Annotated in this window: 54 protein-coding genes and 1 tRNA gene (1 of these 55 running past the window's edge); 32 read left to right on the top strand and 23 right to left on the bottom strand. The window is 68.7% G+C overall.

The window, feature by feature from the left end:
- The 6 genes from rho to argS all read right to left on the bottom strand — a co-directional run.
- On the bottom strand, positions 1 to 1,139 hold the 5' portion of the coding sequence (gene rho / locus AC0685_RS36675) for a transcription termination factor Rho (RefSeq protein ID WP_478229671.1). Its footprint begins 871 nt before the window's first position; only the first 1,139 of its 2,010 coding nucleotides appear in the window; its start codon is at positions 1,137 to 1,139; the stop codon falls past the left edge of the window.
- A 419-nt stretch (positions 1,140 to 1,558) separates the two neighbouring features.
- Complete coding sequence (gene thrB / locus AC0685_RS36670) at positions 1,559 to 2,440, bottom strand: homoserine kinase (RefSeq protein ID WP_478229670.1); 882 nt, start codon at positions 2,438 to 2,440, stop codon at positions 1,559 to 1,561.
- Complete coding sequence (gene thrC, locus AC0685_RS36665) at positions 2,437 to 3,498, bottom strand: threonine synthase (protein WP_478229669.1); 1,062 nt, start codon at positions 3,496 to 3,498, stop codon at positions 2,437 to 2,439. Before thrC ends, thrB begins: the two co-directional genes overlap by 4 nt.
- A complete protein-coding gene (locus AC0685_RS36660; RefSeq protein WP_478229668.1) occupies positions 3,495 to 4,805 on the bottom strand; it encodes a homoserine dehydrogenase in 1,311 nt (436 codons plus the stop codon). Before AC0685_RS36660 ends, thrC begins: the two co-directional genes overlap by 4 nt.
- 3 nt (positions 4,806 to 4,808) lie before the next feature.
- Positions 4,809 to 6,242, bottom strand: coding sequence for a diaminopimelate decarboxylase (gene lysA / locus AC0685_RS36655; protein ID WP_478229667.1), 1,434 nt, complete (start codon positions 6,240 to 6,242; stop codon positions 4,809 to 4,811).
- Positions 6,243 to 6,248: 6 nt separating this feature from the next.
- Positions 6,249 to 7,904 (bottom strand): arginine--tRNA ligase, encoded by a 1,656-nt coding sequence (gene argS / locus AC0685_RS36650; RefSeq protein WP_478229666.1) that lies wholly within the window; start codon positions 7,902 to 7,904, stop codon positions 6,249 to 6,251.
- Between the two features lie 203 nt (positions 7,905 to 8,107).
- Between argS and AC0685_RS36645 the strand changes: the two genes are divergently transcribed.
- The gene (locus AC0685_RS36645) at positions 8,108 to 8,908 is read left to right on the top strand and encodes a DUF3105 domain-containing protein (protein WP_478229706.1); all 801 of its coding nucleotides are present in this window, start codon (positions 8,108 to 8,110) and stop codon (positions 8,906 to 8,908) included.
- Positions 8,909 to 8,916: 8 nt separating this feature from the next.
- The gene (locus AC0685_RS36640; protein WP_478229705.1) at positions 8,917 to 9,615 is read left to right on the top strand and encodes a DUF305 domain-containing protein; all 699 of its coding nucleotides are present in this window, start codon (positions 8,917 to 8,919) and stop codon (positions 9,613 to 9,615) included.
- A gap of 87 nt (positions 9,616 to 9,702) precedes the next feature.
- On the opposite strand, the gene AC0685_RS36635 is transcribed toward AC0685_RS36640, so the two are convergent.
- A complete protein-coding gene (locus AC0685_RS36635) occupies positions 9,703 to 10,620 on the bottom strand; it encodes a cation diffusion facilitator family transporter (RefSeq protein WP_340683776.1) in 918 nt (305 codons plus the stop codon).
- Between the two features lie 150 nt (positions 10,621 to 10,770).
- Positions 10,771 to 11,895 carry an epoxide hydrolase family protein gene (locus AC0685_RS36630; RefSeq protein ID WP_478229665.1) on the bottom strand — a complete coding sequence of 375 codons (1,125 nt, stop codon included), beginning with the start codon at positions 11,893 to 11,895 and terminating at the stop codon, positions 10,771 to 10,773.
- 43 nt (positions 11,896 to 11,938) lie between these two features.
- On the opposite strand from AC0685_RS36630, the gene AC0685_RS36625 reads away from it, so the two are divergent.
- Together AC0685_RS36625 and AC0685_RS36620 are read left to right on the top strand one after the other, a co-directional pair.
- On the top strand, positions 11,939 to 12,088 hold the full coding sequence (locus AC0685_RS36625; RefSeq protein WP_478229664.1) for a hypothetical protein: 150 nt from the start codon (positions 11,939 to 11,941) through the stop codon (positions 12,086 to 12,088).
- A gap of 65 nt (positions 12,089 to 12,153) precedes the next feature.
- Positions 12,154 to 12,226 (top strand) — tRNA-Arg (locus AC0685_RS36620).
- A gap of 59 nt (positions 12,227 to 12,285) precedes the next feature.
- On the opposite strand, the gene AC0685_RS36615 is transcribed toward AC0685_RS36620, so the two are convergent.
- The gene (locus AC0685_RS36615; RefSeq protein WP_478229663.1) at positions 12,286 to 12,624 is read right to left on the bottom strand and encodes an ankyrin repeat domain-containing protein; all 339 of its coding nucleotides are present in this window, start codon (positions 12,622 to 12,624) and stop codon (positions 12,286 to 12,288) included.
- A gap of 89 nt (positions 12,625 to 12,713) precedes the next feature.
- Positions 12,714 to 13,451, bottom strand: a complete 738-nt coding sequence (locus AC0685_RS36610; protein ID WP_478229662.1) for a phosphotransferase family protein — start codon at positions 13,449 to 13,451, stop codon at positions 12,714 to 12,716.
- Positions 13,452 to 13,810: 359 nt separating this feature from the next.
- Between AC0685_RS36610 and AC0685_RS36605 the strand changes: the two genes are divergently transcribed.
- From AC0685_RS36605 to AC0685_RS36555, 11 genes are all read left to right on the top strand, one after another.
- On the top strand, positions 13,811 to 14,815 hold the full coding sequence (locus AC0685_RS36605) for a ParB/RepB/Spo0J family partition protein (RefSeq protein WP_478229661.1): 1,005 nt from the start codon (positions 13,811 to 13,813) through the stop codon (positions 14,813 to 14,815).
- Positions 14,816 to 15,144: 329 nt separating this feature from the next.
- Positions 15,145 to 15,408 (top strand): acyl carrier protein, encoded by a 264-nt coding sequence (locus AC0685_RS36600; RefSeq protein WP_034309004.1) that lies wholly within the window; start codon positions 15,145 to 15,147, stop codon positions 15,406 to 15,408.
- 37 nt (positions 15,409 to 15,445) lie between these two features.
- Complete coding sequence (locus tag AC0685_RS36595) at positions 15,446 to 16,594, top strand: LLM class flavin-dependent oxidoreductase (protein WP_478229660.1); 1,149 nt, start codon at positions 15,446 to 15,448, stop codon at positions 16,592 to 16,594.
- Complete coding sequence (locus AC0685_RS36590) at positions 16,591 to 17,820, top strand: cytochrome P450 (RefSeq protein ID WP_478229659.1); 1,230 nt, start codon at positions 16,591 to 16,593, stop codon at positions 17,818 to 17,820. Before AC0685_RS36595 ends, AC0685_RS36590 begins: the two co-directional genes overlap by 4 nt.
- Entirely contained in the window at positions 17,813 to 19,759 is a 1,947-nt protein-coding gene (locus tag AC0685_RS36585; protein WP_478229658.1) for an amino acid adenylation domain-containing protein, read from the top strand. Before AC0685_RS36590 ends, AC0685_RS36585 begins: the two co-directional genes overlap by 8 nt.
- 11 nt (positions 19,760 to 19,770) lie before the next feature.
- Complete coding sequence (locus AC0685_RS36580; RefSeq protein ID WP_478229657.1) at positions 19,771 to 24,528, top strand: amino acid adenylation domain-containing protein; 4,758 nt, start codon at positions 19,771 to 19,773, stop codon at positions 24,526 to 24,528.
- Positions 24,525 to 25,499 (top strand): thiamine pyrophosphate-dependent dehydrogenase E1 component subunit alpha, encoded by a 975-nt coding sequence (locus tag AC0685_RS36575; RefSeq protein WP_478229656.1) that lies wholly within the window; start codon positions 24,525 to 24,527, stop codon positions 25,497 to 25,499. The genes AC0685_RS36580 and AC0685_RS36575 overlap by 4 nt, the downstream gene beginning before the upstream one ends.
- Positions 25,496 to 26,479 carry an alpha-ketoacid dehydrogenase subunit beta gene (locus AC0685_RS36570; RefSeq protein ID WP_478229655.1) on the top strand — a complete coding sequence of 328 codons (984 nt, stop codon included), beginning with the start codon at positions 25,496 to 25,498 and terminating at the stop codon, positions 26,477 to 26,479. Before AC0685_RS36575 ends, AC0685_RS36570 begins: the two co-directional genes overlap by 4 nt.
- Positions 26,480 to 26,488: 9 nt before the next feature.
- A complete protein-coding gene (locus AC0685_RS36565; RefSeq protein WP_478229654.1) occupies positions 26,489 to 27,067 on the top strand; it encodes a TIGR03086 family metal-binding protein in 579 nt (192 codons plus the stop codon).
- 173 nt (positions 27,068 to 27,240) lie between these two features.
- Complete coding sequence (locus tag AC0685_RS36560; protein WP_478229653.1) at positions 27,241 to 27,879, top strand: SRPBCC family protein; 639 nt, start codon at positions 27,241 to 27,243, stop codon at positions 27,877 to 27,879.
- A 64-nt stretch (positions 27,880 to 27,943) separates the two neighbouring features.
- Positions 27,944 to 28,525 (top strand): P-loop NTPase family protein, encoded by a 582-nt coding sequence (locus AC0685_RS36555; protein WP_478229652.1) that lies wholly within the window; start codon positions 27,944 to 27,946, stop codon positions 28,523 to 28,525.
- On the opposite strand, the gene AC0685_RS36550 is transcribed toward AC0685_RS36555, so the two are convergent.
- Positions 28,522 to 28,977, bottom strand: a complete 456-nt coding sequence (locus AC0685_RS36550; RefSeq protein WP_478229651.1) for an N-acetyltransferase family protein — start codon at positions 28,975 to 28,977, stop codon at positions 28,522 to 28,524. The two genes, AC0685_RS36555 and AC0685_RS36550, sit on opposite strands and share 4 nt — an antisense overlap.
- A gap of 228 nt (positions 28,978 to 29,205) precedes the next feature.
- Here AC0685_RS36550 and AC0685_RS36545 point away from each other — a divergent pair, with 228 nt between their 5' ends.
- The 4 genes from AC0685_RS36545 to AC0685_RS36530 are packed head-to-tail and all read left to right on the top strand — an operon-like array spanning position 29,206 to position 31,779.
- The gene (locus AC0685_RS36545) at positions 29,206 to 29,775 is read left to right on the top strand and encodes a YbaB/EbfC family nucleoid-associated protein (RefSeq protein ID WP_478229650.1); all 570 of its coding nucleotides are present in this window, start codon (positions 29,206 to 29,208) and stop codon (positions 29,773 to 29,775) included.
- On the top strand, positions 29,772 to 30,104 hold the full coding sequence (locus AC0685_RS36540) for a type VII secretion target (RefSeq protein ID WP_425341953.1): 333 nt from the start codon (positions 29,772 to 29,774) through the stop codon (positions 30,102 to 30,104). The genes AC0685_RS36545 and AC0685_RS36540 overlap by 4 nt, the downstream gene beginning before the upstream one ends.
- Positions 30,101 to 31,342: a hypothetical protein gene (locus tag AC0685_RS36535; protein WP_478229649.1), complete on the top strand. Its 1,242-nt coding sequence runs from the start codon at positions 30,101 to 30,103 to the stop codon at positions 31,340 to 31,342. The genes AC0685_RS36540 and AC0685_RS36535 overlap by 4 nt, the downstream gene beginning before the upstream one ends.
- A 59-nt stretch (positions 31,343 to 31,401) precedes the next feature.
- A complete protein-coding gene (locus AC0685_RS36530) occupies positions 31,402 to 31,779 on the top strand; it encodes a RidA family protein (RefSeq protein ID WP_478229648.1) in 378 nt (125 codons plus the stop codon).
- 1 nt (position 31,780) lies between these two features.
- Here AC0685_RS36530 and AC0685_RS36525 read toward each other — a convergent pair whose 3' ends face one another.
- Positions 31,781 to 32,485 (bottom strand): SDR family NAD(P)-dependent oxidoreductase, encoded by a 705-nt coding sequence (locus AC0685_RS36525; protein ID WP_478229647.1) that lies wholly within the window; start codon positions 32,483 to 32,485, stop codon positions 31,781 to 31,783.
- An 85-nt stretch (positions 32,486 to 32,570) separates the two neighbouring features.
- On the opposite strand from AC0685_RS36525, the gene AC0685_RS36520 reads away from it, so the two are divergent.
- On the top strand, positions 32,571 to 33,188 hold the full coding sequence (locus tag AC0685_RS36520; protein ID WP_478229646.1) for a TetR/AcrR family transcriptional regulator: 618 nt from the start codon (positions 32,571 to 32,573) through the stop codon (positions 33,186 to 33,188).
- A gap of 475 nt (positions 33,189 to 33,663) precedes the next feature.
- Here AC0685_RS36520 and AC0685_RS36515 read toward each other — a convergent pair whose 3' ends face one another.
- The 8 genes from AC0685_RS36515 to AC0685_RS36480 all read right to left on the bottom strand — a co-directional run bounded on the left by AC0685_RS36515 (position 33,664) and on the right by AC0685_RS36480 (position 42,017).
- Positions 33,664 to 34,569, bottom strand: a complete 906-nt coding sequence (locus AC0685_RS36515; RefSeq protein ID WP_478229645.1) for an SDR family NAD(P)-dependent oxidoreductase — start codon at positions 34,567 to 34,569, stop codon at positions 33,664 to 33,666.
- Positions 34,570 to 34,636: 67 nt separating this feature from the next.
- Positions 34,637 to 35,827: an ATP-grasp domain-containing protein gene (locus tag AC0685_RS36510; protein WP_478229644.1), complete on the bottom strand. Its 1,191-nt coding sequence runs from the start codon at positions 35,825 to 35,827 to the stop codon at positions 34,637 to 34,639.
- Positions 35,824 to 36,879, bottom strand: coding sequence for a cysteine synthase family protein (locus tag AC0685_RS36505; protein WP_478229643.1), 1,056 nt, complete (start codon positions 36,877 to 36,879; stop codon positions 35,824 to 35,826). Before AC0685_RS36505 ends, AC0685_RS36510 begins: the two co-directional genes overlap by 4 nt.
- Entirely contained in the window at positions 36,876 to 37,859 is a 984-nt protein-coding gene (locus AC0685_RS36500) for an ABC transporter substrate-binding protein (RefSeq protein ID WP_478229642.1), read from the bottom strand. The genes AC0685_RS36505 and AC0685_RS36500 overlap by 4 nt, the downstream gene beginning before the upstream one ends.
- Positions 37,856 to 38,644: an ABC transporter ATP-binding protein gene (locus AC0685_RS36495; protein WP_478229641.1), complete on the bottom strand. Its 789-nt coding sequence runs from the start codon at positions 38,642 to 38,644 to the stop codon at positions 37,856 to 37,858. Before AC0685_RS36495 ends, AC0685_RS36500 begins: the two co-directional genes overlap by 4 nt.
- Entirely contained in the window at positions 38,644 to 39,738 is a 1,095-nt protein-coding gene (locus AC0685_RS36490; RefSeq protein WP_478229640.1) for a FecCD family ABC transporter permease, read from the bottom strand. Before AC0685_RS36490 ends, AC0685_RS36495 begins: the two co-directional genes overlap by 1 nt.
- The gene (locus AC0685_RS36485) at positions 39,719 to 40,459 is read right to left on the bottom strand and encodes a class I SAM-dependent methyltransferase (protein ID WP_478229639.1); all 741 of its coding nucleotides are present in this window, start codon (positions 40,457 to 40,459) and stop codon (positions 39,719 to 39,721) included. Before AC0685_RS36485 ends, AC0685_RS36490 begins: the two co-directional genes overlap by 20 nt.
- Positions 40,460 to 41,006: 547 nt before the next feature.
- A complete protein-coding gene (locus tag AC0685_RS36480) occupies positions 41,007 to 42,017 on the bottom strand; it encodes a helix-turn-helix domain-containing protein (RefSeq protein WP_478229638.1) in 1,011 nt (336 codons plus the stop codon).
- Between the two features lie 555 nt (positions 42,018 to 42,572).
- Between AC0685_RS36480 and AC0685_RS36475 the strand changes: the two genes are divergently transcribed.
- The 9 genes from AC0685_RS36475 to AC0685_RS36435 all read left to right on the top strand — a co-directional run bounded on the left by AC0685_RS36475 (position 42,573) and on the right by AC0685_RS36435 (position 52,137).
- Positions 42,573 to 44,015 (top strand): FAD-dependent oxidoreductase, encoded by a 1,443-nt coding sequence (locus AC0685_RS36475; RefSeq protein ID WP_478229637.1) that lies wholly within the window; start codon positions 42,573 to 42,575, stop codon positions 44,013 to 44,015.
- Entirely contained in the window at positions 43,993 to 45,093 is a 1,101-nt protein-coding gene (locus AC0685_RS36470; RefSeq protein WP_478229636.1) for a Gfo/Idh/MocA family oxidoreductase, read from the top strand. The genes AC0685_RS36475 and AC0685_RS36470 overlap by 23 nt, the downstream gene beginning before the upstream one ends.
- The gene (locus AC0685_RS36465) at positions 45,090 to 46,280 is read left to right on the top strand and encodes a hypothetical protein (RefSeq protein ID WP_478229635.1); all 1,191 of its coding nucleotides are present in this window, start codon (positions 45,090 to 45,092) and stop codon (positions 46,278 to 46,280) included. Before AC0685_RS36470 ends, AC0685_RS36465 begins: the two co-directional genes overlap by 4 nt.
- A 109-nt stretch (positions 46,281 to 46,389) precedes the next feature.
- Positions 46,390 to 47,736, top strand: coding sequence for a UDP-glucose dehydrogenase family protein (locus tag AC0685_RS36460; RefSeq protein WP_478229634.1), 1,347 nt, complete (start codon positions 46,390 to 46,392; stop codon positions 47,734 to 47,736).
- Positions 47,737 to 47,802: 66 nt separating this feature from the next.
- On the top strand, positions 47,803 to 49,392 hold the full coding sequence (locus tag AC0685_RS36455; RefSeq protein ID WP_478229633.1) for a DHA2 family efflux MFS transporter permease subunit: 1,590 nt from the start codon (positions 47,803 to 47,805) through the stop codon (positions 49,390 to 49,392).
- 31 nt (positions 49,393 to 49,423) lie between these two features.
- Positions 49,424 to 49,951, top strand: coding sequence for a 2-oxoglutarate and iron-dependent oxygenase domain-containing protein (locus AC0685_RS36450; RefSeq protein WP_478229632.1), 528 nt, complete (start codon positions 49,424 to 49,426; stop codon positions 49,949 to 49,951).
- Positions 49,948 to 50,415, top strand: a complete 468-nt coding sequence (locus tag AC0685_RS36445) for a 2OG-Fe(II) oxygenase family protein (protein ID WP_478229631.1) — start codon at positions 49,948 to 49,950, stop codon at positions 50,413 to 50,415. Before AC0685_RS36450 ends, AC0685_RS36445 begins: the two co-directional genes overlap by 4 nt.
- 96 nt (positions 50,416 to 50,511) lie before the next feature.
- Entirely contained in the window at positions 50,512 to 50,916 is a 405-nt protein-coding gene (locus tag AC0685_RS36440) for a YciI family protein (RefSeq protein WP_478229630.1), read from the top strand.
- Positions 50,917 to 52,137 (top strand): RNA polymerase sigma factor, encoded by a 1,221-nt coding sequence (locus AC0685_RS36435; protein WP_478229629.1) that lies wholly within the window; start codon positions 50,917 to 50,919, stop codon positions 52,135 to 52,137.
- Between the two features lie 98 nt (positions 52,138 to 52,235).
- Here AC0685_RS36435 and AC0685_RS36430 read toward each other — a convergent pair whose 3' ends face one another.
- The gene (locus AC0685_RS36430) at positions 52,236 to 53,093 is read right to left on the bottom strand and encodes a hypothetical protein (protein ID WP_478229628.1); all 858 of its coding nucleotides are present in this window, start codon (positions 53,091 to 53,093) and stop codon (positions 52,236 to 52,238) included.
- A gap of 217 nt (positions 53,094 to 53,310) precedes the next feature.
- Entirely contained in the window at positions 53,311 to 53,979 is a 669-nt protein-coding gene (locus tag AC0685_RS36425) for a nitroreductase/quinone reductase family protein (RefSeq protein WP_478229704.1), read from the bottom strand.
- Positions 53,980 to 54,089: 110 nt separating this feature from the next.
- On the opposite strand from AC0685_RS36425, the gene AC0685_RS36420 reads away from it, so the two are divergent.
- Positions 54,090 to 54,524, top strand: a complete 435-nt coding sequence (locus AC0685_RS36420; RefSeq protein ID WP_340688756.1) for a MarR family transcriptional regulator — start codon at positions 54,090 to 54,092, stop codon at positions 54,522 to 54,524.
- Between the two features lie 8 nt (positions 54,525 to 54,532).
- Positions 54,533 to 54,859, top strand: a complete 327-nt coding sequence (locus AC0685_RS36415) for a YciI family protein (RefSeq protein WP_478229627.1) — start codon at positions 54,533 to 54,535, stop codon at positions 54,857 to 54,859.
- On the opposite strand, the gene AC0685_RS36410 is transcribed toward AC0685_RS36415, so the two are convergent.
- Entirely contained in the window at positions 54,856 to 55,680 is an 825-nt protein-coding gene (locus tag AC0685_RS36410) for a class I SAM-dependent methyltransferase (protein WP_478229626.1), read from the bottom strand. The genes AC0685_RS36415 and AC0685_RS36410 overlap by 4 nt on opposite strands.
- A 141-nt stretch (positions 55,681 to 55,821) precedes the next feature.
- On the opposite strand from AC0685_RS36410, the gene AC0685_RS36405 reads away from it, so the two are divergent.
- Positions 55,822 to 56,475 (top strand): NAD(P)-dependent oxidoreductase, encoded by a 654-nt coding sequence (locus AC0685_RS36405; RefSeq protein ID WP_478229625.1) that lies wholly within the window; start codon positions 55,822 to 55,824, stop codon positions 56,473 to 56,475.
- Positions 56,476 to 56,693: the final 218 nt, after the last annotated feature.

Genomic DNA, 56,693 nt, shown 5'->3' with positions numbered 1-56,693 from the left:
TTGGTGAACTCGGGACGACGCTTGGACTCGTCCGGCTCCAGGCCGTTGATTGAGTCGACACGCACCAGCGGGTTGAACTTCTGCCGCTGCTGCTCGCCGTCACGCGGCTGGCGCACGACACCGGTGATGGCGTCACCGCGGCGCAGGCCGTACTTGCGGACCAGCGAAAGCGAGACGTACACGTCGTTCGGCCCGGCGAGGTAGCCCGAGGTGCGCACGAACGCGTAGTTGTCGAGCACGTCCAGGATGCCCGCGACGGGCAACAGGACGTCGTCCTCGCGGATCTCGGTGTCGGGCGAACCGCCCTGTTCCCGGCCACCGCCGGAACCACGGCGGCGACGGTCGCGGAAGCGACGGCCGCGACGGCCGCCTTCCTCGTCGTCGTCGCCCTGCGGGCCCTGCTGGCCCTGGCGCTGGCTGTTGTCCTGGCCGCCGCCCTGCTGGTTGCGCTGGCGGTTGTCCTGGCCACGGCCGTCGCGGTTGCCCTGGCGGTTGCCGCCCTGCTCACCACGGTCACCGCGCTCGTTCCGGTCACCACGGTCACCACGGTCACCGCGTTCGCGCTGGTCACCGCGCTCGCCACGGTCACGCTGTTCACCGCGCTCACGCTGCTGACCGCCCTGCTCGGGCGAACCCGCGGCACGGTTGGAGCCGCGGCGACGACGGTTGCGGCCGCCCTCTTCCTGCTGCGGCTGGCCGTCCTGCTGGGAGTTCTCCTGCTGCGCGGGCCGCTCGGCGGCGGGCGCGGAGCCGTTCTCCGAGACCTTCTCGGTCTTCTCGGCGCGAGGAGCCTCGGCCGGAGCTGCTTCGGCCTTCGGGGCTTCCTGCTTCGGGGCCTCCGTCTTGGGCGCTTCGGCCTTGGGGGCCTTGCGCGGTGCATCGATCCCCTCGAGCGGAAGCGTTTCGCTCGCCGCGGCGGGGGTCTTGCGCTTGGTCTTGCCCTGGCGCTCGCGGATGGCCGCGATCAGATCGCCCTTGCGCATACCCGTGGTCTCGCCGATGCCAAGGTCCCCAGCGATCGAGCGCAGTTCGGCGACGGTCTTGCCGGTCAATCCGCCGACCGTGCGCTTGGGAGCGACGGCGCCGTTCGACTCGGCGGCGCCACCTTCGACGTCGCTCAAAAGATCGGTGTTGCTCACAAATGTCCTTCCTGACCGATCCACGCCTCCAGGTGGATCAGCGGACCGCCGCTCGCGTCCGATTGCGAAACGGCGTAATTGGCCCCCGATACGGGCGATCAGCTCCTCGGCCGTGTTGAACACAGCTAGAAGGCCTCCAGCACAGGGATTTGCGTCCTCCAAACGGAGGAAGCGGAATTCGGCACCGCCGGAACCGGGAACCCGCCTGCGTCCATCCGCTACTCCCCGCTTGCCAGGCGGTGTACGGAACTGGCGGATCAACGAAGGATGCGGGCCAAGGATGACACTGGTCACCTGGACCGGCACCGGGTGCGGAAACGCACGGTGATCGAACGCCCCCGAGGGTAGACCGCGCCACGGTCCGGTGCAACAACCACCCCCCGCGTGGCGGGATGGGGCTCCGGCCTGTGACCGAGGCTTTACTGAGCCGCAACCTGAACGCCGCCCGGATCGATCGGCAGCTCGGTGACGTCGAAAGACGTAACGTCGACGCCTGCCGGGAGTATTCCCCCGGTGGTCAGCGCGAGCACGGTCGGACCGGCTCCGGAGATGGCCGCGGCCACCCCTTCGGCCCTCAGCGCGCGCACCAGTTCACTGCTCGCCGGGTACGCGGGCGCCCGATAGTGCTGATGGAGCCGATCTTCGGTCGCGGAGAGCAACAGGTCCGGGCGCGAGGTGAGCGCGTGGACCGCGAGCGCCGCGCGGCCTGCTGTGAAGGCCGCGTCGGCGTGCGGGACCTGGGCGGGGAGGAGCCCGCGCGTGGCGTCGGTCGAGGACCGCAGCGCCGGGACGGCGACCACGGGCCGGATGTCGTGGTGCGGCTGGAGCCGTTCGGCGCGGAACCGCTCGCCCTCGGTCCAGGCCACCACGAAGCCGCCCAGCAGGCTCGCCGCGGCGTTGTCGGCGTGTCCCTCGAACCCGGCGGCCAGCTGCAGCGCGTCGTCGTCCAGGGCCTTCTCAGCCAGCGCGTACGCCGCCGCGACACCGGTCACGACGGCGGACGCGGACGACCCGAGGCCGCGGGCGTGCGGGATGGCGTTGAAGCAGCGCAGGTGCAGGCCCGGCGGGCGGAGGCCGAGGTGCTCGCAACCGCGCCGGAAAGCGCGGACGACCAGGTGCGACTCGTCGGTCGGGACGTCCTCCACCCCGCCCGCGCCGACGTCGATCACCTCGATCTTGAGCCCGGCGTCGGTGATCCGGAGTTCGACCCGGTCGTACAACGCCAGCGCGAGGCCGAGTGTGTCGAAGCCGGGGCCGAGGTTCGCCGACGACGCCGGGACCTTGACCTCGATCAGCGTCATCGCAGGTCCAGCGCGGCGGCGACGGCGGTCGGGTCGACGGCGAGCGGCTCGACCTCGACGTTGCCCTCCAGCGCCGTGGCCGGGTCCTTCAGGCCGTGTCCGGTGACGGTGCACACGACCGTCGAGCCCTTCGGCAGGCGCCCGTCGGCGGCCGTGGCGAGCAGACCCGCGACGCTGGTCGCCGAAGCGGGCTCGACGAACACGCCTTCCTTGCGGGCGAGCAGCCGGTACGCCTCGAGGATCTTCTCGTCGGTGATCGCTTCGAACAGGCCCGCGGACGCGTTCTTCGCCTTCATCGCGCCGTCCCAGGACGCGGGGCTGCCGATGCGGATCGCGGTCGCGATGGTGTCGGGATCGGCCACCGGCTCGCCGTGCACGAGAGGCGCGGCACCGGCCGCCTGGAACCCGAACATCCGCGGGGTGTTCTTCACCACACCGTCGCCCGCGTACTCGGAATACCCGGCCCAGTAGGCGGTGATGTTGCCCGCGTTGCCGACCGGCAGGCAGTGGATGTCCGGCGCCCGGCCGAGGACGTCGCAGATCTCGAACGCGGCCGACTTCTGGCCGGCGATGCGCACCGGGTTGACCGAGTTGACCAGGGTCACCGGGTAGTCGATCGCGGTCTTCTGCGCGAGTTCGAGGCAGTCGTCGAAGTTTCCGTCCACCTGGAGGATCCGCGCGCCGTGCTGCACCGCCTGGGCGAGTTTGCCCATCGTGATCTTGCCCTGAGGCACCAGCACCGCGCAGGTGAGCCCGGCACGGGCCGCGTAGGCGGCGGCCGACGCCGACGTGTTGCCGGTGGAGGCGCAGATGACGGCCTTGAGCCCGCTGGCGAGCGCGTGCGTGATGGCGACGGTCATCCCGCGGTCCTTGAACGACCCGGTCGGGTTCACGCCTTCGACCTTGAGGTGGACCTCGCAGCCGGTCAGTTCCGAGAGGTGCGGGGCGGGCAGCAGCGGGGTGTTGCCTTCGCCGAGGGTGATCACCTTCGCGCCGGACGGCACCGGGATCCGGTCGGGATAAGCCTGGATGATCCCGGGCCACGGTTGGGGAATCACTGGTCTTCGCCTTCCACGCGCATCACACTGACGACCTGGTTCACCACATCGAGTTCGGCAATGTCGTCCACAGTGGACCGCAATGCCGCGTCCGGCGCCAGGTGGGTGACCACGACCAGGCTGGCCGTGTCGTTCGCGTCGCGCTGCCGCACCGCGGCGATGCTGACACCGTGCCCGGCGAACGCCTGGGCCACCTGGGCGAGGACGCCCGCTCGATCGGCCACGTCGAGACTGACGTGGTACCGCGTCGGCGTCTGGCCCATCGGCCTGACCGGGAGCGCGGCATGCGCGGATTCGCGCGGGCCACGTCCGCCGACGACCCGGTTTCGAGCCACCGCGACGAGGTCGCCGAGCACGGCACTCGCGGTCGGCGCGCCACCGGCGCCCTGACCGTAGAACATGAGCTCACCAGCGGCGTCGGCCTCGACGTAGACGGCGTTGTACGCGCCGCCGACCCCGGCGAGCTGGTGGTTGCGCGGGATCATCACCGGATGCACGCGCGCCGAAACGGACTCGGTGCCGTCGTCGGCGGTCACACGCTCGCAGATGGCGAGCAGTTTCACCGTGCGGCCCAAGACATTCGCCGCGGTGAGGTCCGACGCGGTGACATCGGCGATGCCTTCGCGGTGCACGTCGGACGCGGTCACCCGGGTGTGGAACGCGAGAGAGGCGAGGATCGCGGCCTTGGACGCCGCGTCGTAACCGTCGACGTCGGCGGTCGGGTCCGCCTCCGCGTAGCCGAGCCTGCTCGCCTCTTCCAGCGTTTCCGCGTAACCGGCGCCGGTGGAGTCCATCGCGGACAGGATGTAGTTGGTGGTGCCGTTGACGATGCCCATCACGCGGGTGATGCGGTCGCCGGCCAGCGATTCGCGCAGCGGGCGCAGCAACGGGATCGCCCCGGCCACGGCCGCCTCGAAATACAGGTCCACGCCCGCCGCGTCGGCGGCCTCGAACAGCTCCGCGGAATGCTCGGCGAGCAGCGCTTTGTTCGCCGTGACAACGGATTTCCCGGCCTTGAGCGCGTCGAGCAGCCACTGCCGCACCGGCTCGATGCCGCCGACCAGCTCGACGACGACGTCGACGTCCGGGGAGGTGACGAGCTTCGTCACGTCGGAGGTCACCAGTTCCGGTGGGAGCTCGGGGTGCTTGTCGGGGCGCCGCACCGCGATACCGGCCAGCTCCACCCTGGCGCCCGCCCTCGCGGCGAGCTCCCCTGCCTGCTCGGTGAGCAGCCGGACCACCTCGCCGCCGACCGTCCCGCAGCCCAGCAGGGCGACCCTGATCACGCGTTCGTCCACAGTAGACACTTGCTAGACCTCCAGGCGCAGCATGTCGTCCGTCGTCTCCCGCCGCAGCAGCACGCGGGCGCTGCCGTTGCGCACGGCCACCACCGCGGGCCGCGGCTGCCGGTTGTACCCGCTGGCCATCGAGTAGCAGTACGCCCCGGTGGCCGCCACGGCGAGCAGGTCGCCGGGAGCAAGGGTGTCCGGGAGCCAGCAGTCACGGACGACGATGTCGCCGGACTCACAGTGTTTTCCCACGACCCGGGACAGCGCGGCGGCAACCTGGCCGTCCCCGTCGTCGTCCGCGGACCGGGATACGAGACGGCAGTCGTACACGGCGTCGTAGAGCGCGGTGCGGATGTTGTCGCTCATGCCGCCGTCGACGCTGACGTAGCGGCGGGCGGCCTTGTCGCCGAGCGAGACGTCCTTGATGGTGCCGACCTCGTACAGCGTGATCGTGCCGGGGCCAGCGATGGCGCGGCCCGGCTCGCCGGCGATCTTCGGCACCGGAAGGCCCGCGTACTCGCATTCCTTGCGGACGATCTCGCGGATCTGCGTGATCATCTGCGCGGGCGGGGGCGGGTTGTCCTTGTCGGTGTAGGCGATACCGAAGCCACCGCCGAGGTCGACGATCGACAACTGGTCGAGCAGATCGGTGCCGTGCTCCTTGGCGAGTTCGGCCAGCAGGCCGACCACGCGGCGGGCGGCGACCTCGAAACCGTCGGCGTCGAAGATCTGCGAACCGATGTGGCTGTGCAGGCCGATCAGCTTGAGCGACGGCGCGTTGAGCACGCGGCGCACGGCCTCGGCCGCGTCACCGGACGCCAGCGAGAAACCGAACTTCTGGTCCTCGTGCGCGGTCGCGATGAATTCGTGGGTATGCGCCTCGACGCCGACGGTCACCCGGATGAGGACGTTCTGCACGACGTCGTGCCGGGCGGCGACGTCGGCCAGCCGCGCGATCTCGTGATAGGAGTCGACCACGACCGTGCCGACGCCGGCTTCGACGGCGGCTTCCAGCTCGGGCAACGACTTGTTGTTGCCGTGGAAGGTGATCCGCTCCGCCGGGAAGTTCGCGCGCTGCGCGACGGCGAGCTCGCCGCCGCTGCAGACGTCCAGGCTCAGCCCCTGTTCGGCCACCCAGCGGGCGATCTCGATGGACAGGAACGCCTTGGACGCGTAGTGCACGAGCGCCGGGTCGTCGAACGCCTCGGCGTAGTCGGCGCATCGGGACTTGAAGTCGGCCTCGTCGACGACGAACAGCGGCGTGCCGTATTTCTCGGCGAGCTCGCGGACGTCGACACCGGCGATGCGGACGACGCCGTCACCGCCGCGGAAAGTGTTGCGGGGCCAGACTTTCGGGTACAGCCTGTCGAGTTCTTCGGGACTCGACGGCGGGAAACCGGAGGCGTCGGCGTGGGGGTAGACGTCGGCGTGGCGGGGGCCCGCGGGGTGAGCCATTCTTCGTTACATCCGTTCCGGAGCAGAGACACCGAGCACGTTGAGGCCGTTCGCCAGCACCTGGCGGGCGGCCTGGCACAGCGCGAGCCGGGCGAACGTGAGGGGGGTGGCCTCCTCGTCGCCCTGGGGAAGGACACGGCCGACGGTGTAGAACTTGTGGTACGCGCCGGCGAGTTCTTCGAGGTACCGGGCGACGCGGTGCGGTTCACGCAGCTGTGCGGCCCGGCGGAGGACGGTCGGGAATTCGCCGATCGTGCGGATCAGATCGCCCTCGGCGGGCAGCGTAAGCAGGCCGAAGTCGACTTCGCCATCGGTTTTCAGGCCCAGGTCGGAAGCGTTGCGCTGCAACGAGGCCAGCCGCGCGTGGGCGTACTGGACGTAGTAGACCGGGTTGTCGTTGGAATGCTTGCGCAGCAGGTCGAGGTCGATGTCCAAAGTGGAATCGACCGAGTAGCGGATCAGCTCGTAGCGGGCCGCGTCGACGCCGACGGTGCCGACCAGGTCCTCCATGGTGATCACGGTGCCGGCGCGCTTGCTCATCCGGACGGGTTTGCCCTCGGAGACCAGGTTGACCATCTGGCCGATCAGCACCTCGACGACGGCCGGGTCGTCGCCGAACGCGGCCGCGGCGGCCTTCAGGCGGGCGATGTAGCCGTGGTGGTCCGCGCCGAGCATGTAGATGCAGAGATCGAAGCCGCGCTTGCGCTTGTCCTGGAAGTAGGCGAGGTCACCGGCGATGTAGGCCGGGTTGCCGTCCTTCTTGATGACGACGCGGTCCTTGTCGTCACCGTGCTCCTTGGACTTGAGCCACCAGGCACCGTCTTCGAAGTACAGGTTCCCGGAGTCCTTCAGCTGCTGGACCGAGGACGCCACGGCGCCGGACTCGTGCAGCGAGTTCTCGTGGAAGTAGACGTCGAAATCGGTGCCGAAATCGTGCAGGCTCTGCTTGATCTCGGTGAACATCAGCTCGATGCCGACCCGGCGGAAGGTCTCGGCCCGCTCGTCGTCGGGCAGCGAGAGCGCGCTCGGCTCCTGGCGGATGACCTCGGCGGCGATGTCGTTGATGTAGCCGCCCGCGTAGCCGTCCTCGGGGGCGGGCTCGCCCTTGGCGGCGGCGATCAGGGACCGGACGAAGCGGTCGATCTGCGCGCCGTGGTCGTTGAAGTAGTACTCGCGGGTGACCTGGCCGCCCTGCGCGGACAGCACGCGGCCCAGCGCGTCGCCGACCGCGGCCCAGCGGGTGCCGCCGAGGTGGATCGGGCCGGTCGGGTTCGCCGAGACGAACTCGAGGTTGATCTTGACGCCCGCCAGCGCGTCGCCGAGGCCGTACTTCTCCCCGGCGTCGAGCACCTGCTGGACGATCTGGCCCTGCGCGTCGGCCGCGAGCCGCAGGTTGAGGAAGCCCGGCCCGGCGACCTCGGCCGATTCGATGCCGTCGGTGGCCGAAAGCGCCTCGGCCAGCGCGTCGGCGAAGTCGCGGGGCTTCATGCCCGCCTTCTTGGCCACCTGCAGCGCCAGGTTGGTCGCGTAATCGCCGTGCTCGGGGTTGCGGGGACGCTCGATCGTCACCTTCTCCGGCAGCACGGAATCGTCGAGGCCGCGCGCGGCGAGAACCTGCACGGCGGAGTTACGGACCAGGTCGGCGAGAGCTGCGGGAGTCACTCGCGGAATTCTAGGTGTGACCTGGTCCGGGCTTCGCAGCGACCGCCGGAAGGTGTGAGCCAAGCCGGTGATCTTACGGCTGTTCACGGTGATCAGACGCGCGGTCTCTACACTGGCCCGCGCAGGGACCACCCCTTTCGGAGAACGCAGGAGCCATGGCTAACGGGACAACCAGAAAAAAGGGCGCGTCGTCGAAGAACGCCATGAAGGCCGCCCGTAGTTCCGTCGTGTCCAAGAAGGGCACGCCCTGGGGCACGATCATCGCCGTCGTCGCGATCGTCGTCCTGGCGGCCTCGGTGGTCACCTACTACATGGTCGCTTCGGCGCCCAAGCGCGAGCAGAAGACCCGCGAAGAGGCCGCTGCCGCCTTCGCGCCCTCGCAGCAGGACCCGGACCCCTCGAAGCGCATCCCCGGGGTGACCACGGCCACCTACGAGGGCTCCGTCCACGTCTCGGCCGCCGAGCGCGTCAACTACGACAAGACCCCGCCCTTCGGCGGTCCGCACGACCAGGCCTGGGCCGCGTGCAACGGCGTCGTCTACGAAAAGGCCGTCCGCAACGAGAACATGGTCCACGGTCTCGAGCACGGCGCGGTCTGGATCGCCTACAACCCGCAGCAGGTCACCGGCGAAGCGCTGGACCTGCTGAAGGTGCGCGTCGAGGGCAAGCCGTACATGGTGATGTCGCCGTACCCGAACCTGGACAAGCCGATCTCCGTGCAGTCCTGGGGCCACCAGCTCAAGCTGGACTCCGCCTCCGACGAGCGGATCGACCAGTTCGTCGCCGCGCTGCGGACCAACCCGTTCGGCGCGTACCCCGAGCGTGACGCCACCTGCGACGCGCAGATCGAGCCGGGCGACTTCGACCCGACCCCGCCGGGCCCGGACGCGAAGCCGATGGACTACAAGGGCACCGCGGGCACGGAGCAGGACCAGCCCGGCACCGGCCAGAGCGGCGTGCCTTCCGTGCCCGCCACCCAGCCCTCGGCGCCCGCGAGCAAGTAGTGAGCCAAGTGGACCCCGATCCCCAGGACGAAGCCTCACGGTCGGCCAAGAGCCGATGGCTGGTGATCGGGGCCGCCCTGGTCGTCATGCTGATCCTCGGCTTCGGCCTCGGCGCGCTGACGACCAGGCTGATCGACTCCGAACCGGAGCAGACGACACCGGGCGCGGGCTCGGTCGAGGTCGGCTTCGCGCAGGACATGTCGGTGCACCACCTCCAAGCCGTCACCATGGCGGGCTGGGCGCGGGATCACACGACCGATCAGGCGATCAAGACCCTCGCGTTCGACATCGAGCGCACGCAGACCGGCCAGGTCGGCCGGATGAAGGGCTGGCTGGGCCTGTGGGGCCAGCCCGAGCAGACGACCGGCGCCTACATGACCTGGATGACCGAGCCGATGTCCGGCCACGGCGGGCACGGTGGCGGCGACATGAAGCCGTCGAACGGCGCGCCGATGCCGGGCATGGCGACGTCGGCCGAACTCGCCAAACTGCGGTCGCTGACCGGCAAGGAGCTGGACGTCTTCTTCCTCCAGCTCATGCTGCGGCACCACGAGGGCGGGACCGAGATGGCGCAGTACGGCCACGATCACACGTCGATCGCGGACGTGAAGTCGCTGACGCGAAGCATGCTCGTTTCGCAGGGCGCCGAGATCACCCTGATGAAGGGCATGCTCCAAGAGCGCGGCGCGGCCCCCCTCCCCGCCTGACGCCTTTCCTCTCACGCATTTCGTCCTCTGAATGCGGTAGTTCGCTTTACCAACTACCGCATTCAGAGGACGAAATGCGTCAGGGGGTCACCAGGAGAGTTCCCGGCAACGTTGAGCGCATTGGGGCACTTCTATCTGCAGGGTCGCGTGCTCGATCGAGTAGCGGTTCGCCAGAAGGTTCTGCGCCTCGGTCAGCACCTCGGCCTGCTCCACGGTCGGCGCGATCGTGAGGTGCGCCGAAGCGACCTCCATGCCCGAAGTCAGCGTCCAGACGTGCAGGTCGTGGACGTCCTCGACACCCTTCAGCCCGCCAAGCTCGGCCTGGATCCCGGCGACGTCGACGCCCTTCGGCGCGTGCTGGAACAGGATCCGCAGCGCGCGGCGGGCGAGGGCGTAGGTGCGGGGCAGGACGAAGAGGCCGATCGCGACACCGATGATCGGGTCGGCGTAGCGCCAGCCGGTCAGCAGCGTGATCGCGCCGCTCAGCAGGACACCCACGGAGCCGATCAGGTCGGCGAGGACTTCGAGGTACGCGCCGCGGACGTTGATGCTCTCCTCCGCGCCCTTGCGCAGGATCAGGAACGAGGCGATGTTCGCGACGAGGCCCGCGGCCGCCGCCAGCAAGACGGGCAGGCCGGGCACGGCAGGCGGGTCGCTGATCCGGCCGATGGCCTCGACCAGGACGTAGCCCGCGACGCCGAACAACAGGATGGCGTTGGCCAGGGCCGCGAGCACTTCGGCGCGGTAGAAGCCGAAGGTCCGGGTCAGCGTCGGGCCGCTGCGCCGGGCGAGCAGGATGGCCGCCAGCGCCATGCCGACACCGAGGACGTCGGTGAACATGTGCGCGGCGTCGGAGATCAGCGCGAGCGAGCCCGTGGCGAACCCGACGATGAACTCCATGACCATGAAGCCGGCGCCGATGACCAGGGCGATCGTCAAGCTCTTGAGGTAGCGGCCTGACGCGCTCGACGGCGAGGCCGTTCCATGCCCGTGCCCGTGACCCATTGCTCCGCCTCTCGTGAAGTCGACAGGCCGAATATATTGTCACATGCGCATATGTGCAATACAGGTGAGCCTAATTCACCATGTCTTAAGCCACACACGGAAGCCATCCCCCAGGAGGGCCTTCCCGAAACCTGGACTCGCCACGCACCGCTACCGAAGCGACCGGAAGAACCCCCGCAGCTGACCGACGAAGGCCTCAGGCTGCTCGAACGCGGCGAAGTGACCGCCCTCGGCCAGCACCTCGTACCAGCGAAGATCGGTGTAGCGCAGCTCCGCCCAGCGCCGGGACGGCCGGATGATCTCGCGGGGGAAGATCGAGATACCCGAAGGAACTTCAACGGCCGAGACGTCCTGTTTTTTGTTCTCCCAGTAGATCCGCGCCGACGAGGCCGCCGTCGCGGTGAACCAGTAGACGGAGATCGCGTCGAGCATCTGGCGCCAGGACAGCGCGGTCTGCGGTGAGCCGTCGTTGTCGGTCCACTCCCAGAACTTCTCCGCGATCCACGCCGCCTGCGCCACCGGCGAGTCGGTGAGCCCGTAACCGAGCGTCTGCGGACGCGTGGCCTGCTGTTGCGCGTACGCCGACCCGACCGCGCGGAATCGCGCCAGGTCACTGATCGCCGCCTTCTCCTCGGCCGTCGGTTCACCGAGGACGGCCTCGTCATACGGGACGCCCGCCATGCTGACGTGGACGCCGATCAGTCGCTCCGGCGCGACCTTGGCGAGCATGCTCGTCACCCCGGCACCCCAGTCGCCACCCTGCGCGACGTAACGCTCGTAGCCGAGCCGCCCCATCAGCTCATCCCAGGCCCGCGCGATGCGCTCGACGTTCCACCCCGTCGACGCCGGCTTGTCGCTCCAGCCGAACCCCGGCAGCGACGGCACCACGACATGGAACGCATCCGCCGGATCACCCCCGTGCGCGGCGGGATCGGTCAGCGGCCCGAGCACGTCGAGGAACTCCACGACCGATCCCGGCCAGCCGTGCGTGAGCACGAGCGGCATCGCGTCCGGCTCCGGCGAGCGAACGTGCAGGAAGTGGATCCCGAGACCGTCCACAGTGGTCCTGAAACCCGGGAAAGCGTTGACCCGATCGGCCAGCCCGAAGTCGTAGTCCTCCGCCCAGTACCGGCACAGCTCCCGCGCGAACTCCAGCGGGACTCCCTGCTCCCAGTTGTCCACGGTGGCCGGCTCGGGCCAGCGCGTGGCGCGCAGGCGGGCACACAGGTCGGCGATGGCGGATTCGGGGATCCGGACTTCGAACGGCTCGATCATCGGGCCTCCAGTTCGTTGGTACCACCAACGCTACGCATTTCCGATGCCACCGGCCCCGCACCAAGGCCGGCTGGAGCGGTCGGAAGACCTGGTCAGTGGCACACAGGACACGTTCCTCACGCCACTGGACCGCGCCGAAGTGGAGCAGTCGACCGGGCTACTGGCGCGCCTCGTGGAGCACCACGCCGGTTAACGACCACCACTCGGGAGCCCCTGCGGGGACATGCGCTAAGCTTCCAACGTCGCTCAGGCGGCAACGCCCTCGTAGCTCAGGGGATAGAGCACTGCCCTCCGGAGGCAGGTGTCGCAGGTTCGAATCCTGCCGAGGGCACACAGATCGACCATACGGTTCAGTTGCACGTTTGTTCCATCGTCGGCGAGCGCGAACCGCTAGGTGCCCACTCCGTTGCGATGGGCGCCCCATCTCTCAAAGAGAGCCGACGCCAACCAGTGACGGCTTACGAACGCCATATGCTCAGCAGTAACGCCGCGACCAGCATCCGAAAGTCGCTTCGGGTCCGCTCCTCGCGCAAGCAAGTAAGCCGTGACATCCACGTGCAGTGGCTCGCCCGTCTGCGTGTGACTGTCAACCTCGACGTCAATGGCATGGTGCAACAACGTAAGCCCAGCATGCTCTTCGTTGATGTCAGCGCCGCCATCGAGGAGTTCACGAAGCAGCGGAAGATCACCCCTCTCGACTGCCTGATGAGCAGGGCTCAAGTCCTTCATCAGGGCCGCCCCCTGAAACCCCGTATCCGAAGCACCGTCGCAGATCGATCGACGGCACCCAGACGACGGAGCGGGTTCATGACCATCCTTCACATCCGCGCCTTCAGTACATCGATCTCGCAGCCCGGCGCGGCCGGATCGAAGCCGTGCTCGATCAGCCAGCGGACCGCTCGCAGGCTTCGCAACGACCACCACGCGTGGATCACGTTGAGGTCCACGTCGGCGCCGTAGCCCGACAAGACGTCTTCGAGACGCTCCTCGTGTCCGAGAGTCAAGGTGGCGAGGTCGAAGAGGGCATCGCCCTGCGCCGCCTCGGACCAGTCGATCACGCCGGTGATCTCGTCACCGTCGGCGAAGACGTGGGCGATCTGCAGATCGCCGTGCGTGAACACCGGTGTCCACGGTCGAAGCGCGGCTTCGGCGATCTGGCGGTTGCGCTCGACCAGCTTCGGGGGCAGGACATCCTGCGTGATGAGCCATTCGCATTCGTCGTCGAGGTGCGCCGCGACCTCGTCGGGGCTTCGGCCCGGCCACGGTGGCAGCGGCGCGTCGTGCAGCGTCCGCAGGGCGGCGCCCGCCGCGGCCCATGCCTCCGGTGACGCGGTCGACGGACGGCCGAGGCGGCCGAGCGCTTCGCCGGGCAGGGCGGCGAGCGCGAGCACGGGCGGCTTTCGCCAGAGAACCTCCGGGGTCGGGATCGGCGCCATGGTCATCGCCGCCACTTCCACGTCGGTGCGCGTTTGATCGGCGTCGATCTTCAGGAACACGTCACCGGCGCGCACGGTCGCGCAATCATGGTGGGCGACGACCACCTGGACCTCTTCCATAGCGGTCAGTATCGTCGCATACGGCGGACGGCGGAAATCATCCGATGACCGGAAAGAACAATCGCGGAGTATTCGCCGAGCCGTCCCCGGAATTCACGGGGACGTATTTCACCGAGCGGTTTATGGGCTTCCCTCCGTCGACGGGTCAAGTTCAGGTTGCGTGGCTTCCGCGCTCCCGTCAAGCGACTTGCTTCCGTTCGGCCGTATGACGACGGACAGTAGCCGAGAACACGAGACACCGTCGAACACCCTGGCGACGCCGGAACCACCGATTGCGACTCACGGACCTTGACATCCACTCACACCAGCTCGAATATTGAAAAGGTTTGATATTCACCAAGTGTTCTGGGGGCTGGAAGATGTTAAACTGGCATAAGGAGAAAACTGCGGAGGGCGCGCAGATCCCCGCGGCCAGAAGGGAAGACGAGTGGGTCGCGGTCGGCTCGGACCCGCCGCTCGGTGAGGTCGTCGAGGTCCCGCTCGACGAGTTGTCCGTGCGGGACACCCCGCGGGCGGCGGGCGTGGATCCCGCGTACGCACGGGTGCTCGCCGAGACGGATGCCCCGCTACCGCCGATCCTCGTCCACCGTCCCACGATGCGGGTGATCGACGGGACGCATCGGCTCCAGGCGGCGAAGCTGAAGAACGCCACCACGATCAACGTGCAGTTCTTCGACGGCGACGAGCAGGCCGCCTTCATCCTCGCCGTGAAGGCGAACATCGCGCACGGCTTGCCGCTTTCCCTCGCCGACCGCAAAGCCGCCGCCTGCCGGATCCTCGGCGCCCGCCCTCACTGGTCCGACCGGGCGATCGCGGCGGTCACGGGCCTTTCCCACAAGACGGTCGGCAAGTTGCGCCGGCGTTCGAGTGGGGAAGTTCCCCACTCGAACGCCCACGTCGGCCGCGACGGCCGTGTCCGCGCGCTGGACCCGGCACAGGGCCGTCGCCGTGCCCACGAGCTGATCACGAGCAACCCGTCCGCCTCGATCCGCGAGATCGCGCGCGGCGCCGGCGTTTCCCTGGCGACCGCGCACGACGTGCGTCACCGGCATCGCCTTGGCGAAGAGCAGGCGGCACGCGCCGCGACCAGGCCACGCCCCCGTCCGGCCGACGGCGGTGATCCCACGGGAGCGGACACCCAGGCGGCGGTGGAGCGGCTCCGGTCGGACCCCACCATCCGCTACACCGAGTCCGGCCGCACCCTCGTGCGACTGCTGGACGGGCATCTGAACGACCGCGACAAATGGGACCAGGTCGCGAGGAACATCCCCGAACACCGGCTGGAATTGATCTCCGAACTCGCCAGGGCGCGAGCGGAGGACTGGCGGCAGTTCGCGGAACTGCTGCAGAAGCGCAAGCGCTGACCAGACGTGAAGGGGGCTTTCCGTGCACGCGCGCACGGAAAGCCCCCTTCACGTCATTCCGCATTGATCATTTCGTCACGTAACCGCGGAAGAACACCGAAGATCGGTCTCGCGGACTGTTGCGGACATCGGAAGCTTCGGGCAACAATGGTTCGAATCGCCCGCATGGACGGATGTCCGGGCGTACTGGGAGAAACGACAGCGAGCACACTGGGGTGACTTTCGCTGTCGTGATCATCGAATGAACCGCCGCGTTTCGAATGCGGCGTGATCACCATTCAGCATTCATCCATCCGCGCCTTCACGCGCGGATTCAGCAAAGGGGACACATGAACGCGGAAGACGCGCGGGCGGAATTGCGTCAGCAGATTTTCTCCCTTCTGACCGAGGTCGCGGGCGGCGTTCTGGAAAACCAGACCATCGAAGCGGACACGGAGTTCCCCGAGACGGGTATGAGCTCCATCGAGTACCTGGCGCTCATCGAGAAGATCGAGACGAAGCTCGACGTGTTCATCGACCTCGAAGAGAACGAGGATCTGACCACTGTGGACAAGTTCTGCGACTACCTGCTCGAACAGGTGCCATCGGCCTGAGGCAGCACGATCGTCCGCCCCCAGACAAAGGATTGAGATGAACGCAAAGGCATTCGGCTGCTTCCTGCCTCCCTTCCACGACCCTTCGGTCAGCCCGCACGCGTCGCTGAAACGCGACATCGAGTTGTGCGGCCTCGTCGACGAACTGGGTTTCGACGAGATCTGGCTCGGCGAGCACCATTCCAGCGGCTGGAGCACGCTCAGTTCCCCGGAAATGCTGATGGCCGCGCTGGCCCGTGAGACGCGCCGTATCCGATTCGCCACGGGTGTCATCCCGCTGCCGTACCACCACCCCTTGCACGTCGCGGAACGGATCACGCTGCTCGATCACCTCACCGCCGGCCGGGCGATCCTGGGCGTCGGCACCGGAACCTACGTCCACGACATGGAAATGGTCGGGGTGGATCCGGCTTCGGTCCGCGACCATTTCCGTGCGGCGCTGGGGACGGTGCAAGCGCTCCTCAACGGCGAAACGGTCAACACGACGACGCCGTGGTTCACCGTCAAGAAGGCCGTCCTCCAGCTCCAGCCGCTGAGGGGTCCCGGCACCATCGAGACCGTCGTCGCGTCTTCGCTGAGCCCGGCCGGTATCGAGCTCCTGACCGACACGTCGACGACCCCGACCGTCCACGTGGCACCGCCTTGGGGCGCCATCCGGCCCGGAATGGACCCGGATCCGGTGGGCGCGCTGATCGAGCGCGTCGATGCCTACCGGAACAAATCCGCCGGCGGGACACGGATCCGCTGCAACGTCTTCGTCCACATCGCGGACTCCCCCGCCGCGGGCGTCGAAGAACTGTTGGAAGGTTTTTCCGCGCTGCGCCGAGGCCTTTACCGGAACACCTTGGGCATGCCCATCCCGGATTCCCCGGTCGCGCACCGCAAGACGTTGCAGAACCTCGTCGACACGGGCGGGTTCATCGTCGGGGACGCCGCGACCTGCGCGGCCCGGATCCGCGACCTGATCGACCGCGTCGGCGACCCGGTGTCGCTGAACTTCTTCGTCCCCAGGTGGATTTCGCACCGCGCGACCCTCGATCAGCTGACCGCGCTCGCGCACGAGGTCGTGCCCACCCTGGCAGGCGGATTCGAGGGCACCGCCGAGTCCATCCGGCTCACGTCGGAAGAGGCCGCACGTCAGTTGAAGTCCCGGACCGAACTGGTCGGCAACGGAGGCGACAAATGAGCACCGCCCCGGTGAAACTGGACTTCAGCTCCGACGAATTCCTCGCCGACCCTTGGCCCATCTACTCCGAGCTCCGGCGTTCGGATCCGGTGCACTGGTCGGCGGCGTTCAACGCCTTCCTGGTCACCAGGTTCGAAGACGTCCAGGCCCTGCTGGCCGACCGCGAGGTCGGCAGCGGGTTCCCGATGCGCAGCAGCCGCCGCCTGTTCGGCCGCACGTTGCTGGACACCGACGGACCACGCCATCGCGATCTGCGGAAGCTGTTCATGCCGCTGTTCGCCGGTGCCTCGGTGAAACGGCTGCGCACCGAGATCCTCATCCCCGCGGTGGACCAGGTCCTCGACTCGATCGAGGCCGAAATGGGCGCCAAGGACGAGGTCGACGTCGAGTTCATGGAACGGGTCGCGGTCGGAGTGCCCTACGCGATGGTCACCCGGCTGTTCGGGTTGCCGCCGGAGGACGCCGCCTGGCTGCGCCCACGGGTGCTCCCGCTGGCGGGTGCCATCGAGTTCCCGGCGACCTCGCTGGATTCGGCGCTCGCGGCCAAGGCGGAGCTGATCGGCTACCTCAAGGACAAACTCGCCGACCGCCGCGAAGGCGGCCGGATGCCGTTCCTCGACCTCGTCTTCCCGCCGGGCGAACCGCTCGACGAATCCATGTTGGGCACGGCCACGCTGTTCCTGCTCGCCGGCACCGAGACGAGCGTCGCGACCATCGGCAAGATCATGTACGCGGTACTCGCGCACAATGTCGACCTGTCGACGCTGGCGGACCACGAATACCGGACCCAGGTGGTGCGCGAAACGCTGCGGTGGGAACCGCCGAGCCACACCATCCTCCGGTACGCGACCAGAGACCTGAACCTGCACGGGGTGGACGTCCCGCGCCGGTCCGCGCTCCTGCTGTCGCTGGGCAGCGCCAGCCGCGACGAGAACGCGTTCGAGGACCCGGATTCCTGGCGTCCGGAGCGGACCGACCAGCGGCTGCTGGCGTTCTCGTCCGGTCCGCACACCTGCCTGGGCATCCAGCTGGCGCTGGCGGAGTTCGACACGCTGTTCGAGCGGTTGTCGCACCGGTTCGGCGGCGTCCGGCTCAGCGGTTCGCTCGACGGCGTCCGGCCGGGTTTCTGGCGGCTGCGGGAACGCGGCCACATCTTCCGGCGGCCCGATCACCTCCATGTCCGGCTGGAGCGCAAGCGCGCGGGAAGCAGCGAGGCCGATGCCTGATGCGTTCACCACTCCCTACGATCTGACGACCGAGCTCGCGGCCGAGCCGTCCGAATACCGGCGCGCGAAGGTGGTGCTCGCCGCGTTCGCGGTGACCCTGTGCCGGTGGACGGCGGCGGCCGAGGCCGCGATCTCGGTCGCCGGAAGGGTGATCCGGGTCCACGTCGACGACAAGGCACGCGTCGAGGACTTCCTGGATTCGGTCCACCCCGTCGGCGTCGCCGAAGAGGGGCCGGTGGACCTCGTACTCGCTTCCCTGCACACGGATCTGCGGTCCGGGGAGGTCAGGTTCGCCACCGCGGTGCCGGACGCCGAGCACGGTTTCGTCGCCGACGTCGCCGCCGCGGTGGGCGAATTGGCCCACCTCGACGGTTCGCTGGAGGACGTGCGCTGTATCGCGCCGGAACGCCGCCGGATCCTCGGCGCGCTGGCCGGCGCCGACACGCCTCCGGCCGATATCGAAACCCTGTTCCTGGAACAGGCGCGGCTTCACCCGGAACGGGTCGCGGTCCGTGACGCGAACGCCGAGCTGACCTATGGGCGGCTCGCGCGGGCGGCCGATCGGTACGCCGAAGTCCTGCGGCGTGCCGGGGTGCGGCCCGGTGACACGGTCCTCGTCGCCACCAAGAGGTCGGTCGGCGAGATCGTGGCGCTGCTCGCGATCATCCGTGCCGGAGCCGCGTACGCGGGCTTCGACGACGACGCGCCGGAAGCCCGGATGGCGCGGATCATCGGCAAGCTGGCGCCCGCGGCGGCGGTGGTCGACGCGGCCACGGCCGGTCATCCCGTCCTGCGCGGGCTCGCCCGGGTCGACGTCTGGGTCCCTGGTGGGGAAATCGACGCGGATCCCGAACCGGCTCCCGGCCACGACGATCCACAAAGGACGGCGTACATCGCGTTCACCTCCGGATCCACCGGTGAGCCGAAGGGCGTCGTCGTCCCGCATCGCGCGGTCACAAGGCTCGCGCGGACGGCGGAACTCCGGACGCGCCCGGGCGACCGGGTCCTGCGGATGGCGCCGCTGGCCTTCGACGCGTCGACGTACGAGATCTGGGTGACCTTGCTCAACGGCGCGACCCTGGAGGCCTTTCCCGGACGGCTTCCGACGGTCCGGGCACTGGAGAAGTTCTTCACCGAGCGGAAGGTCTCCGTCGCCTGGCTGACCGCCAGCCTGTTCCGGCTGATCGCCAACTCACGGCCGCAGGCGCTCGCCGGGCTGCGCTGGCTCTTGAGCGGCGGCGAAGTCGTACCGCACGACGCGGCGGCACGGATACTCGACACCTACCCCGGGCTGGTGCTCACTAACGGCTACGGCCCCACGGAGAACACCACGTTCACGACCACGCACACCGTGCGCGGCGGCGCGGAGATCGACGGGCCCCTGCCCATCGGCAGGCCGATCGCCGGCACGAGGGTCTTCGTACTCGACCGGAACGCCCGCCTCGTCCCGCCCGGCGGCGTCGGCGAGCTGTACGCGGCCGGAACGGGCCTGGCCGACGGGTACCTGGACGACGAGACCGAAACGAAGCAGCGCTTCGGCCACTTCTCCCCCGACGTGGACGAACGCCTGTATCGCACGGGTGACCTGGTCCGGCTCGACCCCGGCGGGAACGTGGTCTTCCTGGGCCGCGTGGACAAGCAGATCAAACTCGACGGGCATCGCATCGAAACCGAGGAGATCGGCACCCTCCTCGCCGGTCACCCCGGTGTCCGCGACGCCGTGATCGTCGTTTCCCGGCAGGAGGACCAAAACCCCCAGCTCGTGGCGGCCATCGTCGTCCACCCCGGCGAGGACACCGAACCCCGCGCCCTGCGCGCGTTCCTGTCGCGGCGGCTGCCGAGCTACGCGTTACCCGCCCGCTGGGTGGTGGTCGACGAGATCCCGCTGACCCGCAACGGGAAAGTCGACGAGCAGGCCCTGATCGCGAACGCCCGATGAAGGAGAAATCGATGAGGTTGTCGCTCGGGCAGGAGCGGCTGTGGCTGGTGCAGCAACTCGACCGGACCAGCGCCGCGTACAACATCCCGATCGTCTTCCGGTTCCACGACGGTGTCGACTTCGACGTGCTCGACCGGGCGCTCGGCGCGCTCGTCGAACGGCATCCGGTGCTGCGCTGGCGGTTCGTCGTGGACGAGACCGGGACACCGGCCGCCGTGCCGACCCCGGGGTTCCGCATCCCGGTGGCCCGGCGCGTCGCGGAAGACGACGACTGGCAGAAGCACACGGCCGATCTGGTCAGCGAGCCGTTCGACCTCGCGGCGGCGCCGCCCATCCGCGCGATGGTGGTCGAATGCGCCGACGGGTCGGCGGTGCTGTGCGTGGTGAACCACCACATCATCACCGACGGCCGGTCCATCCAGATCGTGACCGAGGACGTCGTCAAGCTGTACCGCTCGGAGACCCCCGCGCCACTCGAAGTGACCTACGAGGAGTACGTCGCGGTGCAGCGCGCGGCCGCCGGCTCGGTGGCGGAGCACATCGACTACTGGCGGCGTGAGCTCGACGGCTACGAGCCGCTGCGGCTGCCGACGGACCGGCCGCGATCGGGCAATCCCGGCTTCGCGGGCGACCATGTCGATTTCGTGCTCCCCGCCGAACTCACGAAGGCCTTCAGTTCTTTCGCGCTGCGGAACCGATGCGCGCTGTCCAGCGCCGTGGCCGCGGTGTTCCAGGCACTGCTGGCCCTCCATTCCGGCCAGGAGGACATCACGATCGGCACGGTGCTGGCCGGTCGTGACGACCGCCGGTTCGCCGACGTCCTCGGCTTCTTCGTGAACACCGTCGTGCTGCGCGCCCGGATCACGCCGTCGATGTCGTTCCGCGAGCTGCTGAAGGTGGCGCGCACCAAGATGGTCGACGCCTACGCGCATCAGCAGGCACCGTTCGATCAGGTGGTCGCGGAGGTCCGGCCGGAACGCGACGCCGGGCGCAACGCGATCTTCGACGTCGTGGTCGTGCACAACGGCGAGATCCCCGCCGACGGCGAAGGCGAGATCTCCAGCGTGCACTGGGCCGGGGTGGCGACCCGGTTCGATCTGGAACTGGTGACCCATGTGCAGGACGGCAGACTGCACGGCTCCCTGGTGTTCCGGACCGGTCTCTTCGACCGCTCCACCGCCACCCGGCTCGTCGGCAGGCTCATCCGGCTGGTCGAGCACACGCTGGCGCATCCCGACGAGCCGATTTTCGAGGCCCTGCGCGGACAGCTCGACTACTGGCGCAAGCAGTTCGATGACCTGCCCGCGGCGCTGGAGCTGCCTGCCGATCACGCCCGGCCGCCGGTGGCGTCCTATCGCGCCGGCTCGCTCTCCTTCGACGTGGACCCCGGAATCCGTGAAGCGGGCAGCCGTCATGACACCACCCTGTTCATGACGCTGCTGGCGGCCTTCGACGTCGTGCTGTCCCGCTACGCGCGCACCACCGACGTCACGGTCGGTGTCCCCGTGCCCGAGGCGAAGATGCTGGTGCTGCGCACCGATCTTTCCGGCGATCCCACCTTCGCGGAGCTGCTCGGCCGCGTGCGGGAGACCACGCTCGGCGCGTACGCGAACCAGGACGTCCCGTTCGAGCGTCTCGTCGAGGAATTGGCGCCGCGGCGGGACTTCAGCCGCACTCCGCTCGCACAGGTCGTGCTCCGGGTGGTGGACGAACCGTTGCCGGACGTCGCACCGGTCGGCACCCGCTCGGAACCGTTCGACCTCGAATGCCTCGTGTCGGACCGGGACGGGGTGCTGGAAGCGCGGATCGACTACAACGCCGAAGTGTTCGACCAGGTCACGATCGAACGCTTCGTCCGGCACTTCCGGCAACTGCTCGCGTCCGCCGAGCCGGAGCTGCCGCTTTCCGCTTGGTCGATGATGAGCGATGCCGAGCTCCGGCGGCTGACGGAGGACTGGAACGACACGACCACGGAGCTGCCCTCCCCGGCGACGGTGCCCGCGGTGTTCGCCGCACAGGTGCGCGACCGTCCACAAGCGACAGCGCTGGTCTGCGGCGACGATTCCGTGACATATGAGGAACTCGACGTCCGATCCAACCGGCTCGCGCACCGGTTGCGCACGCTGGGCGCCGGACCGGGGACGGTCATCGGCGTCTGCCTGCCGCGCTCGCCAGGCCTGATCACCGCGTTGCTCGCGATCCTCAAGACCGGCGCCGCGTATCTGCCGATCGACCCGGAGTATCCCGAGGAACGCCAACGGCTCCTGCTCACCGACGGCGGGGCACGGCTGGTGATCACGACCGACCTTATCGGCGATCCGACGCTCGACGAGGAGCCACCGACCGCACTCGAAACCGGAGTGGGGCCGCGAGACCTGGCCTACGTCATCTACACCTCCGGCTCGACCGGCCGCCCCAAAGGTGTCGAAATCGAGCACCGGTCGATCATCCGCCTCGTCACCGGCCTGCCGGAAAGCATCCTCGGCCCGGACGATGTGGTCCTGCACGCGTCGGCGATCTCCTTCGACGCGGCCACCTTCGAGATCTGGGGTGCCCTGCTCACCGGCGCGACCTGCGTCATCTCGACCGAGCGGGTGCTCACCGCCCGGCCGCTCGCGAACGCGATCACCCGGCACCGGATCAGCACGGCGTGGCTGACCTCGTCGTTGTTCAACCACGTCGTCGACGAGGACACCTCGGCGCTCGCCGGGCTCCGGCAGCTGCTCGTCGGCGGCGAGGCGCTGTCCGTCACCCATGTGCGCCGCGCCGTCGCCGCGCTGCCCGGTACGAAGTTCTTCAACGGGTACGGCCCCACCGAATGCACCACGTTCGCCACCTGTCACCCGATCCCCGCCCCTGTTCCCGGGAACGCCAAGGGAATCCCCATCGGCCGCCCGCTCGGCAACACGCGCGTGTACGTCCTCGACGAACTCGGCAGGCCCACACCGACCGGGGTGCCGGGAGAACTCCACGTGGCAGGTCCCGGTGTCGCCCGGGGCTATCGGGGACAACCGGAGCTCACCGAAGAACAGTTCGTCGCCGACCACCACGACACCACCGGCGGCCGGCTCTACCGGACCGGGGACATCGTGCGACACAACGCCGACGGCGATCTCGAGTACCTCGGCCGCGTCGACGACCAGGTCAAGATCCGCGGTTTCCGCATCGAACCCCGTGAGATCGAAACCGCGCTGCTGGCCCGGCCGGAGATCACGCAGGCCGCCGTCATCGCCCGTGAAGACGGTTCGGGCCAGAAGCGGCTCGTCGCCTATCTCAAGGGCACTTTCGACGACACCACCCTGCGTGCCGGACTACGCCGTGAACTGCCGGAGTACATGGTGCCGTCGGCGTTCGTGTCGCTTCCCGAACTCCCGTTGACCATCAACGGGAAACTGGACGTCCGGGCGCTGCCGGAACCCGAGGACGACCTCCGGCGGGACGAGGCCGCCCCGCCGCGCAACCCGACCGAAGAGAAGCTGGCGGCGATCTGGGCGCAGGTCCTCGGCCGCGAAACCGTCGGCAGGGACGAAAGTTTCTTCGACGTCGGCGGGCACTCGCTCAAGGCCGCGCAGCTCGCCGTCCGGATCGGGGAGACCCTGCGGATCGACCTGCCGCTGCGGACGCTGTTCGAGCGGCCCACCATCGCGAAGCTGGCCGAAGAGATCAACGGCGAGCGGCAGGCCGCCGTGCGCTCATTCGATCCGCGGGCCAGGCTTCGCGACGTCCTCCCTGAGCCGTTGCCGTCGCGCGGAACCGGCGGCGTCGCGGAGATCCTGCTCACCGGCGCCACCGGATTCGTCGGGGCGTACCTGGTCCGCGAGCTGCTGACCCGCGAGAACGTGCGGGTGCACTGTCTCGTCCGTGCGGCGGACGAAGGATCGGGATGGCGACGGCTGCGCGAAAACCTCGACCGCTACGGCCTGTGGGACGACGTCGACGAGAAGCGGATCAGCGTCGTTCCCGGCGATCTCGCGGCGCCTGGGCTCGGCCTCACCGACGCGGTGTTCGCACGGCTCGCGGGCGAAATCGACCTGATCTGCCACAACGGCGCCTGGGTCGACGCGCTCTCCAGTTACGAACAACTCGAAGGCGCCAACGTGGGCGGCACCCGCGAGCTGATCCGGCTGGCGGCCACCACCCGGCTCAAGCGGCTGCAGTTCGTGTCGACCATTTCCGCCGGTGAGGAGAACGGCTCCCGCAGCGGATACGCGGAGACCAAAGCGCACGCGGAGCAGCTGGTCACCACCGCGTACGAACGCGGGATGCCGGCGGCGATCTGCCGCCTGCCCCGGATCGTCGGGGATTCGCGGACCGGGCAAGGGAACACGCGGGACATCATGCTGCGGGTGCTGCGGGCCATCCTCGAACTCGGCGCCGCGCCCGACACCGAGATCGAGGAACCATGGATCGCGGTGGACGAGACGGCGGGCGCGCTCGCCCGGCTCGGCCTGGACCGGCGGCCGGACGGCAGCCGGTTCGTGCTGGCCGGCGAACGCCCGATGCGCCTCACGTACCTGGTGGGGCTCCTGCGGAGCGCCGGTACCGAGATCGGCACCCTGCCGGTGGCGGACTGGCTCTCGGCGCTCGAAGCGCGTTCCCCCGAGGAACACGCCATCTTGAAGCTGCTCTTCGGATCCCCTTCGTCGAGCGGCCTGCCGAGCAGCGAATTCGAGCCCGTCGTCGTGCCGAGCCCCGACGACGGCGCGCTGCTCCGTTACGTCGACCGAATGCTCGTCCGGACCTCCGCAGAAGGGCTGTCGCGAAAATGACCAGCGAGAACCGGCCGGCCCTGTACCGGTCCATGAAACTGATCCGCGAGTTCGAGGAACGCTGCCTCGCGATGGCCATCGCCGGGGAGATCGACGGCGGTATCCACCCGTACATCGGGCAGGAAGCCGTCGCCGTGGGCATCTGCGCGAACCTGACCGAACGGGACTTCATCACCAGCACCCACCGGGGACACGGCCACGTACTGGCGAAGGGCGCGGACCCGCGCCGCCTGCTCGCCGAACTGCTCGGCACCCTCGAAGGGTTCAACAAGGGCCGCGGCGGATCGATGCACGCCGCGGACATGAAGCTGGGCATCCTGGGCGCCAACGGAATCGTCGGCGCGGGTGGCGCGATCGCCTCCGGCGCCGCGTGGGCGGCCAAGGCCCGCGGCGATTCCGAGGTCGTCGTCAGCTTCTTCGGTGACGGGGCGATGAGCCAGGGTGTCCTGTTGGAAGCCTTCAACCTGGCCGCGATCTGGTCCCTGCCGGTGCTGTTCGTCTGCGAGAACAACCGGTACGCGACAAGCCTCAAACTCGAATCGGGGCTCGCGGGCGGCGCCGCCCGGCGCGCCGAAGGCTTCGGGCTGGTCTCGCGCGGTGTCGACGGCATGGACGTCGAGGCGGTGGAGAGCGCCGCCGCCGAACTGCTCGAAGGGGTTCGCGCGGGGCGTGGCCCGGCGTTCCTGGAATGCGAGACGTACCGGTTCTTCGGGCACCATTCCGTGCTCGAACTCCTGGGTGTCGAGTTCCGCGATCCCGACGAAGTGGCCCTTTGGCGCCAGCGGGATCCGATCCCCCTGCTGGGCGATCGGCTGGGTGCCGACGTCGTCGCCGGGATCGACGCGGCTGTCAAGGAATCCATCGACGAGGCGGTCGCGTTCGCGAAGAACGCCCCGTCGCCCGATCCGAAGGACGCACTGATGTACCTGTACGCGGGAACGGCCGCCGTCCGGCCAGGGGTGATCTTGTGAGCGGGCTTCCTTCGCCGGAGAACTTCGGCTACATGCACGCGATGAACCGCGCACTGCACGCCGAGATGGCGGCCGACGAAGACGTCTTCCTGCTCGGCGAAGACGTCGGTGTCGGGGCGAGCGGCGTCACTTCGGGGCTCCTGCCCCGGTTCGGCCCGGAGCGGGTGCTGGACACTCCGCTGTCCGAACAGGCCTTCACCAGTTTCGGGACCGGCGCGGCGATGGCGGGCAAGAAACCGGTGATCGAATTCCAGATCTCCTCGCTGATCTACCTGGTCTTCGAGCAGATCGTGAACCAGGCGCACAAGTTCTCCCTGATGACCGGCGGGCAGGTCCGGATCCCGGTCACGTATCTCGTGGCCGGATCCGGCTCGCGGTTCGGCTGGGCGGGGCAGCATTCGGACAACCCGTACAGCCTGCTCGCGCACGCGGGGGTCAAGACCGTCGTCCCGGGGCTGGCCGCCGACGCCTACGGGCTGCTGCGGGCGGCGATCCAGGATCCGGATCCGGTGGCCGTGTTCGCTCCCTCGTCGTTGCTGGGCGCGACCGATGTGTCCTACGCGGGCGAAGAGGACATCGTGCCGCTCGGGCAGGCGAACGTCGTCCGGGAGGGCGGCGACCTGACGGTCGTGGCGGTGGGCCAGCACGTCGGCACGGCGATCGAGGTCGCCGAGCGCCTCGCCGACCGGGTCGACATCGAGATCGTCGACCCGCGCACGGTCTATCCCTTCGATTGGGAATGCCTGCGCAAATCGGTCGACAAGACCGGGCGGCTGGTCGTGATCGACGACTCGAACCGCATGTGCGGGCTGGGCGCGGAGATCGTCGCGACGGCGGCCGAGGAATTCGATCTGGTGGCGCCGCCGAGGCGGGTCTGCCGTCCGGACGGCACCGTCATCCCGTACGCCCTCGCGCTCGACAAGGCCCTGGTGCCCGGAGCCGGAGAACTGACGGCCGCCATCGACGCGACGTTGAAGTAGGGGAACCCCATGGAAACCTTGGATCGCCACCGGCGGACACAAGACGCCTTCGACGCCGTGCTCGCCACCGTGCGGCCGGACCAGTGGGACGCCGCGTCGGCGTGCGAACACTGGACTGTGCGCGACGTGACGGGTCACGTCATCTGGGGCCTGGAGGTGCTGCACCACCACGCGTCGGGCCGGGAATTCACGGTGGAGAACGGGCCCGCGGGCTCCGATAAGCCAGGGGAACTGGCGGGTGAAGACCCGCTGGCCCGCTGGCGCGCGACCCGGGCGGCGACAAGTGCCGTCGTCACCGGCGAACTGCTCGATCGGCCCGCTCCCGCGTGGTACGTGGCCAACCGTCCTGATGCGACGGTCACGGACTACCTGGCGCTGCTGACGTTCGACACCCTGGTGCACACCTGGGACATCGGCTCCGCGCTCGGCGTGGACGTGCGCATGGATCCCGACATCGTCGCACCGTCGTTCTCGCTCGCCCGGCTGATCATCAGCCGTACTCCGGGCACTTTCGGGCCGCGGGTGAAACCGCCGGCGGACGCCGACCCGCAGGCGCGGTTCCTGGCGTTCCTCGGCCGGACGGTCTGAGCCCCGCGGTTTCGCGCGTGAAGGCCCCCTTCCCTCGGCTGAACCCAAGGGGAAGGGGGCCTTCACGCGCTTCGCCAGTTAGAACCTCTCACGGTTTCTCTTGACGCTCAGGGGGTGATCGCTATAGGTTCTAACTAACGCGACAAGCGCTAACAAGCGGAGGAGAAAGAGACATGTCCCGCATCGCACGCCGCCGGATCAGCACACGCGCCGCCCTGCTCACGGTCCCGCTGGCCCTCGCCGGCGTCCTCGGCGCCACGGCGCCCGCCCAGGCGGCGCCCGCCCACCACACCAAGCCGGCTTCGCTTACGTGCCAAGGCAAAGGCATCGACCGGTCCGCCAAGGTGCACTACCGGACCGAGACCTTCGTCAAGGCGCCGCTGCGCACCATCTGGAACCTGCAGACCGACGTGGAGGCCTGGTCGTCCTGGCAGAACCCCGCCATCCCCGTCACCATGAAACGTCTGGACCACGGCCCGCTGCGCAAGCATTCCCGCTTCCAGTGGACCATTCCCGTCCCGCCCGGCATGCCCTACCCGCCCGGTGACGTGACCATCGTTTCCACCGTCCGGCAACTCCAGCCCGGCAAGTGCATCCGCTGGACCGGCCCCCTCGACGGCCCCGGCGGCGTGCACATCGACGGTGTCCACGTCTGGAATTTCGTCAAGGTCCCCGGCGGCGTCATCGTCCGCACCGAGGAGAGCCACACCGGCCCGCAGGTCGACAAGGACGTGCCCGGCTCCACCGCGATGCTCGGGCAGGGCCTCGAAATCTGGCTGAAGGATCTGAAGAAGGCCGCCGAAAACCGGTAGTGAAGAGGGAAGGCCGATCGCACCCGAGGCGCGTCGCCCACCCGATTCTCCTTATGCTCCCCGCATGGAGATCATCGGGCCGGACGACGCTCTTCCCGCGCGCCGGATCCGGCGGGCCGCGGTGGCGGGCCCCGCGGGATCCGGCAAGTCGACGCTGGCGCGAACCCTGTGCGAGCGCATGGGGTTTCCGTTCGTCGAGTTCGAGTCCTTCTTCCACGCGCCCGGCTGGACGGTGCGGGAGACCTGGCAGGCCGACGTCCTGGACTTCATCAGCGGCGACGAGTGGGCCATCGAATGGCAGGGCGAGGAGGTCCGGGAGCGGCTGACCGAGCGGCTGGACGTCCTGGTCTGGCTCGATCATCCGCGTGCGATGACCGTGGCACGCACGGTCGTCCGGACGCTGAAACGCCGTGTGGGGCGCGGTTCGAAGATCGCCGGCGGCAACGTCGAGGGCCCGCTGCGCACGTTCTTCACCGATCGCGACCACATCGTCAAACTCGCCTGGCGCTATCACCCGATCATCCGGGCCCGCGTGCACAAGGTCATCGCCGAGAACCGGTATCCGGACCTCGTCGTCGTCCGTCTGCGTGGTCAGCGCCAGGTCGATCGCTGGCTCGACGGGCCCCTCGCCCGGAACCTCCGCTAGCGGAGATCCCGCACGCGCCGCACGACGCCGAGTTCGCTCCGCTCCGCCGTGAAACCCTCGCGCTCGCAGAAGGCTGCCGCGCGTTCGTTCGCCACGAAGTGCTCGGCGTACACCCGCTCGGCGTCCGCGGGAAACTGTCCGATGAGGACATCGAGCAGCCACCGGCCCAACCCGCCACCGCGATGCCGGGGATGCACGTACAGCTTGCCGATCACGTACTCGTCACCGTCGCGACCGCGCTGCCCGACGCCGGCGAGGTATCCGTCTTCTTCGGCGACCACGACCGAACCGCGGGCCACGGCGCCGGCGATGTCCGTCTCGTTCCAGCACATCCGCACTTGTCTGGCAGCGGATTCTTCGCCGATCAACGGCGCGTAGTGGGCTCGGACATACTCCTCGGCGAAGCGGCAGATGGCCATGACGTCGTCTCTGTCGGCGTTCCGCACGATCATCGTCCTGCCCCGATCCGCCAGTCCCGAGGACCTTTCGGGCAGTTCTCGATCACCGGGGTTGTCCCGGATGCGCGCCCGGTGGTAACGATACGGGCGAATCAGCTTGTGACCTACCGGTCCGCTGCGGAACCAGTACGGCCGGTCTACCCTCCGTGCGGGGAAGCCGGGGGTGTTCCGCCTCGTCGACCTCCCGATAGTGATCCCATCCCAACCAGGCCAAGGCGACGCATGCAACCCAATTTCGACGCAGGTGAGGACTTCGCACTCCTTTTGGAGCGAGAGGCCAAGAAACTCGAGGAAAAAGCCCATGCCCTGACGGCAGCGTTCACCGCGTCCGCGTCCACGGTGCGGTCTCCCGACGGCTCGGTGACGGTGACGGTCGAAGCCAACGGCTCGCTGAGCGCCATCGAGTTCGGCAACCGGGCCACCTCGCTGGGGCCTGCCCGGCTCTCCTCACTGGTCATGCAGACCGTGCGCGAGGCCCAGCGCAAGACCGTCGAGAAGGTCACCGAGTCCTACACCGAGATCAACGGCGAAGACGAGGCCGCGCGGTTGGTCCGCACGTTCCTGCCGAAGGTGGAGGACGAGGCGCCGGACGACCCGGAACAGGACAAGTGGGCTCCCGAGGCGCACAACGAGCCGCCGCCTCCTCAGGCGGGGTACCGGCCGCCGCCACCACCGCAGGCGGGCCCCCCGATGCCCCCGCAGCCCGGCCGTCCCGTGCGGCCGCCGAACCCCCCGGCGCCGCGACCCCGGCGACCGGCCTCCCCCGACGACGATGAAATGAGCCCGTGGTGAGCGGATTCGGTGTCAAGACGGAAGCCCTGAACGAGTTCGCCGGTCACCTCGACAAACTCGAAGACGCGCTGCGGAAGAGCGCCGGCATGGTGGGCAGCTGCGTGGCCGACCCCGGCATCTTCGGCATTTTCGGCGGCCAGATCTACGGCGCCGGCGCGAGCATGCACTGCGCGAAGGCGCGGGACCACCTGAACAAGTACTCCGAGAACGTGCAGGAGTTCTCGGACAGGGTGCGCGAGGCAGCGAAGAAGTACGACGCCAACGAGCAAGAGGCCGAGAAGCTGATCACCGACGCCGGCAAGGGCATCGACGAGGTGAAGGTCAAGTGAGCGACGAGTACAGCCGCAACGACTTCGGGAACGCGACCGGCACCAAGGCCGACGACTTCAAGGACGAGAACCGCAGCTTCCTCGCGGGCAGCGGGGACACCGCGGGCGCGGGCTTCTTCGATTCCGCGTTCTCACTGAAGAAGGCCGTCGACGACGGCGACAGCCTCAGCATCGGGCTGGCCTCGGCGGGAATGGCGATCGAGGTCCTCGGCATGGTCGTCGACCCGATCGGGTCGCTGCTCACCGCCGGGATCGGCTGGCTGATCGAGCACATCGTCATCTTCCGCTGGCCGCTGGACTTCCTGCTGGGTGATCCGAAGGGCATCGAGGCGGCCAAGACGGCGATCTACAACGAGGGCAAGGCCGTCAAGGAGTGGTCTGAGGATCACGCGGCCGCCACCAAGAAGTTCATGGAGAAGTGGGACGGCGAGGCCGCCGACAAGTTCCGTGCCGACATGGAAGGCGTCGCCGCCCAGATCGACGCGCTCGCCGAGTACATCAACTTCGCGGGCAAGCAGATGGGGATCGCCGGTGCCGTGATCGGCGCGGTCCGCGGCATCGTCCGCGACATCATCGCCATGACGCTGGCGGGCATCCTCAAGGCCGCGATCGTGGCGGTGGCGCTGGCGCCTGTCACCTTCGGCGGTTCGATCATCGCGGCGATCGCCTCCATCATGACCACGGTCGCCGTGGCGATCGCCAAGATCGCCAAGCAGATCGCCGACACGGCCAAGAAGCTCGCCGAGATGATCAAGATCCTGGCCAAGACGCGCGGCGCGGCCGACGAGGTCGTCAAGCTGACGCTCGCCGGTGGCAAGGTCACGCTGCCCAAGCCGAAACCCGGCGGTGGCACGCCGATGCCCGGCGGCAAGAAGCCGATCGAAGGCCCACCGCCCAAGCCGGGTGACACCACTCCGGAGGCCACACCCAAGCCCCCTCGGGAAAAGCTCAGCGACATGCCCCTCCGGGTCGTGCGCGAGAAGCTGGCGAAGGAACTGGAAGGGGTGGACGGGGCGGCGGACATCCTGAAGCGGTTCGACTACTGGAACAGCTTCCCGATCGGCGATCTGCACAAGCGGTTCCCCAAGGTGGCGGACGCGATCGAGAAGACGACCAAGATCCTCAGCGACCCGACCTACGGCGCTTCGGGCATGGCCGGGAAGACCATCGTCGAGCTGACGAAGGCCATCCCGCCGGCCGCGAACGAGAAACCGCCGGAGGACAAGGAAGAGCAGTAAAGGCCAGGGGTCCTGTACCGGTGTTCCGGTACAGGACCCCTTGTGCTTTCGTTCGGGTCATGACTGAACGGGTGAACATCTCCTCCGGCGGCGACTACGAGCCGGTCTTCGGCTACAGCCGGGCGGTGCGCGTCGGCGAGCACATCCACGTTTCCGGGACCACGGCGCGTGAACCCGCCCGCTCGGGCGACGCCTACGAGCAGGCCTCGGCCGTGCTGTCGCTCATCGAGACCGCGCTGCGCGAGGCCGGCTCCAGCCTGTCCGCCGTGGTGCGCACGGTCACCTACGTGACCGACATCAAGGACGCCGATCTGGTGGCGCGGGCGCACCGCGAAGCCTTCGCCGACGTGCTGCCCGCGGCCACCATGGTCGAGGTGTCGGCGTTGCTCGACCCGAAGATGAAGGTCGAGATCGAGGCCTACGCCATCGAGAAGTAGGTCACCTCCCGAAGGATCCGACCAGCGCTTCCGGCGCTTCGCGAGTCGCGTAGAGCTTCCAGAAGGCGTCGGCGAACACGTCCGGATGGATCACCTCGGGCTCGAAGTCCATGGGGCTCGCGGTGAGCGCCCGATGCGGCACGCTGCCCTCGATCAGCGCGCCTACGTTGACGGCCCCGGCGTAGACGCCCTTCTCCGCGAGCACGGCGTTCAGATTGTGGAAATAGTTCCGCAGCGCGGCCTGCGCCATGCCGACGTTGCCGAGGAAGGGCGCCGGGTGCAGGCCGGATTGCCCGGCGGTGAACAGGATCGCGCCGTCGCCGCGCTCGGTCATGTCCGGCAGCACGGCCCGCACCAGCGCCACCGCGGACACCAGGAAACGGTCCAGGATGAGCCGGAGGTTCTCCGGGTCCACGTCGAGCACCGGCACGATGCCCTCGCCCATGGTCCCGCCGCCGGGGTTGAACGCCACCGCGTCGATCCGGCCGATGGCGGTGACGGCGGCCGCGATCCGCGCCGGCTCGTAGACGTCGGCGACGAACCCGCTCGCTTCGATGCCGTCGCCGTCGAGTTCGGCGACGAGCGCGTCGAGGTTCTCGGTGGTGCGCGCGACGAGGGCGATACGGAAGCCCTCGCGGCCGAAGCGACGCGCGAGCGAAAGTCCCAGCACCGGTCCGGCGCCGAAGATCGCGAGCGTCTTGGTCATATGTCCTCCCGGAGACTTAAGTTGAGGGTCTCCTCAACTTATACCCGTAACTTGAGGCCACCTTCAACTTGGCTATGATGCCGTCATGACCAAACCCCTGCGGAAGGACGCACAGCGCAACCGCGACCTGCTGGTCGAGGCCGCCAGGGGGCTCTACGCGGAGCGCGGCCTCGACGTCGCGCTCGAAGAGATCGCCAAGACCGCGGGCGTCAGCATCGGCACGCTGTACAACCACTTCCCCCAGCGCGCGGATCTGGTGAACGCCGTGTTCGCCGACCGGACCGAGACCGTCGCGAAGCTGGCCGAGCACGCACTTTCCCTCGACGACGCCTGGATCGGATTGACCTCCTTCGTCGAACGGGTCTGCGAATTGCAGGCCACCGATCGCGGCTACAACGAACTCGCCTCGACGCGTCCGCCGCAGACCGAAGACCTCGAACGCGGCTACGAACTCATGACCCGGATCGTCGAACGCGCGAAGGAGAGCGGCGCCCTGCGCGCGGACTTCACCCTCGAGGACATGGCCTTTGTGACCTGGGGGATCGCGCGCACCGTGGAGGCGACCGCGGCCGTCCGGCCGGAGGTCTGGCGCCGCCATCTCGCACTGCTGTTCGACGGGATGCGGGCGCCCGCCGCGAATCCGTTGCCGGAGCCCCCGCTGCTGCCCGGGGAACTGACCCGGATCATGGGCGGCTGCGGCTGAGGGCAACCCTCCACCCCTCCGATGCGGTGAAGAAGTCCCTTGTGGACCAGTACGCCGCCGCGAGGGACGCGGCGACCGCGGGCAAGCAGCGGTTGGAGAAGTCCGGGAACGAAGCCGCCATGGACGCGGCCGTCAAGGCGATGGACGCCACGCAGGAACCGGTCACGGACACCCCCGGTCTCCTGCCGCGCCGGCCGCCGCGGAGGCCAAGAAGTGCGCGCCCGCTCAAGGACGGTTATCGAGGGGTGGGTAAAGGTTTCGCGTGCGGTGGGCGGTCTGCTCAGGGCAGTCTGCGATCGTGTCGCGAAAGCCACTTTCGGGACATCACACCTCACTGTGGCTTTCGCGGAACATCTCCAGACCATGGGTCTCGCCAAGCACCGTCGGCGGCGTAGTGAAGGCCTCCTTCCCTACCTTCAGAGTAGGGAAGGAGGCCTTCACTACCGCCTTTGCTTCAAGCGAACCCGACGGCCGCTCAGGCGGGCGGGGTGAACCCGGGCGGCATCACCATCGGCCTCCCGGTGTTCAGGCCGCCGTCGACGAGAACGGAAGTCCCGGTCAGATAGGCGAAATCCGGTGACGCCAGGGCGAGGACGGCCGAAGCGATCTCCGCGGCTTCCCCCATCCTCCGCAGACCGTGGACGTTCAGCGGCGCCCAAGCCTCCTTGAACCGCGCCCACAGGTCGTCCGGGATACCCGGCGGGCGCACCAGCCTGGTGTCGATCGTCCCCGGATCGATCGAGAACACCCGGATCCCCCTCGCGCCGTAGTCCAGCGCGGCCGCGCGCACCAGGCCTTGCACGGCGCGTTTGCTCGAGGTGTAGGCGGCGTGCCCCGGCCTGGTCTGGTCGGCCTGCGCCGACGCGGTGCAGACGATCACCCCGCCGCCGGCCTTCAGCAGATGCGGCACCTCGTACTTGATCGAGAGGAACACGCCGCGCGCGTTGGTGCGCTGCACGTCCTCCCACTCGTCGAGGGAGATCTCGTGCAGCGGCTTGCCGAGGTGGATCCCGGCGTTGTTGAACGCGATGTCGAGCTTGCCGTACCGCCGGACGACGACGTCCACAAAGGACTGAACCTGTTCGGGAACCCGGACGTCCGCCCGGAGATAGGTCGCCTCCCCGCCCGCACGGCGGATCTCCCGCTCGACCTCACGCCCGAGCTCTTCCCGCCTGCCACAGAAACCGACCTTCGCACCGGCCGCGGCGAAGGCGATGGCCGCCGCACGGCCGATCCCCGACGTCGCCCCCGTGACAAGCACGACCTTGCCCGCGAACCGCCGCCGGTCTTCCCCCGCCGTGGCCGTGTTCGCCGCCAGCATCGTGACACCGGCTGCCATCGCGCCCCCGAGCAAGGCGCGCCTGCCCACTGTTCCGTCCACGATTCCCTCCAGATGGATAGCCCCACTTCCCATAACAGAAAGTAAAGCTATCCATCTGAGAGAACTCTCAAGAATCGATCTCCGGCGTGATCCCGCCCGCCGCGGCCAGCGCGCGATGCAACGCCAGCTCCGCCGTCGGCCCTTCGGCAAGGACGATCCCGGTGCACGACCGCTGATCCGCGAGGTGCCGGATCTCGTCGCCGGGGCTCGCCGTCGGATACCACTCCGGCGAACCGGGCAGGCCGGGCAGCTTGTCGAGCCCCGACCATCCCTTCAGCACGCCTTCCGCGGCCGGGTATGCCAAGACGAACCCGATCCCGGGTCCCCCACCGACTTCCTGGGTGAGCAAGGCGGGTTCCTCGCCCAGCGCCATGGCGATCATCGCGGAATAGACGTTGGTGCCCAGCGACCGGCACAAGGCCTCGCCGAGCATCGCCCCGCCGATCCGGATGTTGATCTCGACGACCTCCGGGCCGTCGGCGGTGAGCACGAATTCGGTGTGCGCGAAGCCCTGCTCGTGTCCGGCGGCCTTGAGCACCCTGCCGATCCAGTCCGCCAAGCCCGCGTACTCGGCCGCGGGGAAGGCCACCGGGAACGCGGCGGCTTCCTCACGCCGCACCGGCTCGGGCGACAGCTGACGGGAGAGGATCCCGAGCAGCCGGGTCCTTCCCTGCCAGGTCACGGTTTCCGCGCTGTAGAGCGGGCCGGCGAAATACGGCTCGGCGATCAGATGCCCCTTGAGCGGCGTGGTCTTCGCCTCGAGTCTGGCTCGTTCGAGTTCGGCCTGATCGCGGACGAGCCAGACGCCCCGCGACGACGTTCCCGAAGAATCCTTGACCACCAAAGGAAACCCGAGCTCTTCGGCGACCATGACCGGCACCGGCCTGCCGCGGGTGAGCCCGTGTTCGTACAGCCGGTCGCGCACCGCGCCCTTGTCCCGTAGCACCCGCACGGCGGCCGCGTCCGGGCCGGGCAGGCCGAGCCGGGCGGTGAGTTCCGCGCCGGGCAGTGCCCACGTGTCGGTCGAGTTGATGATCCCGGCGAGGTCCGGGATGGCGCGCGACGCGGTCTCACAGGCCGCGATGTCGGTGGTGTCGATGTCGACGACCTCGACCCGGTCCGGCCCGAGCGTGCCGAGTTCGTAGCGGTAGATGTCGCGATTTCCGGTGAACAGCACCAGTTTCCGCCCGGCCTCCGCCGCCGCGTCGGCGAGCCTGCCCAGGCCGAAGGTGAGTGCTTCCAACAGGACGACGGTCACGAAACCCGCTCCTTCCGGTACAGCGGCTGTGCGGGTAACCCGAATCGGCGGCGTCTCCAGTCCATCGCCGCCCACGGCAGGGCGAGCTCGTCCAGGGAGGCGATCTCGCGCGGCGCGAGGCCCGCCGGGTCGACGGCTTCCCGATGCCGGGCGAAAACCCTTGCGGTGTAACGGTGCCCGGTGTCCGCGCCGATCACGACATGGGTCCGCTCCGGATTCCGCGCCGCCTCCCAGCCCGCGACGAGATACGCCGCACCGGTGGAAAGCCCGGCGAATACGGCGTGCTCACGCATGAGGCCGATGGTCGCGGCCATGGCGTGCGCGAAGTCCAGCCAGTGGATCCGGTCGTACAGTTCGTGGTCCACGTTGCCGAACGGGATGGCGGAGCCGATACCCGCGATGATCGCGTCCGGATCGCTGAACCGTTCGCTGCCGAAGGTGACACTGCCGAACGGCTGGACGCCGGTCAGGCGGACGTCCGGATCGCGTTCGCGCAGCGAGCGCGCGATCCCGCCGGTCGACGCGCCGGTGCCCACACTGCCGACGACGGTGAGCGGCCCGGACGGCAGCGCGCGGGCGACGAGATCGGCGACCTCGGCGTAGCCCAGGTAATGCACGGGATCGTGGTACTGGCGCATCCAGTGCATGCCCGGATGCCGTTCCAGCAGTTCATGCACGCGCGCGACGCGGCGCCGCTGGTCGAGGCGGAGGTCGTCCGATGGCGGCATCTGGTCCACTGTCGCACCCAGGATCTCCAGCTGCGACCGCATGGTGAGGTCGACGGTGGTCGACGCGACGATATGGCAGCGCAGGCCGTAACGATGACAGGCCATCGCCAGCGCGAGCGCGTAGATCCCACTGGAGCTGTCGATCAGCGTCTGTCCTTTTCGGACAGTGCCATCGGCGAGCAGCGACCGGACCGCGCCGAGCGCCGCGTAGACCTTCAGGGTCTCGAAGCGGATCAGCACGATGTTCGGTTCGAGCCGGATCAACGCGGGCGTCTTGATCGCGTCGGTGACGTGTTCGTGGACCAGCGCGGACATCGCGGTCACCGGCCGATCGAGCGCAGATAAGCGGCCAGCGACTCGGCGCCCGCCGCGTTACGCGGGCCGCTCACGAGGTCCCCGTACGAGATGACGTGGAACCGGTTGTCGCGCACGGCGGGCGTGTTCTTCAGCTGCGGCGCGGATTTGATGAACGCGATCTTGTCCTGCGCGGGCTGGTCGGCGTAGTCCACCACGACGATCACCTCGGGTTCGGTCTTGACCACGGCTTCCCAGCCGACACTCCCCCAGCCGTCCGGCAGATCGCGGAAGACGTTCGTCCCGCCGGCGGCGTCGATGATGTCGTCGGGAGCGGCGTGTTTTCCGGACGTGAACGGCTGGTCGGTGCCGGAGTCGTAGACGAACACCTTGGCCGGCGGTGTCTTCGGTGCTCCGGCGCGGACCTTGTCGAAGCGCCCCTTGAGTTCCGTGACCAGCTCGTCGGCCCGCTGGCGGACACCGAAGATGTCGCCGAGATTGCGCAGGTCGGTGTAGAGCGCTTCGAGCGGCGCCACCTCCTGCTTCGCCGTCGGATATTCCCAGCAGGTCTCGGTGTGCAGGTAACTCCGGATACCGACCTGCTCCAGCAGTTTCGGGGTGATCCCGCGTTCCTCGCTGAACCCGGAGTTCCAGCCCGCGATCACCCAGTCCGCCTTGGCGTCGACCAGGATCTCTCGGGTGACCCGCGAGGTGCCGAGGCGTTCGACCTTGGCGTAGTCGTCCTTCCACGGCGAACCGGCGATCGACGGGTCGCCCAGCGAATTCATCACGTAGCCGCGCATGCGGCCGGCGAGCCCGAGCGCGAACATCTTCTCGGCACCCGAAACGTCGTAGGCGACGGGACGTTGCGGCGCCGGGAAGGCGACCTGCGCACCGCAATTGGTCACCGTGGCCTGTGCCGGCGCGGTCGGTCCGGCCTCGACCTGGGCACCGCAGGCGCTCAGGAGCAGCGCCGCGGCGAAGAGCGCGGTCACCCTGGACGGCTTCATCGTGTGATCCCCTCGGTTTCATCGGCGGGAAGGTCGTACAGCAGTTGGAGCGCCCCGGTCACGGGGTGGGTCACCTGGGTGACCTCGACGCCGAACACGGCGCGGACCGTTCCGGGGGTGAGCACTTCGGCCGGGGTCCCGCAGGCGGCGAGCGATCCGCCGCGCAGCAACGCGATCCGGTGACAGACGGCGGCGGCGAGATTGAGGTCGTGCAGCGCGACGAGCACGGTGAGCCCGCAGTCGCGCAGGAACTTCAGCAGTTCCACCTGGTGGCGGACGTCGAGATGGTTGGTCGGCTCGTCGAGGACCAGCACCTCCGGTTCCTGCACGAGCGCCCTCGCCACCAGGACCCGCTGCCGTTCGCCACCCGACAGCGTCAGCACACTGCGCTGGGCGAGATGGGTGATGTCCATCCGCCGCAACGCTTCCCGGCACAGCGTGCGTTCGCGGGCCGACAGCCGGAGATTGCCGCGCTGATGCGGCGACCGCCCGAGCGCGACGACCTCCTCGACGGTGAAGTCCAGATCGGCCCGGCTGTCCTGGGTGAGCACGGCGATCCGGCGGGCGGTGTCGCGCAGACCCTGTTCGGCGAGGTCGGTCCCGTCGAGCAGGACCGCGCCGCCGGACGGCGACAACGCCCGGTAGACGCAGCGCAACGCCGTCGACTTGCCGCTGCCGTTGGGGCCGAGAAGGCCGACGACCTCGCCCGCGCCGACGTCCAGGCACAGCTCGCGGATCAGCGCCGACCCGGCCACCTCGACGGAAAGTTCGCGCAACGACAGCATCAGCGACCTCCGAACGCGTAGCCGCGGCGCCGCATGACGACGAGGAACACCGGAACGCCGATGAGCGCGGTGATCACGCCGAGCGGAAGTTCCTCGGGGGCGACGAGCGTGCGGGCGAGCAGGTCGACCCACACGAGGAAGACCGCGCCCACCAACGGCGCGAGCGCCAGCACCCGGCGGTGCCCCGAACCGGCGATCATCCGCACCACATGCGGCAGGACCAGCCCGACGAACCCGATCGAGCCGCTGACCGCCACCAGCAAGCCGGTGACGACCGCGGTGAGCAGGAAGAGCCAGCGGCGCAGCGCGGCCGCGTCGGTACCGAGGCTCATCGCGGTCTCGTCGCCCATGGACAGGACGTCGAGCGCGGTGCCGTAGCGCAGCAGGACCACGACGGCGACGGCCACCCCGAGCGCGGCCAGCGGAAGGGAGGCCCACGTCGCCGCGCCGAGGCTGCCGAGCAACCAGAACAGCACGGTCTGCGCGGCCTGGCCGTTCGGCGACAGGTAGACGAGCACGCTCATCACGGCCTGGAAGGCATACGTGAGCGCGACCCCGGTGAGCACGAGACGCAACGGCGTCAGGCCGAATTTGCCGCGGGCGGCGAGATAGACGATCGCCGTCGCGCCCAGCGCGCCGAGGAAGGCGGCCGTCGACAGCGCCAGCACGCCGAGCCCGGCGAACAGGCCGAACACCACGACGGCGGCGGCACCGACGGAGGCGCCCGACGAGATCCCGAGCACGAACGGATCGGCGAGGGCGTTGCGGACCAGCGCCTGTACCGCGACGCCGACCACCGCGAGCCCCGCGCCGACCACGGCCGCCAGCAGCACCCGCGGGGTGCGGACCTGCCAGACGATCGAGTACCCGGTGACCTCATCGCCGGTGATGGTTCCGCCGGTGATCGCCTTTCCCAAGTAGCGCAGGACATCCGTGAGCGCGACGTTCGACGGGCCGAGCGCGATGCCCGCGATCAGCGAGATCAGGAGCGCGACCGACAGCAGGATCACCGGGCCGGTGAGCCGGAGCGGGCGTGTGGTGTCGTCGTCCGGTTCCGCGAAGAGGCGGAGAGGTTCAGCCGTCACGTCCACCACGCACGATCAGGCGGCGCGCGTGGTTGTCGTACGGCGAGCCGTCGAAGTCCCCGAAGCACTCGACGCCGGTGAAGCCCGCCGTCTCGAACAGCGCCTTCAGTTCCGCGGCGCTGTACAAGAAGGAAAGGATCGACGCCTGCTTCGCCTCGCCGTCGCGGACCAGGGTCCACTCGGTCCTGAGCCGGGTCCAGTCGTCGAGAATGGTGTCGCGCATGAACACCGTCCCGCCGTCGACGTCGACCGCCTTGGGGCGACCTACCCAGCCGGCCAGCACCTCCTTGCCGAGTACGTCGACCAGCAGCCTGCCGCCGGGCGCGAGACTGGCGTAGGCGTTTCGCAGCACCGTGAGGTTGTCGCCGGGCTCGGTGAAGTAGCCGAACGACGTGTACATGTTGATGATCAGGTCGTACGCGGCGGGCTCGGTGTATTCGAGCATGTCGGCCTGGATCAGCTTCGCGGCGACTCCCGCGTTTTCGCAGGCTTCGCGAGCGCGTTCGAGCATCGCCGGGTTGAGGTCGACGCCCGTCACGTCGGCGCCCTTCTTCGCCAGCGGCACGACGTGGATCGCCGGGCCGCACGCCAGATCGAGCACCTTCGTGCCGTCGGCGACTTCGAGCAGCGGTGACGTGGCCGTCAGGCGTTCGGCCTCCTCAGCCCGGCTGGGCGGGAACATCACGTCCGCGAAGCCGACCCACAGGTCGTCGTCCTCGTACCAGTGCATCTCTCTCCGCTCGCCGGGCCGCACGATTCAGCCCCACAAGTCGTCGAAAGGTCGTCTTCGGTTCCCGGCTCCGCCACCTTTCTCGTGGAGTGATCACGGGAGGCGCGTTCGGGGCCGCTCCGTGAAGGCCTCCTTCCCTACCCTCAAGGTAGGCAAGGAGGCCTTCACGGACGTGGGCATGTCCTGAAGGCCCCCTTTGAGACGCTGGATGTCTTCAAAGAAGCCTTCAAGACATAGGGGTTCGTCACAGTGGGCACCGAACGAGTCACCGGCGCCCGCCCGCCTGAAGTACATGAAGGCCCCCTTTCCTTGCGCCTGGCGCAAGGAAAGGGGGCCTTCATGTACTCGGCAAGGTGTGAAGGTCGAGTTTCCTCGGCTGAGCCGCGGGAAGGGGGCCTTCACGCGCGGCCGCCGTGCCCGCTGTGGCCGCTGGTGCACCTGGGACGAGAGCGGCGACTCTGACGGTAGTGAAGGCCTCCTTCACTACCGTCAGGGTAGGCAAGGAGGCCTTCACGACCTGACCCGAAACACCACCCCGGCACGCCGATCACGGCGGCGGGATCAGATCGATGAGGAACGTCTGGTCGGGCGCGCCGGAACAACGCTCCCGGACCACCTCCGTACCCGCGACGGTGTCCAGGTCGCGCAGGCCCAGACACTGGCTGGTGCCGACGGGCCGGATGACGAACCGTCCCGGCTCCGCCGGATCCAAGGGGGCGATGGTGAACAACTGGTCCATACCATCGTCGTCGCAGTCGTCGCGGGACTCGATCAGGTCGTGCCCGAGCCCTTCGTTCACGACCGTGAGGCAGCCGACCCCGGTCTCCGGATGGTGCCACTGGAACTGCACGGCGTTCTCTTCCCCGACAGGATCGATGAACAGGCGTGGTGCCGCGTCACCACCGCAGATCTGCTGGGCGACGATGGCACCGGAATAGAGCCCGGTCCGATCCTGCCCTTCGGCGAGACAGAACTCGGGAGACCGGGCGGGGCGGATCTGCGCCCAGCTGCCCACTTCCCGGACGTCCAGCCCCGGCACCACGGCCGCGGTTTCCTTGGCCTTCGAGGACGCGCCGAAGGACCGCGTCAGATATCCCAAGGTCCCTACGATGACGATGGTCACGATCGCGGCCACGATCATCGGCGCGCGCCAGCGCCGTCGGGGTCGAGGTTCCGGCTCCGGCTCGGGCTCCGGCGGCGGGGGGACGGCTTCCACCTTCGTCTCGTCGGCGGGCCGCGGCGGAGTCCCCATCGCGATCCGGGTCCGGGCGTCGAGCCACCGCCGTACCTCTTCGTCGTTCAGCCCGCACGCGCGCGTGAACGTCTCGACGAACGATTCGCGAGGGAGTGTGGTGCGGCCGAGAGTGGTCGCGACCGTACTCGCCGGAAGTGTTCCCCCGAGTTCTTTCGCCCGACCGGCCAACTGTCGATAGGTCAATCCGGACCATGTTCTCAATACACGCAGTGCTGCTGTGAACTCAGCCGGTGAAGCCGTCGAGTCCGGCGGGTGAACCGTCGCCGGCGACTTCCCGTCGTCGCCCCCCTCATCAACGATCATCGCTCTAGATTGTCTGAGCCGATCTCAGCCGCGATACCGCCATTCAGCGGCGCCGGAAACAGCTGTTCGGACCACTCGAACGATTTCGAACAAGGCCGAACTGGCCGAAGGTTGCCCCTGCGCTGGTCAGGAAGTCAGGCTGGCCCCAGTCGGCCTCACCGCCGATCGAAACTGGGGAGGCCCGGGAAAGCCGGGCCGAAGAAAATGAGCAAACCAGAGGCATCCGCATGATCATCGTCAAGGGCGACGGTGAACCCGGCGGAAACTCCTGGTTCATCTCGGAAGGCGTCCACTGAAATCTCCGCACTGAAGACCGGATGACGCCGACATCGCCCGTATGGGGCGGGCGATGCGCTGATTCCGAAGAAAGACCCTCGTGCGCCGCACATCTGAGCACACGCGAGGAGTGAAAGCTGCGATTCCCGCAGTGAACCGACTGTTCGGCGCCCGTTCGAGGGCATAACCCTTCGAAATGCCCTCCGGCGGTACGTCGCGGTCTCGTTCGAACTCGGTCGTCCCTGAATTGGCGAACATCGGATTTGTGGAGCGTTGTTGATGGATAACGGTCGAAATACCGTCGCCGAAAGGCAGGTAGTCGTCGTCGGCGCCGGTAATGCGGGCCTCTGCGCGGGAATAGCCGCACTACAGGCGGGCGCGACGGCGGTCAGCGTCCTCGAAGCCGCGCCGGAACAATTACGCGGCGGGAACAGTTCCCTGACCAGGACCATGCGTTTCTCGTGGCCGGGAAGCCCTTTCATCGCCTCCCTGTTACGGGAGGCGGACAAGGGCCGGGTCGACGAGATCTTGGCGGGCCGGACCGGGTACGCCGACGAGCAGTACCTAGCCGATTGGCTGGCGGTGTCCGGCGACCAGGTGGACGTCGCCCTCATCGAATCGATCGTCCGCCGTTCGACGGACACGATCACTTGGATGCGCGACTTCGGGCAGCGCTGGGCCCCGAGACCGACGCCGCTGCCCGGTGACGTGCCGATCGTCCTCGACGGCGGCGGCCAGAGCCTCCAGGACCGGAACTTCGCGCGGTTCGAACAGCTCGGTGGAACGGTCTTCTACGACAGCGCGGTCACCGGTTTCGAGAAGACCGCCGGCGACCGGTATCTGCTCCACGGTTCCGGTCCCGCGTTCCCGATGCTCGCCGACGCGCTGGTGCTGGCATCGGCCGGTTTCGAGGCGAACACCCGGCTGCGTGAACGCCACCTCGGCGTGGAGTGGCGGGAAGTGAAGCTGCGCGGTGTTCCGTTCAACGAAGGCGCCCCGCTGGCGGCGGCCGTCGACCTCGGCGCCGACACCGCGGGCAACTGGGAAAAGTGCCACACCACACCGCAGGGCATCAACCTGCCCGACCACATGCTGCCGGGGCAGATGCACAAATCCCACGGCCTCGCCCGCTACGCCTACCCGCTGGGCGTCGTGGTCAACCGGGACGGGCGCCGGTTCTTCGACGAATCCGGCGGCTACAGCAACCTCACCTACGTCACGCTGGGCCAGAAGATCCAGGAACAGCCCGGAAAGATCGCCTTTCAGATCTTCGACGACAAGGTCGTCTCGGCGGGCGCGCTCCCGAAGGGCTACGTCGGCGACCCGGCGTCGGTGTCCGTCTCCTCGCTCGAAGAAGGCGCCCGGCGGCTCGGCATCGACGCGGCGAACCTGACCGCCGAAGTCCAGCGGCTGCACGACGGCCAGGCGGAGAAACGTCTCGACACGCCTCCGTTCCTGTTCGTCCCGGTGGTCTGCGGGCTGACGTTCACCTACGGCGGGTTGTCCGTGACCCCGGACGCCGAGGTGCGCGGCGGCGGCGAACCGATCAGCGGTCTCTACGCGGCGGGCGTGATCGTCGGCGGCCTTTACGACCAGGGCTATCCGGGCGGCACCGGCCTGATGGCCGGCGCCGTGCTGGGCCGGGCGGCGGGCACGTCCGCCGCCCGTCACGCCATCCGGTCGCGAGGAGGGGAAGCCCGTGTCGGCACCGCCGCTGGCTGAGAAGAAGATCGTGATCGTCGGGCTCGGCAAGATCGGCTCGCTGTACGCCGCGTGTTACGGACAGGCGGGGCACCGGATCGGCACCGTGGACCTCGGCGACGGCGCGGACTGGGAGCGGGTGGAGCAGGTTCCCGATCCCTCGTCGGTCGACGCCTGGGTGGTCGCCACCCCGACGGCGACCCATCTCGAGGTCGTCGACGAGATCCTGCGGCGGCAACCCGATGCCCGTGTCCTGCTGGAGAAACCGGCCTGCTACCCGGACGACCTCGCCGGTCTCGGTCGCACGGTCCGGCGCCACCCCCGTGCCCGGATCATCGTCAACGACGTGTATTCGCACAGCGAAGCCGTACAGCGCTTCGCGGCGTCGGCGCGGGACCTCGCCGGCTCCGATCCGCTCAGGAAGATCACCGTCGAATTCACCAAGAACCGGGAATTCGACGTCGCGAACGGCAGGTTCGTCGACACCCGATACGGCGAAGCCGGCTATGAGGGCTTCCACATGTTGAGCATCCTGCGAGCGATCCTTCCCGCCTCGGAATACCGGACGTATCTGCGCACGGTGCCGTCTTCGGTGACACCGGAGATGCGGGTGCGGACCACGGCGCCCGGCATCCCGGAGATCGAGCTCTACACGTCGTCGACCGGCGCCATCGCCTTCCCCGAACTGGCCGGATTCGCTTTCCCGGAACGGGTTTCGAGGGAATTCATCGCCCCATCGGCGATCCCGTACGGGTCCGAGTTCCGGTATCGGTTCGCGGACGTCGAACTCTTCTCCGGGAAGCACGTCACCCTGGTCTTCGAACCGTTCTTCGGCGCGGATCCCGACCACAAGAACATCCACGCCGTCCACATCCGGAACACCGCCGCTCCGGCGCGCCATTTCCTGATCGCCGTCAACCATTTCAAGGAGGCGCTTCTGACCCAGCTGGACCTTTTGCGGCACCTCGACGAGGGCACCACGGTGGTCCGCCCCGCCGAGCACCGGTTCCTCGCCGCGCTGGGTTCGGCGATGTTCACCGGAACCTTCCCGCAGACAACGGAAAACGAGAAGTTCGCACGAATTGGGAGCGAAGCATGACGCGAAGCATCGAGGATCTTTCGACACTGTTGCGGCCGGCCAAGGACATGTTGCCCGAAGTCTCGGAACGTGAAGTGGCACTGGCCGAGGTCACCGGCCAGATCAAGAACGACGACGCCGCCCGCGCGCTGTTCGCGAAGGCGTGCCGGTTCGAGGCACCCTTCACCGCGAGCTGGATCCACGGCCCCGGCGACGAATCCCCTTACCTGTCCTTGGAGCTGGCCGCGTCGTCGCTGGACGACGACCGGTATCGCGCCCTGCTCGCCGACGTCGTGCTGTCGACGTCGACCTCGATCCCTTACGACTACCGGGCTTTGGCCGCGGAAAAGCTCGTACGGATCGGCACGGGCGAGTACGCCGGCGCCCTCCAAGAGGTCGTCGACTCCTACGAACCGCTGCCCGCCCGGGAATTGCAGGCGAAGATCGCCGTCCCCACCGACGGCATCGACCACCTCTTCGACATCCCCGAAACGGTGACCGGCAGGCTCAACCTCCTGATCGCGGCCAGCCGCGCGAAAACGCTGGAGAGCAGGCATATGCTCGCCGTGCGGATCCTCGCGAACGGTGTCCTGCCGTCGGAACCGGTCGGCGAGGCGGAGCGGCTCATCCTCGAAGACGTCGGGACGAGCATGGTGGCGGCGTCGGACTACCTCGTGCCGTGGGACCAGGAATTCCCCGGGGAGCACGGTTCCGGCCTCACCCTCGCGGAACTGGTGCGCATCACTCTGATGTGCGGGGAATTCTCGCTTCCGGACACCACCGTGCGGCCGATCCTGGTCGACTTCTACCGCTCGGTGCTGCGCACCTGCGGCCGCTCGATCATCGGTCTGTCGGCGGGCGTGTTCCATGTGGAGCACGGCACGCTCGCCACGCCTTCGTACTACTACCAGGGCCGCGACGCGATCCTCGGCAAGGGCTGCGTGATCGACTGCGTCGGCGGGGCGGTGCTGCAGGCGGGTTCGTTCCTCGGCGGCGGCTACATGCCGATCCTGATCCACACCCACAAGCACATCCGCAAGGGTGGCCAGGCCGCCGCCTCGGAGCGGAAGCAGATCCTTCCGTGCGTCTTCGCGGCGGAGGCGGGCGCCCGCTACCCGATGGACGCCATCGGCCTGTTCGAAACGGTGGACTACCTCGGCAGGGAGACCCCGTACGAGGGCATCAGGGCCATCCCGCACGCCAAGTGACTCACGGTTCGTCCTGCTGAAAATCCGTATCTCGCGAGGTCATCGGGCAGCGCGGCTCCGTGCTGCCCGATGACCTCGATAACTGGAGGGTAAGGGAATGGGTGCAACTATGGGGGCAGAGGTCGCCGTCATCGGCGCGGGCTACGTCGGACTGACCACGGCCGCGTGCCTCTCGTCCTTGGGACACCGCGTCGTCTGCGCGGACGTCGACCAGGAGAAGGTCGACGCGCTGCGGCGCGGTGAGGCGACCATCAGGGAACCGGGGATCTGCGAACTCGTGGTGGACGGGCTGGCGTCCGGGCGGCTGCGGTTCGTCCTCGGCGCGAGCGCGGCGGCGGCCGCGGCGGATATCGTGATCCTCTGCGTGCCGACCCCGATGGGCGCGAGCGGCGCGGCGGATCTGTCCACTTTGGAATCCGTTGTGGCCGAGGTGCGGGATCTGCTGCCGCCCGGCTGCGTCGTGGTGAACAAGTCGACGGTCCCCGTCGGCACGGCGGCCCGCGTCGCGGACCTGATCGATCGCCCGGACGTGGCGGTCGTGTCCAATCCCGAGTTCCTGCGCGAAGGGTTCGCGGTCTACGACTTCCTGAACCCCGACCGGATCGTGGTCGGTTCGGCCGACCGTGACCCGGTCCCCGCCCGCCGGGTCGCCGAGTTGTACGAGCAGCTCGACACCTCCGTGCTGGTGACCGATTCCGCGAGCGCGGAGATGATCAAGTACGCGTCCAACTGCTACCTCGCGACGCGTCTGTCCTTTGTGAACACCGTCGCCGAACTGTGCGAGTACCTCGACGCGAGTATCGACGACGTGACGACCGGGATGGGTTACGACGAGCGGATCGGCAAGTCGTTCCTGCGACCGGGCCCGGGCTGGGGCGGCTCTTGCCTGCCGAAGGACACTTTCGCGCTGCTGCGCACCGCGGAATCGGCGGGCAGCGATTTCGCCCTGCTGCGAGCGGCGATCGAAACCAACGTGAAGCAGCAGGAACTCGTGGTCGACAAGGTGCGCAAGGCCGTTGGCGGCGACCTCGCCGGCGTCCGGATCGGCCTGCTCGGCTTGACGTTCAAGGCCGGGACGGACGATCTGCGGGATTCCCCGTCGCTGGCGATCGCGGCACTGCTGGCCGCCGAAGGCGCTGTACTGACCGGCTACGACCCCAGCGTCCACGCGCCGGTGGCGGGCGTGACGGACGACGTGCGGATCGCCGGGACCGCCTATCACGCGGCGAACGGGGCGGCGGCGGTCGTGCTGCTGACCGAGTGGCCGGAGTTCCGTGCCCTCGACTGGGGGCGGATCGCCGACCGGCTCCACGGCCGGTCCGTCATCGACACCCGGAACCTGCTCGACCCGAACACCGTGGCGCGGACCGGGCTTTCGTATCAGGGAATCGGTCGTCCGGACAGCGTCTGGGCCCCCGTGGCGAACGTCGTCGAAATGGTCACGCAAGCAGGATGACCCCGGGCGGACGGCGAGCGGCCCTGCTCGTCGTCCGCCCCTTCCAGCGCCGGAACAGGAGGACGGATGGCGAAGCGGACCCGGCCCTGGCCGGCGCTTTTCGCACTGTGCCTGGGTTTCTTCATGGTCATGCTCGACATCAGCATCGTGAACATCGCGGTGCCGTCGATGGTGCGCGAACTCGGCACCGAGCTGACCGCGGTGATCTGGGTGACCAGCGTGTACCTGCTCGCCTACGCCGTCCCGATCCTGCCCGCCGGCAGGCTGGGCGACCGTTTCGGGCCGAAGCGCGTCTTCGTCGCCGGGCTGCTGGTGTTCACCGCGGCGTCGCTCTGGTGCGGGCTTTCCGGTGACGTCGAGACGCTGATCGCCGCCCGCGCGGTGCAGGGCCTCGGTGCCGCGTTGATGACCCCGCAGACCACGGCCTTCATCACGCATCTGTTCCCGCCGGACGAACGCGGCCCGGCGATGGGCGCCTGGGGCAGTGTGGCGGGGCTCGCCATGATCGCCGGCCCGGTACTGGGCGGTGTGCTCGTCGACCATCTCGGCTGGGAATGGATCTTCTTCGCGAACGTCCCGGTCGGGCTGATCGCGCTGGCGCTCACCGTCGTCCTCGTCCCCGACTGGCGGCCGGGGAATTCGCACCGCTTCGACGTTCCCGGAATCCTGCTCTTCGGCGCGGGTCTCGTTTGCGTCGTCTTCGGTATCCAAAATGGACAGACCTACGGCTGGGGAACGGCCTTCGAGGTCATCGGGGCAGGGGTGCTGCTGCTGGGCGGTTTCGTCCTGTGGCAACGGGCCAACCGCCGCGAACCGCTACTGCCGTTGCGGATCTTCCGCCACCGCGACTTCTCGCTGGGTGCCGCGGCCGCGGTGACGGTCGGTTTCACGATGACCGGCATGCTTCTGCTGTTCGTCATCTACGTCCAGTCGGTGCTCGGCCTGTCCCCGGCCGACGCCGGGCTGCTCATCGCGCCGCTCGCCGTGGTGTCCGGCGGCGTCGCGCCGTTCGCGGGCAGGCTCTCGGACCGGGTGAATCCCAAGTACCTGCTGGCGTTCGGGCTGCTCTCGTTGAGCGGCGGCCTGTGCCTCGTCTCGCTGGTGATCATCCCGGCGAGTTCGCCGCAGGCCCTGCTCCCCGGACTGCTGCTCTGCGGTCTCGGGGTCGGGTTCACCTTCTCGCCGATGAACAACGTGACCCTCAACTCCGTCGAGCGTTCGCTGGTCGGCAGCGCGTCGGGCATCTTCAACACCGCGCGCCAGGTCGGCGGGGTGCTCGGCGGCGCGGCCGTCGGAGTCCTGGTGCAGGCGCGGGCGGGCGCCTCGATGACGGCGCGGGCGAACGAAGCGGCGGCGGCGTTGCCCGCCGAGTTCCGGCAGCGTTTCGTCGACGGTTTCACCGGGGAGGCCGGGGCGGAGGTCGCCGCCGGCGAGTTCGGCGGCACTCCCGAGGTCCCCCTGGATCTGCCGTCCGAGATCGCGGCCCAGGCACGGGAACTCGCCGCGCAGGTCACCGGCGCCGCGCTCACGGACGGGGTCAAGGCCGCTTTCCTCCTTCCCGTCGGCGCGCTGATCCTCGGACTGTTGTGCTCGGTGAACCTGCGCGGGCCGATCGGGCAGCGCAGATCGCCCGATCGGATGACCGCGACCCGGTGATCACCGGCGCGGACCTGGTTACCGTCGCTCCATGACTCTCGTACCGACGGTCGACCTGAGCACCTGGCACGACGGCGACCGCACTCGGCTCGCGCACGCCGTCGACGAGGCCTTGAGCCGCGTCGGGTTCCTGCAGGTCGTCGGGCACGGCATCCCGCGGACGACGATCGACGACATGCGGAAAGCGACCGCAGCCTTCTTCGCGCTCCCTGTCGAGGAGAAGCTCCGATCCGCGCCGGCCGACCGCGCCTCGGATCGCGGGTACGCGGCCGAAGGCACCGAAGGGCTGGCGTACAGCCTCGGTGAGACGACGCCACCCGACCTGTCGGAATCGTTCGTCATCGGCGCGGAGCACATCGACGGCGAGGACCCCTATGGCTTCTTCGCCCCCAACATCTGGCCCGAGCTGCCGGAGAACCTGCGTCCCGCGCTCACCGCGTACGCCGACGAAGCGCACCGGGTCGCGCGAGTGCTGCTGGAGATCTTCGAGAAGGCACTCGGGCTCCCGACGGCTACCTCGGCGCGTACACCCGGCACCCGACACGCACCTTGCGGGTGAATCACTTCGAGCGCCGCGCCGGAGCGCCCGAGCCCCTGCCGGGCCAGATGCGGCTCGGCGCGCACACCGATTACGGCATCGTCACCGTCCTCTACGCCGACCCCGTCCCCGGGCTGCAGATCCACGGTCCCGACGGCGCCTGGCACGACGTCGTCCCCGCCGAGGACGCGCTGGTGGTGAACCTGGGCGACCTCACCGCGCAATGGACCAACGACCGCTGGCGCTCCACCCTGCACCGGGTCGTGCCGCCGTCCGGGCCGGGGCCGTCACGGCGGCGAAGCGTGGCGTTCTTCTTCGACGGCGACCACGACGCCCGGTTCGAATGCCTTCCGACCTGCCAGTCCGCCGAAAACCCGCCGAAGTATCCGCCGGTCCTGGGCGGCGAGCACCTCTACGCCAAGATCACCGGTGGGCGGACCCTGGAACCCGCCGACGCGATGAACACCGCGGCCGACCGCGGCTGAGGAAGAATCCTCGGCGGACCATGTCCGGTCCTGTCCGGCGGCTCCGACGTCCCCGGCAGAAGGCACCGGAGCGGTGCCCGCCGAGAGGAGAGAACCATGAAGTACATGATCATGATGTTCGGGTCGCAGAAGGACCTCGTCGACATCGCCGGCGCCTGGAGTGCCGACGAAGTCAAGGCCCTGCACGAGTTCATGAGCAAGTGGAACAACGACCTGGTCGAGTCCGGCGAGTTCGTCGACGCTCAGGGCCTCTCCCAGCCGACGCACGCGCGCCGCGTCTCCCTGCGGGACGGCGCGCTCGTGGTGACGGACGGGCCGTACGCCGAGACGCAGGAGGTCCTGGTCGGGTACACGACCGTCGACTGCGTGAGCTACGACCGCGCGACCGAGATCGCGGCCCGGCTGGCGGCCACCCCGCATCCGGAAGGCAGCGACCTCGGCCGCGACTGGTACGTCGACATCCGGCCGTGCGCCGACAGCTTCGAAGAACTGGAGCTCTAGGTGCCGGACAGCGGCGTCGAGGATCTGCTGCGCGAGCTGTCGCCGCAGGTCCTCGGAGCCGTCGTCCGCCGCTACGGTCACTTCGACCTGGCGGAGGACGCGACGCAGGAGGCGCTGCTCGCGGCCGCGACGCAATGGCCTACCGAAGGGCTGCCCGAGAATCCGCGCGCGTGGCTCATCACGGTCGCCTCACGGAGGCTGACCGACCTCCTGCGTGCCGAGCAGGCGCGGCGCCGTCGCGAGGACACCGTCGTCCAGCGCACCTTGCCGGAGGAGCACCTCGCCCCCGCCGCGGACCGGCGTGCCGCCGACTCGGACGACACGCTCGTCCTGCTCTTCCTGTGCTGCCACCCGTCCCTGTCGCCCGCGTCGCAGATCGCGCTGACCCTGCGCGCGGTCGGTGGCCTCACCACCGCGGAGATCGCCCGCGCGTTCCTGGTCCCCGAAGCGACGATGACCCGGCGGATCAGCCGCGCGAAGGCCGGCATCAAGGCCGGCGGTGTCCCGTTCGGCATGCCGCCGGAAGCGGGACGGCTCGACGCGGTGCTCCACGTGCTGTACCTGATCTTCACCGAGGGATACGCCAGCACGTCCGGTCCCGATCTGGTGCGGAACGACCTGTCCGCCGAAGCCATCCGGCTGACCAGGATCGTCCATCGGCTGCTGCCGGACGACAGCGAGGTCGCCGGGCTGCTCGCGCTGATGCTGCTGACCGACGCGCGCCGTCCGGCGAGGACGGGGCCGGACGGCGCGCCGATCCCGATGTCCGAACAGGACCGGGGCCGGTGGAACACCGAGTACGTCGCCGAGGGCGTCGCGCTGCTGTCCGAAGCGCTGCCGCACGGGCCGACCGGGCAGTACCAGATCCAGGCGGCCATCGCCGCGCTGCACGACGAGGCGCCGAACGCCGAGGAGACGGACTGGCCGCAGATCGAGGCGCTGTACCGGCTTCTGCTGCGGCTCTCCGACAATCCGGTGGTGGCGCTGAACCACGCCGTCGCCGTCGGAATGGCCCGAGGGCCGCGAGAAGGCTTGGCGGCGTTGGAAGAGCTCGGTGACCGGATCTCCGGCGACCACCGGTTCCACGCCGCTCGCGCGCATCTGCTGGAGATGGCCGGAGACACCGCCGAAGCCGTCGAGTCCTATGTGGAGGCCGCGCGGCGCGCCACGAGCCTGCCGCACCAGCGCTATCTCCACACCCGCGCCGAACGCCTGCGCTGATCATGAGTGGCGAGCCGGGCTTGGGGGTCGTGAGTGGTAAAGACGGTTCTAACCGTCCTTACCACTCACGACCCGCCCAGCCCATGTGACACCGGGTGCTAGCAGCTGACGAGGAGCCCGGTGACCGCCGTGCAGGTCGCCGACGCGGTGTCATTGGCCGCGTTGGGGTCGGCGACGGAACTCTGCGTGATCTTCGCGGTCGTCTTGACCGGTCCGACGGTCAGCAGCCCGGTCGCCACCGAGAACTTGGCCGTGGCACTGGCACCGGACGCGAGGGACGAGAAGTCACAGTTGACGACCTTCGTGCCGCTCGGGTTCGAGCAGGCCGGGGAGCCGGTGAAGCGCAGCCCGTCGCCGAGGGTCGACGCCACCCGGATCCCGGACGCCGCGGCCGGGCCCGCGTTCGTGACCTTGACCGTGAAGTCGATCGACGACGTCAGGAGCCCGCGCGGGGACGCGGTCAGCGTGACCCCGAGGTCGGCCGTGCTCGGCGTGTCGGTGATGGTCAGCACAGGGCCGTCGAGGATCTCGAAGCTGTAGTTGTCACCGACGAACTGGTGCTGCAGCGTGACATCGCCCAGCGGGGCGTCGTCCTTGACCCGGAAGGTGAACACCACGGTCTTGCTCTGTCCGGGGGTCACGGTGCCGACGCCGCCGCGGATGCTGCCGCCGAGCATGTCGCAGGCGAACGCGCCGGGACAGGACACCAGGTCGACGATCCCAGGGAGCGGGGATTCCTTTCCGTAAAGCGTCGCCTTGCCGCCCTCGATCGTCGACGTCGCGTCGGCGTTGTAGACGGTCTGCGTCACGGTGAATGTCTGTCCACGTTGGACTGTTGTCGGCGAGACCTCCACCGCGCTGGTCGGCGGGGCGGCGAGAGCAGAGGTGGGCGTCACGAGCATGATCGTGGCCACCGCGGCCACCAGAGACAGAATCGAGGCTCTTCGAAGCTTCATTCGGTTCTCACTATTCCGGTCGGGGGCGTCGCGCCGATCGGTGCGGACAACGATCAGTCGCCCAGGAACGGACCTTCGTTACCGGTGTTTCCCACCGGCCGTCCCAAGGCTCTCACCCGCTCGGAGCAACCCGCTCGCGTGTTCCAGGTGCACAACACGCGCCTTCGGTCAGCAGTTCGATCACCACGCTCGTTCCCAAGCTGTGACAAAACGGCGGCTAGCTCGCGCCGTCACCGCGGAGCGCGGGAAGCAGATTCGCCTCCTCGTAGGCGAAGTGCTCTTCGAGTCCCTTCACGACGCGCTCGAACTCCTCTCGCAGCACGGCGCGTTCGATCTTCCCCTTACCCTGCAGCAGCAGTTGATCGAGATCGCGCAGTGCGCGGGACACGGTTTCGTGCTCCTGACGCAACCGCTTCAGCGCCGGCGCGAGCCCGGGATGGGCCTTCTCGATCGCGGTGAACGCGCCGTCCTCGCGGAGATGATGCATGCGCAGGTCGTTGCAGAAGGTCACGCAATGGCCGAGCAGCTCGCGCCGCGGATTCCGCCGGTCCGCGACCGGCGCACCGTCGAGTTCGGCCCGCGCGGCCGCCAGCGTCTTGCGGAGCTCCCCGTGATGGACGAGCAGCTGGTCGGCGATCGCCCGGCCGCGGGCGGCATCGACTTCCAAGAGATGCAGCGTGAAACCCCGCTGCCCGCCTTCGAGCGGCACGGCACGCGCGGCATGCGGCACGCCGTCGATCTCGAGTGTCGCTTGTGGACTGACCAGAAGGTCGCGATACCAAGGCGAATCGCCGTCGGGCGCGAACGCCAGGTACCGGCTCCCGGACGGGCGGCAGTCGACACGAGTGGTGCGGGGACGCCCCGTTTCGGCGTCCGCGGTGGTCATCAGCACCGGTACTCCCCAGGTAGCATCATCGTGAAAGCTATTTTGCTTTGCAAGCAAAGTCTCTTTGTCTGCAAAGGTATCCAGGAGGGTGCCCTGTGTCAACCGAGGACATGGAAGTCGACGACGCCGTGCGGGCTTTGCTGCTGCTCATGCCGCGGATGGTCGGACGCGCGAAGCGGATCAAGATCCCCGAAGAACTCCAGTCACTGTCGCTGGCTCCGCGTCATCTGTCACTGTTGTCGTACCTGCTCTTCGACGGGCCCATGACGGTGAACGAGCTGGCCGAGCGCCTGGAGGTCGCCCCGACCACGGTGAGCCTGATGGTCGGCGAACTGACCAAAAAGGACGTGCTCGACCGGCGCGAGGACGAGACGGACCGGCGGCGGCGGATCGTCGCCATCGCCGAGCCGATGCGGCCCGCGATCGACGGCTGGCTCGCGCAGGGCGCCCGCGCCTGGCAGAAGGCGCTCACGCCGTTGACCCCGGCCGAACGGCGCGTGTTCATCGATACCCTGCGCGCCTACGAAGACGGACTGACCGACTAGGAAGAGCGGTGCGCTACCTGCTCATGCTCTGCGGGACCGCCGGCGATCCGGCGGTCACCACCGACATCACCGAACCCTGCCGCGCCTGGGGCGAAGAGATGACGCGACGCGGCCTGCGCGTGAACGGAATGGGACTGCACCCGCCCGAGTCGGCGACGACCGTCCGTGTCCGCGGCGGCGAGGCACTGCTCACGGACGGTCCGTTCGCCGAGACGAAGGAACAGATCGGCGGAATCAACATCCTCGAATGCGACAGCCGCGAACAAGCCGTCGAGGCGGCGAAGACCCACCCGTGGGCCGCGATCGGCACGATCGAGGTCCGCGAACTGCTTTAGGCGATCCGGACGGTGACCTGGTTGTCGGCGTAGGTGTAGGCCACGTATTCGAATTCGACGCCGGTGCGTTCGACGTACTCCAGCCACGCCTTGTGCTCGTGCCGCTGCCAGCCGGGGTAGTTGAAGAATTCGTCGAAGTGCACGATGCTGCCGGACCGCAGACGCGGGCCCACCAGATCGAGTACGGTTTTCGCGGAGCTGTACAGATCGCCGTCCACGTGAAGGAAATCGACGACGCCTTCGTGCCGCTCGAGAAAACCCGGAAGCGTGTCGGCGAAAAGTCCGACGACGAGTTCGGCTCCGGGGACGTCCGGCAGGTCGTCGCGCGCGAACGAACCGGCGGGCATCCCGTTGAGCCAGTTCTCCGGGAGTCCCTGGAACCAGTCGAATCCGTAGGTCTCGACACCACCGCGGGCCTTGGCGATCGCGCGCAGCGTGTTCCCGCTCGCGACACCGAATTCGAGGGCCATTCCCCCGGACGGGGCAAGGGAAAGCGCGTACGCGAGAGTCTCTTGTGGACGCGCGAAATGCTTGGTCCCGGTCAGATGCTCACGGGCGAAACGATTGCTGTCCCTGGCCGCGTCCTGGTCACCGGCGTAGATGATGTCGCGACGGCTCCGGATTTCGAACTCGACGATCCGATCGAAACAGCGATCCCCTTGGCGGACGATCTCCTCCCGCAGTTCCGCGGCGACCCGTTCCAGTTCCTCGGTATAAGGATCATGGAATCGGCGGGCGAGCCGGTGCAGGCCCCGGCCGAGCGTGCCGCGAGCCGACCGGCTCAGGGTTTTCAGGGCTGAATGGGGTACCAGGTGACGCATCCCGGGACGATACACCAGCACCATCCGGGTGAACGGCTCCAGAACGCGCGGGGCCGGTTTCGTTGCGGTAACCGAGGGGGCCGCTCCTAGCATCGCGATCGCCGCCGGTACTCGGGTGCCGGCACCGGAAAAGGGAGCGCGATGAGCAGGATCGTCATCTTCGGGGCGGGTGGACGCGGCGGGCGCCGCGCCGTCGCCGAAGCCGTGAGCCGCGGGCACCAGGTCACCGCCGCCGTGCGGGATCCCGGCCGCCACCCGGATCTCGCCGGGGACAACGTCACCCTGATCGCCGCCGACGTCACCGTCGCGGACGACGTCGCGAAGGCCGCCGCCGGGCACGACGCCGCGATCAGTTCCATCTACCGCGCGGACCTTCCGTCACGCGAGTACTACCCGGCCGCCGCGCACGCGCTGATCGACGGCCTCGGCCGGGCCGGTGTCGCGAGGCTGGTCGTCGTCGGCGTCGGGTCGGCGCTGGAGATCGCTCCGGGCGTCGCCTTCCACGACCAGCCGGGCCGGCCGCCCGAGCACCGCGAGTTCTCGCTCGGGCACACGGCGGAACTGGAGGTCTTCCGTGCGTCCGGCGGCGGGCTCGACTGGGTGGTCATCGCGCCGCCGCCGGCGATGATCGACGAACACGCCGAGCGCACGGGCTCGTACCGCAGCGGGGACCACCGGGTGCTGCCGCGCGCGGCGGACGCGGGACCGTTCTCCTACGCGGACCTCGCGGTCGCGCTGGTCGACGAGATCGAGCGGCCGAAGCATTCACGGATGATGGTCGCCATCGACCACTGACCGGCGTCGTGAGTGGCGATTCGGAGTTGGCGGCAGGAGCGGGACTCGCCGACCAGGCACCTTCCAACTGTTCATAACGGACTTTTCCGCGGTGACAGTGTCCGACTTGGTGATTTGCGCTGTTCGGCGAGGGGGTCGTGGGGGGGGGGTTTGGGTGGGGACCCAAAAACCCCCCCCCACCCCCCCCCCAAACCCCCCCCCCACGTACCCCCCCCCAC

It is taken from the genome of Amycolatopsis sp. NPDC043889 (assembly GCF_056435645.1).
The sequence above is the reverse complement of the archived record's forward strand: the minus strand, read 5'-3'. Positions and strand labels throughout refer to the sequence as shown.

What these genes read in the sequence shown, in the direction of transcription:
- thrB (WP_478229670.1), bottom strand. Translation starts at nt 2,440, where the DNA reads ATGACGCTGATCGAGGTCAAGGTCCCGGCGTCGTCGGCGAACCTCGGC.
- lysA (WP_478229667.1), bottom strand. Translation starts at nt 6,242, where the DNA reads ATGGCTCACCCCGCGGGCCCCCGCCACGCCGACGTCTACCCCCACGCC.
- AC0685_RS36645 (WP_478229706.1), top strand. Translation starts at nt 8,108, where the DNA reads ATGAAGGCCGCCCGTAGTTCCGTCGTGTCCAAGAAGGGCACGCCCTGG.
- AC0685_RS36635 (WP_340683776.1), bottom strand. Translation starts at nt 10,620, where the DNA reads ATGGGTCACGGGCACGGGCATGGAACGGCCTCGCCGTCGAGCGCGTCA.
- AC0685_RS36630 (WP_478229665.1), bottom strand. Translation starts at nt 11,895, where the DNA reads ATGATCGAGCCGTTCGAAGTCCGGATCCCCGAATCCGCCATCGCCGAC.
- AC0685_RS36625 (WP_478229664.1), top strand. Translation starts at nt 11,939, where the DNA reads ATGCCACCGGCCCCGCACCAAGGCCGGCTGGAGCGGTCGGAAGACCTG.
- AC0685_RS36615 (WP_478229663.1), bottom strand. Translation starts at nt 12,624, where the DNA reads ATGAAGGACTTGAGCCCTGCTCATCAGGCAGTCGAGAGGGGTGATCTT.
- AC0685_RS36610 (WP_478229662.1), bottom strand. Translation starts at nt 13,451, where the DNA reads ATGGAAGAGGTCCAGGTGGTCGTCGCCCACCATGATTGCGCGACCGTG.
- AC0685_RS36605 (WP_478229661.1), top strand. Translation starts at nt 13,811, where the DNA reads ATGTTAAACTGGCATAAGGAGAAAACTGCGGAGGGCGCGCAGATCCCC.
- AC0685_RS36600 (WP_034309004.1), top strand. Translation starts at nt 15,145, where the DNA reads ATGAACGCGGAAGACGCGCGGGCGGAATTGCGTCAGCAGATTTTCTCC.
- AC0685_RS36595 (WP_478229660.1), top strand. Translation starts at nt 15,446, where the DNA reads ATGAACGCAAAGGCATTCGGCTGCTTCCTGCCTCCCTTCCACGACCCT.
- AC0685_RS36590 (WP_478229659.1), top strand. Translation starts at nt 16,591, where the DNA reads ATGAGCACCGCCCCGGTGAAACTGGACTTCAGCTCCGACGAATTCCTC.
- AC0685_RS36585 (WP_478229658.1), top strand. Translation starts at nt 17,813, where the DNA reads ATGCCTGATGCGTTCACCACTCCCTACGATCTGACGACCGAGCTCGCG.
- AC0685_RS36580 (WP_478229657.1), top strand. Translation starts at nt 19,771, where the DNA reads ATGAGGTTGTCGCTCGGGCAGGAGCGGCTGTGGCTGGTGCAGCAACTC.
- AC0685_RS36575 (WP_478229656.1), top strand. Translation starts at nt 24,525, where the DNA reads ATGACCAGCGAGAACCGGCCGGCCCTGTACCGGTCCATGAAACTGATC.
- AC0685_RS36565 (WP_478229654.1), top strand. Translation starts at nt 26,489, where the DNA reads ATGGAAACCTTGGATCGCCACCGGCGGACACAAGACGCCTTCGACGCC.
- AC0685_RS36560 (WP_478229653.1), top strand. Translation starts at nt 27,241, where the DNA reads ATGTCCCGCATCGCACGCCGCCGGATCAGCACACGCGCCGCCCTGCTC.
- AC0685_RS36555 (WP_478229652.1), top strand. Translation starts at nt 27,944, where the DNA reads ATGGAGATCATCGGGCCGGACGACGCTCTTCCCGCGCGCCGGATCCGG.
- AC0685_RS36550 (WP_478229651.1), bottom strand. Translation starts at nt 28,977, where the DNA reads ATGATCGTGCGGAACGCCGACAGAGACGACGTCATGGCCATCTGCCGC.
- AC0685_RS36545 (WP_478229650.1), top strand. Translation starts at nt 29,206, where the DNA reads ATGCAACCCAATTTCGACGCAGGTGAGGACTTCGCACTCCTTTTGGAG.
- AC0685_RS36530 (WP_478229648.1), top strand. Translation starts at nt 31,402, where the DNA reads ATGACTGAACGGGTGAACATCTCCTCCGGCGGCGACTACGAGCCGGTC.
- AC0685_RS36525 (WP_478229647.1), bottom strand. Translation starts at nt 32,485, where the DNA reads ATGACCAAGACGCTCGCGATCTTCGGCGCCGGACCGGTGCTGGGACTT.
- AC0685_RS36520 (WP_478229646.1), top strand. Translation starts at nt 32,571, where the DNA reads ATGACCAAACCCCTGCGGAAGGACGCACAGCGCAACCGCGACCTGCTG.
- AC0685_RS36500 (WP_478229642.1), bottom strand. Translation starts at nt 37,859, where the DNA reads ATGAAGCCGTCCAGGGTGACCGCGCTCTTCGCCGCGGCGCTGCTCCTG.
- AC0685_RS36495 (WP_478229641.1), bottom strand. Translation starts at nt 38,644, where the DNA reads ATGCTGTCGTTGCGCGAACTTTCCGTCGAGGTGGCCGGGTCGGCGCTG.
- AC0685_RS36485 (WP_478229639.1), bottom strand. Translation starts at nt 40,459, where the DNA reads ATGCACTGGTACGAGGACGACGACCTGTGGGTCGGCTTCGCGGACGTG.
- AC0685_RS36480 (WP_478229638.1), bottom strand. Translation starts at nt 42,017, where the DNA reads ATGATCGTTGATGAGGGGGGCGACGACGGGAAGTCGCCGGCGACGGTT.
- AC0685_RS36475 (WP_478229637.1), top strand. Translation starts at nt 42,573, where the DNA reads ATGGATAACGGTCGAAATACCGTCGCCGAAAGGCAGGTAGTCGTCGTC.
- AC0685_RS36465 (WP_478229635.1), top strand. Translation starts at nt 45,090, where the DNA reads ATGACGCGAAGCATCGAGGATCTTTCGACACTGTTGCGGCCGGCCAAG.
- AC0685_RS36460 (WP_478229634.1), top strand. Translation starts at nt 46,390, where the DNA reads ATGGGGGCAGAGGTCGCCGTCATCGGCGCGGGCTACGTCGGACTGACC.
- AC0685_RS36455 (WP_478229633.1), top strand. Translation starts at nt 47,803, where the DNA reads ATGGCGAAGCGGACCCGGCCCTGGCCGGCGCTTTTCGCACTGTGCCTG.
- AC0685_RS36450 (WP_478229632.1), top strand. Translation starts at nt 49,424, where the DNA reads ATGACTCTCGTACCGACGGTCGACCTGAGCACCTGGCACGACGGCGAC.
- AC0685_RS36440 (WP_478229630.1), top strand. Translation starts at nt 50,512, where the DNA reads ATGAAGTACATGATCATGATGTTCGGGTCGCAGAAGGACCTCGTCGAC.
- AC0685_RS36430 (WP_478229628.1), bottom strand. Translation starts at nt 53,093, where the DNA reads ATGAAGCTTCGAAGAGCCTCGATTCTGTCTCTGGTGGCCGCGGTGGCC.
- AC0685_RS36425 (WP_478229704.1), bottom strand. Translation starts at nt 53,979, where the DNA reads ATGACCACCGCGGACGCCGAAACGGGGCGTCCCCGCACCACTCGTGTC.
- AC0685_RS36420 (WP_340688756.1), top strand. Translation starts at nt 54,090, where the DNA reads ATGGAAGTCGACGACGCCGTGCGGGCTTTGCTGCTGCTCATGCCGCGG.
- AC0685_RS36410 (WP_478229626.1), bottom strand. Translation starts at nt 55,680, where the DNA reads ATGCGTCACCTGGTACCCCATTCAGCCCTGAAAACCCTGAGCCGGTCG.
- AC0685_RS36405 (WP_478229625.1), top strand. Translation starts at nt 55,822, where the DNA reads ATGAGCAGGATCGTCATCTTCGGGGCGGGTGGACGCGGCGGGCGCCGC.